The following is a 57,671-nucleotide window of genomic DNA, read 5'->3' as shown; positions in this document are numbered from 1 at the left end:
GGACCCTTTGATTCGGGGTTTTTATCCCGAAGATGTCATCGCGCATTTGGGCAGTGACATGCCAGAAGTGCAAGCGGGCGATATGGCCATGATCCATCAAAAGCTCGACTTCATTGGCGTGAATTACTACACACGTAATTTCTCGTCGACAGGCAACCCATGGGATGTCAAAAGCACGGGCAATGAAGTGACTGATATGGGGTGGGAGGTTTATCCGCAAGGGTTGACTGAGTTGCTGTGTCGACTGCATAAGGACTACGAACTGCCTGACGTGATGATCACCGAGAACGGTGCTGCGTTCAAAGATGTATTGATGGATGGCGTGGTCGACGACGCATCGCGCGTGAAGTATTTTCACGACCACATTGCTGCAACACAAGACGCCATGGCGCAAGGCGTCCCTGTGATTGGCTATTTCGCTTGGAGTTTGATGGATAACTTTGAATGGGCCAGTGGCTATGAAAAGCGATTTGGACTGGTTTATGTGGACTACACCACTCAAAAGCGAACCTTGAAAAATAGCGCGCTGTGGTATCAAAAGTTTTTAGGCGGCAACTAAAGTGGCACACATTGAACTGAAAAATATCTCTAAAAATTTTGGAGAAACGGTGGTCATTCCCCAACTGAATCTACAGGTTCAGGACGGAGAGTTCATGGTGTTTGTGGGGCCATCGGGTTGTGGTAAATCCACCATGTTGCGCATGATCGCCGGTCTGGAGACCATGACGTCGGGTGACATTTTGATTGGCGGTGACATCGTCAATCAAAAGAGCCCGTCTGACCGTGGGGTCGCGATGGTGTTTCAAAGCTATGCCTTGTATCCCCACATGACAGTGGAAGAAAACATGGGCTTTAGCTTACGAATGGCAGGTCTATCAAAAGGCGCTATTTCAGAGTTGGTGTTGAGTACAGCAGAAAAATTGCGCCTGACTCCCTTGCTCAAGCGCTATCCCAAGCAGTTGTCTGGAGGGCAACGCCAGCGGGTGGCGATTGGTCGTGCCATCGTGAGAAGGCCCAAGGTCTTCTTGTTTGATGAACCACTTTCTAATTTGGATGCGGCACTGCGCGTTCAGATGCGTATTGAGCTGGCCAAGCTGCATGCAGATCTCAAGACGACCATGATTTACGTCACGCATGACCAAACGGAAGCCATGACATTGGGCAGCCGCATTGCTGTGTTTAACCAAGGTCGCATTGAGCAAGTCGGGCGTCCTATGGAGCTCTATGCTTCACCGGCCAACACGTTTGTGGCCCAATTTTTAGGAACACCAAAAATCAATTTGCTTCCCTACACCTTGGATGCATCTCTCGATGTAATTCAGATTGGAGCAGACGTCTTGGCTGCGAATGCGCACTTCGCTGTGATCAAACACAAGTTGATGCAAGGTTCAACGCTGGGTGTTCGGCCTGAGAACCTCACGATTGCCGACACAGGTTTGAAAGGGGTGATTGAGTTCATGGAGAACCTAGGCGACGCCACGATTGTCTACGTGCGCATGCCTCACTTGCCAGAACTCCTCACTGTCAAGCTCACACATGACGCCGGCGCCATGTCCATGGGGCAGACGATTCACTTGTCCCCAGATTTGAAAAAATTATTGGTATTTGATGCACAGGGATGCTTGGTGCATTGACCTGGCCAACATTGGAAAAACATACCGTGATGAAAAAACTCAATGCACTTTTGGCGACGCTGTTGTTGACAGCCGCGCTTTCTCATGCTTCCACAGGTGTCGTTCAGGTGGGAGCGGGTGGCTGGCGAACTCAGACCAGTACAGCCGATCAAAAAGTACCTGAAGCGCCATTTCGCACCCCAGAGATGCTGCAACGCGCCGCGCCCACAAACCAGTGGTATTCGTCGGTGATGTTCACACGCTGGTCTGAGGTCTTGCATGCTTTGCCTTTGACGGCCAAAGCAACGGAGAAGGGCCTAGAGATTGGGTTCCCTAAAAAGGTCATCACGCCAACAGACCGCAAAGACGTTGAGGTGACTTACCCGCATGCGGCAGACATCACGCTAAGACCTTTGAGCTTTCAGCCTGAAGCAGCATTGTTAGCGGGCCATGGTGACTGGTCTGTTGACATTCGTTTCCCCAGCAAAGATCAGTCGCTCACAACGACGATTGCGCATGGCAGTCCGTTCGTGTTTGCAACTTTGAGTCAGGGTGATTTGGGGTTGGATCTCGGTGCTGATCTGCAAGCACATCTTTGGTCCAAAGATGCGCGCGTCTTGATCATCAAGGGCGGATCTAAAACATATGCTGCTTTTGCCCCCACGGGGGGTACTTGGCAACAGGGAGTGCGAGCTTGGACTTTGAATTTGCCAGCGGCCAAACGCTACATGTCTGTAGCGGTCATGCCCAATCAGCTTGACGGCACTGTGCATCAGTTCTTGGCTAGCGCTTACAGCCACATCAGCAACACCAAAGCAGAGTTTCGTGTCGACCAAGACAAGAGCGAAGTGGTGACTTCATTTCATGTCGAGACTCAAACCAAAGAAGGTGCACAAGCGCCAACCATCGTAGGCCTCTATCCGCACCATTACTTTGGCAACAAAGAGCTTCCGTCCGTTGCAGTTGGCACATTGCCCAGCATTCGTGGTGAGTTGAAGTTTTATGCGTCAAATAGCTTTACAACGAGACATATTTCTCAGGGCTTTGTGCCGTATTGGCCAAGCGTCAAAGACCCGAAGAGTAGCCAAGCGATTGTGTCTAACTTGTCCAAAGAGTCGAGCCGTGCGAGACGCATGATGCTTGAAATCGGTCAAGGGCCCTATTGGCAAGGCAAGGGCCTTCAGCGTATCAGCCAGTTGATGACAGTGGCTGATGTGCAGGGCGAAACAGCAACCCGCGACAAATTGTTAGCTCTCATTAAAAAACGGGCTGAAGAATGGCTGTCAGGGCAAAGCGACCGTACTTACTTTCACTACAGCCCGACACTGGGCACGGTGGCGAGTTATCCAGAGGAATACGATGCCGTCAAGGACATGAATGACCACCATTTCCACTACGGATACTGGATTCGCGCAGCCGCCGATATCGGTCTGCGTGACCCTGAGTGGATCAAGGCAGACAAATGGGGCGGCATGATCGATCTGTTGGTGGCCGACATTGCGACCGCACAACGTGGCCGTAAAGACTTTCCTTACTTGCGTAACTTTGATCCGTATGAAGGGCACTCTTGGGCGTCAGGGACGGGGATGTCCCCCGATGGCAACAACCAAGAGTCATCTTCTGAGGCCATCAATGCATGGGTTGGGTTGATGTTGTGGGGTAGCTTGCAGGGGCGTCAAGATTTGGTTGATCTGGGCACTTATTTGTACGCCACGGAAATTCAATCCATCAACCACTACTGGTTTGACATCCATGGCTTGACCTTGCCGCCTGAGTACAAAAACACCGAAGTCAGCATGTTGTTTGGTGGCAAATTGGCACACAACACATGGTGGATTGATGAGCCACGACAAATTCATGGCATTAACTTGTTGCCATTGACTGCAGCGTCGACTTACCTTGCTGCAAGTCCTGCTTTTACGCACAAAAACATGGCGGCTTTGGAGCAAGAAATAGACATTTATCAGGGCAGGGGTAAGCGCGCAAAGCCCGACGATATTTGGCAAGACTTGTTTGCCAAGTACGTTGCGCTGGTCGATCCTAAAAAAGGCCTTGAACGCTGGAAAGAATGGGGCTCTATCGAGCTTGGTGATACGCGCACCCACGCGCAACATTGGTTGTTGTTCTTGAATGAAGTTGGCACACCTGATCTCAGTGTTACGGCAAATACCAAGTTTTATGCAAGCTTTAAAGCAGCCAATGGCAAGCGCACCTACATGGCTTACAACCCTACGAAGTTGCCTATGAATGTGCGTTTCAATGATGGGTTTGATTTGAAGGCGTTACCTAATTCATTAACCGTTTCTCCTTGAATTATTTTCGAAATTTAAGGGAAAACCACAGTACCTAAAAGCAGCTTCAGCATTTCAAATTGAATTTGTGAAAGCGCTTTCAGAAAGCGGTTTCAAACTAGGTGTTTTAAACAACAATTCAGGAGAGCAAGATGGCATTTCAACGTATGGGCTATATCGGTAAATCATTCACGATGGGTGCCTTGGGCATTCTGGGTACTTTGGTGGCGTGTGGCGGTGGTGGTATTACAAGCACCATTGCACAAGCTGTGGCTTCGCCTTATGTGCTGGTCGCATCCAGCTACACCCCAAATGCAGCACCCGCTGGTGATTTGAAATGGAGTACAGCTGAAGGAGGTGATGTATTTATGGGCTCCGGTGGTAATTACATCTACGGAGACTATGGAATTTTTCTTCAACCTGATATCGACTATCACCAGTCTGTTGGTATCCAGTTCAAGCACACTGCGGCATTGGGTTCAACCGATTACATCTACACCAAAATTCAGACACCACAAAATGCTGGTCTTGACGTTTCGCAGTCAGGCAATTTGATGATTCAAATGGGCAACGGTGTTGATCGTGCTGTGCAAACTAACAGTGCCACTGTTTTCACTGTAGAACTCAATGGTGGTGCTTACAACAGCACGACTTACTCGTATGCCAACGCATGCTCAGTGAACGTGACTTTGAACACCACGGCCACCGCCAACAATCTGCGTGTGTATAAATTGCCCCTGACCTCTTTCACGACCTGCACAGGGACGTTGACTGCATTGAAGTCAGACCTGAAAGCTGTCGTGGTTAAAGTGCTGCCAGCGAACGATACAAATGCAACTTCTACTGACAACAACTTTGTATTGCCTAAAGTGGGTTTAGTGGCTTTCGCGCGCTAAAAAACATCAACCTTCGACTCAGATGATGGTCTTCAAATGAAATATATAAAAAAAACTAATTTCTTCGGGCTCATGCTGCTTGCTGCGCATTCGCTTTCGCATGCAATCGACGTGGGGCCTTTGACCATCAATGGCTTCGTGAAGGTTGAAACATCTCGCGCCAGCAATCAATGCAGTGATTGTCAATTGGTTGCTGGCGAAGCACGTCATCGTCCATGGGCGGATGACCTTGCCGCAGGAAAAAGTTACGGCACAAAGGGTGGAAACGTCAGTCTCGCCCAACCTTATATCGGCACCAAAGAGTTTGATTTGGGGCAGGGTTTCAAAGTGAAAGGCTTGCTCAGCCAACGTTGGCGCGATGGCAAGGTCGACATTCCTGGCGTCTGGTACGAAAAAAATGCCACTGTTTTGCATGAAGACTATGGAAGTTTGCAGATTGGTGCATTTCCCACCAGAGGATGGAGCGTCGCGGATTTTCCTTATGGGACAAAATTTGGCGTTGCAGACCCGTGGGCTTCTAGTGGTGCCGGGTATGGCTTGTTAACCAATGCGGTTCGTTACGGTTTGCCACTCATGGATGTCAACGGCGGAGACTTGCACCTAGAGCTGACTTACGACCAAGGCGGTGCAGGATACGTAAAGCACAAACCACAGTTTTACGAGGTTTATGCTAAATACGTGAATGGTCCGTTGATTTTGGATGCTACAGCGCAGTCTGCAACGAACGGTATGCCCATGGCTTGGGGGCATGGACCTTTCAAAGGCATCACCAATGATGCTTCGAAAGAAAATTTGATTGCCGAGGGCAACAAACAATCTATTGTGATGTTGATGTCCCGCTACCAGATGAATGCTAAGACCGAGGTGTTGGCTGGCGTTCGTTTCAATCGTTGGAGCGGTAACAAAGCTACATGGTTAGGCCAAGATGCACAAGGCAATGACTTGTGGAATGACATGTTTAACATTAGCAGTCTCACAGGGCCGAGTTACAGCGCAACATCGACAGACTTTAGTTTGGGCGTGGTGTACAAATTCATGCCTAAGTGGTCCGTGAATACAGGTGTGGTTTATCTGGGCAAAGCCAATACCAGTAATTCGGTCGAACGTGGTCAATCTAACAGCATGATGCTCAATACCTTGGGTGTTGGTTACGAAATTGAACCAGGATTCTCTGTCTACGGTTTTGGTGGCATGGTGAATTTTGGCCACAAAGGTTTGGCACCTTTGAGCATGCCAGGGCACGCAGCTTTCACAGGTGTCGACTCACGCGTCGCTAAATCAGGCAATTGGGCAGGAGTGGGTCTTGTTTACACGTTCTAAGCGCCACTTTGCTTTGCTCGGCTTGGTGGGCTTAACCGCTTGTGGCGGTGGTGGCGGTGGTTCCACAGCGCCAGCAAGTCTTGAGCTCACGCTACCCGCCACCTACGCGCTGAAATGGTCTGACGATTTTTCTATGCCGGGTCGTCCAAACAGTACTTGGTCGTACGACTTGGGTTCTCCGCTCTTAGGTGGAACCGTTTGGGGTAATGCTGAAAAGCAGTACTACACAGATCAAGCTAAGAACTCGTTCATCGATGCCAACGGTCAGCTGCTGATTCAGCCTGTTGCTGGCATTGCTGGGGCAGACATGGTCAATGGTGATTCACCATCTGTGCCCGATGTTTTGAGCAGCATACAGGCCCGTAATGTGAGCGTAACCTCGGCCAGGTTGCACACCAATACGGCGAGTTATTACGCGGCCTTAAATGCGACGCCTTACGGGTTTTATGAAATTAGAGCCAAAGTGCCTTGCGTCGCGGGTGCTTGGCCTGCCATTTGGATGATGGGCAAAGATGGCGTTTGGCCAGCGCGTGGCGAAATAGACATCATGGAATGGTTTGGCGGCCTTTCCGAATTCATTGCCCAACCTAATCAGGTGCAGTCTGGTGTTCATTCGACCACCAACCATTGGGCTCCTCCAAAGGCTCCGTTGTATGCAAAAAAATCAGTGGCAAATCTGTGCACTGAGTTTCACAAATTTCAATTGCACTGGAGTGCTAATGAAATTTTGATGGGTGTGGACGGCGTGCCGACGTTCTCATTCAAGAAACCAGCCAATGCCACAACGGACAATTGGCCTTTTTCACAACCTGCCTACGTGTTGCTCAATGTTGCGGTGGGTGGCAATTTGGGGGGGGTCTTCAATGTCAATGACCTGCCAAATATGAACATGAAAGTAGATTATGTGAAGGTGTGGCAGCCGCCATCTTGATCGACAATCAGCGCTGCAGTTAAATTTCACATTTTGTCCGTCATCAAAATCATGCCTTCAACCACAGCCATAACACCACGAGCCACCTTGGGCATGGTTGCCCAAAAGGCAGGTGTTTCACCAAGCACGGTGTCCCGAATTTTGAATGGCACAGCGCAAGTCAGTGATGAGAAAAAAGCCTTGGTGCAGGCGGTGATCAAGGAGCTTGGTTTTCGCCCAGACCCGGCTGCGCGCAGCTTGGCAGGGGGGCGAACGATGAGCATTGGCGTGCTCACACAATTCATAGACAGCCCTTATTACGGCGAGGCTTTGCGTGGCATTGAAGATGAGCTCAACAAAGCTCATTACTCCCCGCTTTTTGTCAGCGGGCACTGGAACGAGGCGGAAGAAAAAAAACGTATTCAGTTGTTGTTAGATAGAAAAGTGGACGGCATCATCGTTTTAACTGGGAAGCTATCTGACGACACACTCATCGAGATCGCCAAAACAATTCCGGTTGTCGTCACAGGTCGGCAACTCAGTGGTGTAAATCTCTTCAGTATTGACTTTGACAACGCTGAAGGTGCTTCACAAGCTGTGAATCACTTAAGCCAATTGGGACACCAAAAAGTCGTATTTCTCTCGGGTCCGTTGGACCACCCTGATGCCAAGCAACGTCTTCAGGGTTACAAAAAAGAAATCAAACGGTTGAAGATGATCAATGATAAAAATCTCATCGTTGAGAGCGATTTTCTTGAGTCTGGTGGATTCCGATCAGTCAATTCTCTTTTAGCAAACAAAACTGAATTCACAGCCATCATTGCGGCGAACGATCAGATGGCTTACGGTGCACGTTTGGCACTTCACAAAGCTGGCTTGAGTGTGCCTGATGATGTATCGCTCATCGGTTTTGATGACCTACCACACTCAGCATTTACATTGCCGCCTTTGACTTCGGTGCGTCAATCGGTTTATGAAATTGGCGTTTCCGCTGCCAAAGCCATGTTCGATTTGATTAGTAAGAAGAGTCCACCTTCGCAGCTTGTGGAGGCAGAACTCATTATCAGAGAGTCAACTTCAGCTTGCAAAATTTCACGTTGAGTTGCGCATCTTTAACGGCGCTCTTTTGTTCTACGCTGCCACTACTGCTAGCGCTTTGTAAACCATTACTTTCAGCGAGCGTTCGTCCGACACATCCACAAACACAGCGGGGTTGGCGACGCTTGAACGTAGCTGAGTTCCGGTGCCAGTTCTTGCATTTGGTTTTGTAAGAAGGCCAAGCCGGTGAGTGTCAAGCGGCTGGACAAGGCTTGGGGGCAGTTGAGTTATTGAGGCCGTGCCGACTTAACAAGCCGTACAAGCCGCCATCGCTCTCGCGTTTTGTTTCTGTGTTTCTTCCACCAAAAAATCAAGAAATACCCGTGTGCGTTGGGGGATGAACTTGCGGCTGGGCAGTGCCGCGTACATGACCAATCGTCCCGTGATCCAAGGTGCCAACACACGCACCAACTCGCCTCGGTTCAGGTAGGGCGCCACGATGTCCATCGCCACCGAGGTGATGCCAGTGCCGTCCAGCGTGGCGCGCAGCAGGCTGTCGGTGTGGTTGGCCAGCAGCACAGGTTGCATCTCGATTTCTAGGGGTTGGGTGGGGTTTTCAGGGCACCACATTCGCCACAGTCGGGGTCTGGTGTTGGGCATTTTGTGGGCCAAGCAATCGTGCTGCACCAAGTCTTCGGGGCGCTGCGGTCTTCCTCTGCGTTGGAGGTAGGTGGGGGATGCCACCAAGATGCCTTCGGACTCAATCACTTTGCGGGCCACCACGTCGCCGTCAAAGCTGTCGTCGGTGCCGAGCAGGGTGATGTCGAAGTCTTCGATGGGTGGCTCATGCAGTGATGCCACTTCCAAGTCGATCAAAATTTTGGGATGACGTTTGCGAAACTCCGCCAACAGGGGCGCGATGACATAGCTGGCCAGCACCGGCGGCGCGTGCAGGCGCAACAGCCCCGCCAGTTCGGTGGTTTGCGAATGGGCGACGGCATCGGCCTCATCAATGTCTTGCAAGATGTTGCGCACGCGGCTGAGGTACTGCTGGCCTGCGTCGGTGAGCGACAGGCGGCGGGTGGAGCGTTGCAGCAAGCGCGTGCCCAAGTGTTCTTCGAGGTCCGCGACCAAGCGTGTGACCACGGGCGGCGACATGTCCAGCGCCCGCGCTGCGGCTGCAAAACCGCCTTCATTGACGACGCGCTCAAACACGCGCATGGAGAGCAAACGGTCCATCAAAAAGCTCCAGTTCAGAATTTCAAGTGCTTGATTGTTTCTGATTTAGAAATGTAGATGTGTTTATTTTGCTATTTTTCTATTGAGTTAGAAATTTTAAAGTTCACCCATCGATGCAGCGCTTTGAACAGAAGCCTCACCGACTGGGCCAAGAAGCCAAGTCATCCCGACCGGCAGGCCATTTCTTCAACATCAAGGAAACCTGATCATGAACCGCTCTTACTTCTCCGCCATCACCCTCGCCGTTGCTGCACTCGCTGCTGGCCAAGCCATCGCCGCTGATGCTCACACACCCAAAACCCGCGAGCAAGTGAAAGCCGAATTGGCCGAAGCCATCCGCACGGGTGACATCGTGGTGAACAGCGAAACGGGGCAAAAAGCCAATGAAGCGAACCCTGGCTTGTACCCTGCCAAACCCGTGGTTCAAGGCTATACCCGTGCCCAAGTGAAGGCTGAACTGGCTGAGGCCATCCGCACGGGTGACATCGTGGTGAACAGCGAAACGGGGCAAAAAGCCAATGAAGCGAACCCTGGCTTGTACCCTGCCAAACCCGTGGTTCAGGGCTATACCCGCGCCCAGGTGAAGGCTGAACTGGCTGAAGCCATCCGCACAGGCGACATCATCGCGGACGGTGAAACGGGCAAGAAGCTCAATGAGATCTACCCACAGCGTTACAACCGCGTTAACTGAGGCGCTTTGTAAACCAATACTTTCAGCGAGCGTTCGTCCGACACATCCGCAAACACAGCGGGGTTGGCGACGCGCTGAACGTAGCTGAGCTCCGGTGCCAGTTCTTGCATTTGGTCTTGTAAGAAGGCCAAGCCCAGTTCTGGTGCGTTGAGGCACAAAAGCGCATGGCCATCGGGGGCCAGCAGTTCGGGCAAACGGCGCATCAGACGGGCGTAGTCTTTGGTGGCGACGAAGCTGCCTTTTTGGTAGCTGGGTGGGTCCACGATGATCAGTCCGTAAGGGCCGCCACGCGTGATTTTTCCCCACGTTTTGAAGATGTCATGTGCCAAGAAGCTGGCGCCTGTGGCGATGCCGTTGAGTTGGTGGTTTTGCTGGCCGATGGCCAAAGCGCCTTGGCTCATGTCTAAGTTCACCACGCTTTTGGCACCGGCTTGCAAGGCCACCACCGAGAAGGCGCTGGTGTAGGCGAACAGGTTGAGCACTTTGAGCTTGGGGTGGGCGCTGACGTGTTCGCGCACCCAGCGACGGCCTTCGGCCATGTCGAGAAACAGGCCGTGGTTTTGACCTTTGAGCACATGCACCCGAAAGCGTGCGCCCAGTTCGGTCACCACATGGGGTTCAGGCACGCTGCCCGCCATCAGGCGGGTTTCGGCTTGGCTGTCGTGTCGGCATTGAAACACCCAGTTCAGCGGTTGATCGGGGGCGAGTTGTTGCCAGCGTTGTGTCAACGCGTCATGGACGGTGGCCAACTCGGCCTCGCTGACCGGTTGAAAGCTGGTCAGCACAAAGGCGGGCGGGAAGGCGTCGAGCACCCAATGTTCGCAGCCTGGGTACATGCCGCCTCGACCGTGAAAGACCCGTTGGGCATCGGTGGGCAGGGCCATCGTGGCGATGGCGTTGAGCAAGGCTTGCATGTGTTTTTTTAATCTCGCATGGGCCCTGTTTGGGCCAATAGATAGAGCGCTTCCCACAAAGCGAGGGGCTGCTTTTTGTTATTTTTAAGGTTGGTTGGTACGACGTAGCGGTGACCGGCAGGCAGCAAGTGCAATTGCAAGCCCAGCATTTCGAGTTTGTCTTCAGGCTCGACGAGGTCGAAGTTGCTGCGCATTTTGCGCGGGTCGACCACGGTGACGGCGCCGCGACCGACCACTTCGATGGACAAGCCGCGCTCGATCACCAACGCGGTGTCTTCGTCAATGCCCACGCCTAACAGATCGGGTCGTTGTGCCAAGGCCGACAGCAAACGGCTCAAGCGTTGGCGTTGTGAAAAATGCTGGTCAATGATGGCATTGGCCACAAAGCCCAAGCCGATGTCCATTTGCACCACGTCTTTTTCTGGGTTGGGCGTGGCGGTGCCTTGGGCCAGCATTTGGCGCGACATCACGGCGGCGCCCGCGCTGGTGCCTGCAATGCAAGCGCCGCTGATGTGAAATGCGCGGTGCATGGCTTGTGCAGCGGGCGACTCCCACAGGCATTCCATCAAGCGGTTTTGGTCGCCCCCCGTCATGAAGATGCCATCGGCCTCGGCGAGTTGTCGCACCACGTCGGGCTTGGAGGCATCGTCACGGGTGAGCAAGGGCACCCGCTCGCAATCGGTGGCCCCCAAGTCTGCGAACACGGCTTGGTAGCTGGCCCATGTCGCATCTGGAAAACCGCTCGCTGCGGTGATGAATTTGATCCGTGCGTTTGCACCGCCGCTGAGGCTGAGAAACCGCTTCAAGATGACGCGGTCTTGCTGGCGATCTTCTGCGCCGCCAATGATGACCAAGTGGCCACGATGGCTAGGCTGTGCAGCACACGAAATGGGCAGCACGGCAGAGCCCAAGAGCAGGCTCAGGAGTTGGCGTCTTGGCAGCAAGGTCACAAACGCGCCAAGCGGCCCAAGGCCAGTTTGAGCGTTTCGTCTTTTTTGGCAAAGCAAAAACGCACCACGCGTTGGTCAAAGCCATCGGCATAAAACGCGGAGAGCGGAATGGCGGCCACGCCAATTTCGGTGGTCAGCCATTTGCAGAAATCGGCTTCGCTCAGGTCTTTCTCGGGCACGGCCAGTTTGTCGATGCGCACGCATTGAAAGTAGCTGCCTTGGCCGGGCAACAGCTCAAACTTGGTGTTGGCCAAACCGGCGCGGAACAAGTCGCGTTTGGCGCTGTAAAACGCGGGCAGTTGCAAGTAGGGCTGCGGGTCTTTGAGGTAGTTGGCCAAGCCGTATTGCACCGGCGTGTTGACGGTGAACACGTTGAATTGGTGCACCTTGCGAAACTCGGCGCTGTAGGCCGCAGGCGCGGCCACGTAGCCGATTTTCCAACCCGTCACGTGGAAAGTTTTGCCAAAGCTGGAGACGATGAAAGCGCGGTCGGCCAAGCCGGGGAAGCTGGAGGCACTGAGGTGCTGCATGGGGGCGTAGACCATGTGCTCGTACACCTCATCGCTGATGAGCACGATGTTGGTGGGCGCCAACAGCTCTTGCAGCTGCAGCATTTCTTCGCGGGTCCAGACCATGGCGCTGGGGTTGTGGGGGCTGTTGACGATGATGGCGCGGGTTTTGGGTGTGATGGCTGCCGCGATCTTGTCAAAGTCGGGGCGGAAGGTGCCGGGGGTGAGCGGCACACGCACGGCCACGCCGCCGGCCATGTCGATGTTGGGGATGTAGCTGTCGTAGCAGGGCTCCAACACAATCACTTCGTCGCCCGCGCGCACGATGGCCAAAATGATGCTGAGGATGGCTTGGGTGGCGCCTGCGGTGATGGTGATTTCGGTGGTCGGGTCGTAGCGGTGTTGGTACAGCGACTCGATCTTGTCGGCCACGGCTTCGCGCAGCACGGCCACGCCGGTCATGGGCGGGTATTGGTTCAAGCCGTGGGTCATGGCGTCGTTGACGCAGGCGACCAACTTGGGGTCGCAGTCAAAGTCGGGGAAGCCTTGGCCGAGGTTGACGGCATTTTTTTCGGTGGCGAGCGCCGACATCACGGTGAAGATGGTGGTGCCGATTTTGGGGAATTTGGTGTCGAGTTGCGGTGTGGTCATGGCGGTTTACATGTCGTAGTCGTTGGCATGGCCTTCGAGGGCCTTGAGGATGAGGTTGCGGTCGAGGCGGTCGCTCAGCAGGGCGGCGAAGTCGTACACAAAGTTGCGAATGTAGGCGTTGCGCTTGAAGGCCACGCGGGCCACGTTTTTACCAAACAATTGCGCGCCGGGGCGGGCCACCAAGTCGTCGTCCAAGCTTTCTTTGACGGCCATTTCAGCCACGATGCCCACGCCCAAACCCAGTCGCACGTAGGTCTTGATCACGTCGGAGTCGATGGCTTCGAGCGCAATGCGCGGCGTGAGTTGTTTGGCGGCAAAGGCTTTGTCGATGCGGGTGCGGCCTGTGAACGACGGGTGGTAAGTGATGATGGGTTCGGCAGCCAAATCTTCCAGCGTGATGCGGACCTTGGCGGCCAGCGGGTGCGACTTGGGGATGACCAGCATGTGCTCCCACTCGTAGCAGGGCAGGGTGACAAGTTCGGGGTAATCAGCCAGCGATTCGGTGGCAATGCCAATTTCAGCCACTTCGTCCATCACCATTTGGGCCACTTGGCCGGGGGCGCCTTGGTGCAGGCTGATGTTGACTTTGGGGTAGGCCTCGCGCAGCCGAGACACCGGCACGGGCAGCACATAGCGCGCTTGTGTGTGGGTGGTGGCGATGGACAAGGTGCCGCTGTCTTGCGCGCTGAATTGCTCGCCGATGCGCTTCAAGTTGCCCACTTCGCGCAAGATGACTTCGATGCTGCGCAGCACATGTTGGCCGGGTTCGGTCACGCGCTTGAGGCGTTTGCCGTGGCGCGAGAAGACCTCGATGCCGAGCTCTTCTTCCAACTCAATGATGGCTTTGGACACGCCAGGCTGCGAGGTGTGCAGGGCCTTGGCCACCTCGGTCAAATTGAGGTTGCGTCGGACGGCTTCTTGGACGAAACGGAATTGGTGCAGGTTCATTCAACGTGTCCCAGCGCGATGTCGGCCAACAAGTCCAGCAGTGCCTCGCGTTCGCCAACGGCGGGTTGGCAGCTGATGTCAACCGAGGGGTGGGCCACGCGCAGCGCTTGCATGAGTGCGGGCAAGTCTTCGCGGGCGTGTCGGCCCACGCCTAAAAACATGGGCACCACATCCAAACTGGTGGCGCCTTCGGCCACGAGTTGATCTGCCACTGTGGGCAGATCGGGGACGGTCAACTCTAAGTAAGCGCAGCGCACCACGGTGCTCGCACCTTGCTGGGCCACGCGTTGTTCAATGCGCTGGGCCACGGCTTGGATGGGTTTGTGCCAGAGCGGATCACGCGAACCGTGGGCAAACAAAATGATGGCGTGCATGACGAACCTTATTGACGCAACACCAACCAGCCAAAGGCCGCCAGCGATGCCATGGAGTAAAGCAAGCCAGGCGCTGCAGCAGCAAACCACGGCGCCCAACTATTGATGTTGCCCACGTAACTGAACACGTTGTTGAGCAAGAAAAAACTGATGCCGGCCAACACGCCACCAAACACATGGCTGGCAATGTTGCCGCTGCGAAAGTGCAAATAAGCAAAGGGCAAGGCGAGCACCACCATGACCAAACAGCTCAAGGGGTAGAACACTTTTTTCCAGAATTCAATTTCAAAGCGCTGTGTGCTTTGACCGTTGGCGCTCAGGTGGCGAATGTATTGAAACAGGTCAATGGTGCCCATGCGATCGGGTTTGAGCAGCGCGACCGACACCATTTCGGAGGTGATGCCGGTGGGCCAGTTCCAGCTGTCGCGGTAGCTGCGGTTCAGGGGGCTGTCGGCTTTGTCGCGCAGCAGTTCATCGCGCTCGACTTTGCGCAATTCCCACGCGTTGTCGTTGGCGATCAGACCCACTTCAGCTTTGGTCAGTGCCACCCATTGGCCTTCTGCGTTGAATTCAAAAATACGAATGCCGCTGGGGTTGCCTTCAGGGGTGAGCGTGGTCACGTTGACCGCGTAGCTTCGGTCGGGCTGTCGTTCGCGCAGCCATGCGCCGGTTTGGCCTACCGTGATTTGCCCCATGTAGCGCGACTTGAGCAATTGCCCGTAGCGGTCGCACAGGGGCGATAGGTAGTCGCCCACAGCAAAGGTCAGCACCACAAAGGCCAAGCCCAGCCACATCAGATTGCGCAGGGCCATGGTGGGGCCAAGGCCGCTGGTGCGCAAAATGGTGAACTCGGAGCTTTGCGCCAAGCGCGCCATCACAAAAATGGTGCCAATCAAAACCGAGATGGGCAGCAGTTCATACAAATGACTGGGCACCAACAGCAGCACGAAGGTGAGGGCGTGTTTGAGCTGGTATTGGCCGTTGTTCTTGCCCACGGCTTGCAGTTCGTCCACAAAGTCGAAGAAGAAAAACAGGGCCAAGAAGCTGAGGGCCACAAAGCCCACCGCGATCAGCACTTCGCCATAAATGAGGCGGCGCAAGGTTTTCATGCGGTGGCCTCCTGGCGCTTGGGTGTGCCCAGCAGTTGGCGCCATGTCCAGTTGTTGTGGCGCACCGTCAGCCACAACATCGCTGCTGCGAACACGCCGCCGTGCAAGACCAGCAAGAACGGCAGCAAGGGCATCTTGCCCGCTGAGATCCAGCTTTGGCCGAGGTTGATGAAGTTGTAATAAACCACAAAGATGAACAGCGCCAACGCCAAGTTGCCGCCGCGCCCCACGCGGGGGTTGGCGCTGGTGATGGCCAGCGCGATGACCATGAAGTTCACCGCAGCCAGCGCCAAGCCCACACGCCACGCCAACTCGCCTTGGTTGATCAAGGTGGGGTTTTGTATGAGCTGCAGGGTGTGGGTGGCTTTGGCGGGCGTGGTAGCCGCGGCTTTCACGTCTTTGCCAATGCGCACGCCGTAGGTGCTGAACTCGCTGATTCTCAGATCCGACTCGCCCAGTGTTTGCTCCACGCGCTGACCGAGGTTCAAGATCAAGAAACGCTCCTCGTCCAGCAAGGTGATTTCGCCGCCTTTGGACGAGGTCATGGCTTGCTTGCCGTGGTCGATGGACGAAATAAACACGTTTTTGCCTTGCTTGTTTTCGACGCTGTCTTTGTCGATGAAAAACACCCGCAAGCCATTGGCTGATTCTTGGAACTGGCCAGGCGAGACGCGCTCTAAATCGCCGCGTCGCTCGAACCGCTCTTTGAGGTCACTGATTTGTTGGTTAGACCACGGCCACACCAGCAACACCAACACCGCCACCCCCAACAACATGGGCCACGCAAAGCGCAGCATCGGTTTGAGGAAAGACCGCAGGCCGCGACCGCTGACCAGCCAAATCACCATCTCGCTGTCTAAATACATGCGCGACAAGGTGCCGACGGAGGCGATGAACAAGCTCATGGTCAGCACGGTGGGCAAATGCCCCAGCATGGTGAAGCCCAGCACCAGACTCACTTCAGACGGATTGACGCTGCCCTGTGAGGCTTGGCCCAAGGTGCGAATCAGCATCATGGTCATCACGATGGTGACCAAGACAACGAGCGTGGCGCCGAAGCTGCGAGACAGCTCTTTGCGAATGGAGGAATGGAATAACATCAGAGCAGAAGAAAGACGCAATTATGAACTTTGAGCTCAAGACACTGGACGCGGCAGCCGCTGCGGGCCACAAAACCGATGCACTGATTGTCCTGCTTTCCGCAGACGCCAAGTTGCCTGCAGGGGCACTGGCGAAATGGGTGGCCGATGCGCGCAAAAGCGGCGATATCGACGCAACGCCCGCCAAATTTCTCACTTTGTGGCACCCCCAAGGCATGCAGGCCACCCGTGTGGTGCTGGTGTCCACGGGCGATGGCCAAGCGGCCCGCGTGCGCCAAGCCGTCACGGCGGCGATGGGGGCTTTGAAAGCCGCTGCGCCCAAGCAGGTCACCGTGTGCTTGCCCGATGCCAACGCCCAATGTCTGCAAGCCGCTGCACAAGCCGTGGCCGACGCCAGTTACACCTACACCGCCACCAAGCCCTCGGCCAAAGCCGCGGTCTTGAAACGTGTGGTCTTGGCCTTGCCCACGGCGGCACTCACCAAAGCGGCTAAGCCCGCGTTTGAGCAAGCCTGCGCCCAAGTGGCGGGTGTGGCCTTGGCCAAAGAGTGGGGCAACCGACCCGCGAACCACGCCACGCCCACCCAGTTGGGTAAGGTGGCGCAAGGTTTGGCCAAGCACAAGCGCATGAGCTGCAAGGTGTTGGGCCCCAAAGAGATCGAAGCGTTGGGCATGGGCTCTTTCGCTGCGGTGGCGCGTGGCTCGCGTGAGCCCATGCGCTTCATCGTGCTGCATTACAACGGTGCGGCCAAAGCTGTGGCCCCCACGGTGTTGGTGGGCAAGGGCATCACCTTTGACACGGGGGGTATTTCACTCAAACCCGGCGCGGGCATGGACGAGATGAAGTTCGACATGTGCGGCGCAGCCAGCGTGTTGGGCACCTTCGAGGCCTTGGGCTTGTTGCAGCCCAACATCAACGTGGTGGGCCTGATTCCAACCTGCGAAAACATGCCCGATGGCTTGGCCTTGAAGCCCGGCGATGTGGTGACCAGCATGAGCGGTCAGACCATCGAAGTGCTCAACACCGACGCCGAAGGTCGCTTGATTTTGTGCGACGCCTTGACCTACGCCACCCGCTTCAAACCCCGTGCCGTGATTGACATCGCCACGTTGACGGGCGCTTGCGTGATTTCGCTGGGCCATGTGCGCAGCGGTTTGTTCTCGCCCTCGGACGAATTGGCCCAGGCTCTGTCGGCGGCTGGCGACGCTGCGCTCGACCCCTGCTGGCGCTTGCCCTTGGACGACGACTATGCCGAAGGCCTCAAGTCCAACTTTGCCGATGTGGCCAACGTGGGCGGGCGCGAGGGTGGGGCCATCACGGCTGCCAAATTCTTGCAACGCTTTGCCAAAGACTACCCTTGGGCGCATTTGGACATTGCGGGCTCGGCCTGGAAGAGTGGCGCGGCTAAAGGTGCGACCGGCCGGCCCGTGGGCTTGTTGCTGCAGTATTTGTTGGCTGCCTGATCGCGTCAATGACTGAAATCGCCTTTCATTTCAACGCGCCCGACAAGCTGGCTTACGCCTGTCGCTTGTTGCGCAAAGCCGTGAGCAGCGGCGCCAAAGTGGTGGTGACGGGCAGTGCGGCCAGTTTGCAGGCGCTGGACACACAGTTGTGGACATTTTCAGCGCTTGAGTTTTTGCCCCATTGCCGTGCAGACAGCCCCATTGAGCAGCGCATGGCCTCGCCCATCGTGCTGGCCCCGCAGATTGACGGCGGCCCTGATTTGCCGCATCACCAAGTGCTGTTGAACTTGGGCGCCGATGTGGCGGCTGGTTTTGAGCGTTTTGAGCGCGCCATTGAGGTGGTCAGCTTGGACGACCACGACCGCCAATTGGCCCGTTCGCGCTGGAAGCATTACACCGATCGGGGGTATTCCATCATCCGCCATGATTTAAAGCTGAAAGAAACTTAGGCCTGAATTTTGCGTCTTTGTTTTGTGTTCTCTTTTTTGTTTTTACGCCATCTCAACCAAGGAAGTTTCCAATGAAAACCTCATTCAAATTGACTGTCATTGCCACGTTGGCCGCTTTGAGTAGCGTGGCTTCGGCACAAGAGCAAATTGTCAAAATCGGCCATGTGGGGCCGATCAGCGGTGCCATTGCGCACTTGGGCAAAGACAACGAAAACGGCGCACGTTTGGCGGTTGAAGAAATCAACGCCAAGGGCCTGAGCATTGGTGGCAAGAAGATCAAGTTTGAGCTGCAGGCCGAAGACGATGCGGCCGATCCCAAGCAAGGCACGGCCGTGGCCCAAAAGTTGGTAGACGCCAAGGTCAGCGGTGTGATTGGTCACCTCAACTCGGGCACCACCATTCCAGCTTCGCGCATTTACAGCGACGCAGGCATTCCCCAAATTTCACCGTCCTCCACCAACCCCAAATACACACGCCAAGGCTACAAAACAGCGTTCCGCGTGGTGGCTGATGACGTGCATTTGGGCGGCACTTTGGGCCGCTATGCCGTGAAAGAACTCAAAGGCAAAGCCATCGCCGTGATTGATGACCGCACAGCCTACGGCCAAGGTGTGGCCGAGGAGTTTGAAAAAGCGGTCAAAGCGGCGGGCGGCAATTTGGTGGGCCACGAGTTCACCACCGACAAAGCCACGGATTTCATGTCTATCTTGACCACCTTCAAGGGCAAGAAGCCAGACATCATCTTCTTTGGGGGCATGGATGCTGTGGGTGGCCCCATGGTCAAGCAAATGAAGTCACTGGGTTTGAATGCCAAATTCATGGGCGGTGATGGCATTTGCACCACCGAGATGATCAAGTTGGCGGGTGACGCCATGGCCGACGGTCAAGTCGTGTGCGCCGAAGCGGGTGGCGTGGATGGCGCCCTCAAAAAGGGTATGGACGACTTCAACATGAAGTTCAAAAAACGCTTCAACGAAGACGTGAAACTCTATGCGCCCTATGTGTACGATGCCGTCTACGTGATGGTGGATGCGATGCAGCGCGCCAAGTCCACCAATCCGACGCAATATTTGCCTGAGTTGGCCAAGACCACGGGCTACAAAGGGGTGACGGGCACCATCTCATTTGATGCCAAAGGCGACATCAAAAATGGCGCTTTGACGCTCTACACCTTCAAAGGCGGCAAGCGCGATCAAATCGCTGTGGTGCATTGAGCCCCTTCTCGCCGCGTTTTGTTTGAAGAGCCACCTTCGGGTGGCTTTTTGTTGTGTGTCTTATTTGTTGGCCTTGGCGGGCACGTAGTCAAACACCAAATAGCCAAAGGGCTTGTTCAAAGGAAAGCGCAGGCCTTCGCTGCGTACTTTGAACTCAATGGGGTCTTGCGGCTGACCTTGCTTGAAGAGCCATGAGGCCATTTGTTCCGCGCAAAGGTTGTTTTCTTCGGTGTGGTCGATGGGCCCCAAAGGACACAGCAGCACGCCCGCTTGTTGTTGCCAACCCTTCAAAGGACTGACGGTGGCTGGAAATTGATCGGGTACGCCAGGAATCACACGCAATTTGTGGTCGCCATAAAACGCCACCAAGGCGTTTTCAGCCCACTGGCCGCCCACCCACTTGAGGGGCTGGTCCGGATGACGCGCTTGCCAGCCTTTGAGCACTTCCTGTGCGGCCTCACGGCGGGGCAGGTAGTGGTTTTCGGTGCCTTGCTGTGCTTGGTGCCAGGCATACCAAGGGCTGATGGCCAGAACCAACAGCAGCCAAATTGCCACGCTCAGACGCAGGCGTGAGGCCACCACGTTCAAGTCGGTGTCATCCACGCTCAAGTTGCGCAGCCATAGCAAAGAAAAGCCATAGCCAATCGGGATGGCCCAAGGCAAAGACAGCTCCACAAAGCCCGTCATGCCAAACACCAGCGTGATCGCCCAAGGCAGCATGGCAAACCAAAACAAACTGTCATCCCAGCTTTGCGCGCACCAACTGCGCCACATGCGCGTGGGCCATGTCAGGGCACGCTGTGCCAACGTGGGTTGGCCAGGGGCGACAAACCATGTGCAAAGCAACCAAGGCACCAACCAAAAAGCGGCAGGGGCAATGGCAAACTTCGCCACCATGGCCCAGCTGGTGCCGCCTTCGCCGCCTTGCTCACTGACGTAATGCAGCGTGACAAAGTCGTGCGCCGCCAGCCAGCGGTAGTGCGGCAGCAGGCACAAGGTAAACATGGCCAAAGCCAGCCAAGGTTTGGGGGTCAAAAACCAGCGTCGGCTGTCGGCATTGACCAAGGCGGTCAAAAAGATGCCCAACAAAAACACGCCGCTGTAGTACTTGCCCAACATCGCCAAAGCACTCAACACGCCCAAGCCTATCGACCAAGTCCAGCCGTTGCGCCCCTCTAGTTGAATACTTTTGACCCAAGCAACAGCCACCCAAGGCCACAGGCTCAGCAAGATGGCGTTGGCGTTGAACTTGACGGCCAAGGTGCTGTAAGGGAACGCCATGCACAGCAGCAACACGGCAGGCAGCGCCAAATCGTCTCGCCCAATCGACTGGGCCACGCGGTAAACCCCCAGCAAGCCCAGCGCCGCGTTGGCGTAAGACAGCAGGTGATACGCCGCATCCACATTGGGAAACACAGTGAACCAAGCCCCAGTCACCCATGCAAAGAGCGGGAGGTGTTTGGCGCTGCCCCATTCAAAGGTTTGGCCCCATGCAAAGTTTTCCAGCATGTCCGCGTAGCCGTCGAGGTTGGTGTCGCTGATGCCATGGGCCAGCACCCAGACCAAGATGTGCGCGGCCAGCAGCAGCCAAATCCATGGGAAAGACGGGCTTTTTGTGCGGTTGAAAAGGGAATAAAGAAGTTTGGACAAGACTGTCGATCGCAAAGTTAGTACAAAAATTATAGAAGTCTCTGGCCGCCTGCTTTGCAGCAAGTCGAGCTTTCGTTATGAATCAAGGACTTACGTCGTTTTTGAGCGCTGATCAAGGGGACGTTTGAAAAAAACATCAATTTTTTTCAAGTTAACTGTCCACCAAATTGCGAGGTGGGGCGTTGTTTGCTGACTAAGTTCTGAGGAGCCACAATGGACAAGTCAGTGTTTCGGATTGATCCCCCCGATGTTGCGGTGGAGCGTCGTTTCAAGTCAATTTCATCCGAAAAGTCGGGCATCAAGGCCACTTTTGACCGTATTCGTGCGCAATTGGCGCAAGATGCGGAGCAACGCAGCCGTCCTGCATCGCGTCTTTACTCGGGTTTTCGGGCTGCCAAAGCCTGATTTAAGTCAGCCAGGCACCGAACCAAGCTGCGCCCACCAAGCACAGCAAACTTGGCACCACGCGTGCCGCGTAGTGCCACCCCCCACTTTGAAAAGCCACCAACGCCTTAGACACGGCGTTGGTCGACAGGCCAATCAGCACCGGCCAAACGGCTTGCTCTGCCGTGATTTTGTGGCTGGCGACCAGCGACAAGGCCGTGAGTGCCCCAGCGTGTGCATCGGCCAAGCCCGTCACCGCTGCCGTGGGCCACAACGCATCCGATCCCAACCACGCATGCAAAGCGGCTGACACCAGCAAAATGCCCGTCAGCAAACACGTGAATCCCACGGCTGATTTCAAATTAAATGCGTTGCCCTGCTGGATTTGCCCATCCCCATGGCCTTCGTTCACTTGAGACAGCGCATAAAACGCCAAGCCATAAGCCACCGTGCTGGCCGCGCTCAGTGCCAAGGGCCAAGCCAAGCGATGCATGACTTGCGGCGCGATCAAGGCGATCCACACGGCCAATTGAATGACGGTCGCCACATTGGAAAGCGCGGCGCCCGTCACTGCGGTGTGCATGGATGCGGTGTGTTCACGGGTTCGCAAGCCCATCGCATGGATCGTGGCTGTGCTGGAAATGAATCCCCCCACAAAGCCCGCCAAAGGCAAACCGCGTGCAGGCCCCAGCGCACGCAAGGCCACATAACCCAAGCCATGCACGGCCATGATCAACACCACCAACATGGTCAAAGCGTGTGGGTTGAGGGCGTCAAACGGCCCCATGAACTGGTTGGGGGCCAAGGGCAGGGCAATCAACGCGACGGCCGAAAAGACCAATACATCGTGTAGTTCGCGCTCGCTCAACCAACTGTCCACCCAGCGATGCAACTGATGTTTGTTCGCCAGCAGCAAGGCGATGGCGGCCCCAGTGCCTGCGGCCATCGCGGGTTCGGGCACAGCCAAGCCGCCCAAGACGCAACACATCACCAGCGTGATTTCTGTGGTCACGCCGGGGTCGTCGGTGTGGGTTCTGAGGTACGCCACCAGCATCAAGCTGCCAATGAATGCCGTGGTCATCCATAGCAAGGTGGTGTCACCGAGCAGCATGGCCACAGCGCCTAATACGCTGCTGATGGTGAAGGTGCGTATGCCTGCTGCGCGGCGGTTGGGTCCGGTGCCTTTGCGACGCTCGCGTTCGGCACCGATCAACAACCCGATGCCAAAGGCCACGCACAGACTGATGAGAGCGGGAAGAGGAATTGAATTCATGAGGTCAGCCAAGCTTCGGGTCATGCTACTTCATCGTTTTGTCATGCGCAGACTTAGAATTGAGGTGTGTCAAAACAAACGTGGTTTTTAAAAATTGTCAGCGTAACCCTGACCTTGGCCCTCATGGCCTTGTTGGCGTTGGGGCCGTTTTTGCACGCCCATTACGGCAACTCTCGTTTGACGGGTTTTCATGTGGATGGCATCAGCCATGCCGCTTCACACACCGACACCCCTTTCAGTTCGTGGGGCTCCCACGCCACCTCCAGCAGCGAGGAAGAGTCGGCGGCCTTGGGCGTGACCGCGTCGCACACGCGCCAAACGGTGGAAGCGGCTGACGCGTCGCAAGACGATGCCCGCACTGCATCGGTTTGTTTGGCTTTTGTTTTGGCGGTGTTTACCGCTCTACAGGGGCGTCATCTGCCTGTTTGCCGTGGCTGGCGCGACATGCAAGTGCGACACCACGTTTTCGCCCCCGGCCTACCGCCGCTGGCCCACGCACCGCCTTCGTCTTTCATTTGATTCATCGTCTCAGCGCACGCCTGTGTGACGTGTCTTGGGTTTGACAATTTGAAATCTAGAAGCGAGTTCGTGATGTTCCATTCATTGAAATTAAGTCTGTTGGCGCTGTGTGTCTTGGGTGCGTTGGCGCATGCGCAAGCCCCCGACCCGAAGTCTTTGCCGCCCACGCGTTTGTTGCTGGACGCCAAACAGCAAGCCGCATTGGGCGTGCAAGTGGCACCGGTGCAAGCCTCTGGCAAAGGCCAAGTGCTGGCCAGTGCCACGGTGGTCACGCCGCCTGGCAAAGCCTTCACGGTTTCAGCGCCCTACGCTGGGCAACTGTCGCGCTTGATGGTGGGTGTCGGCGATGTTGTGAAAAGCGGCGCACCTTTGGCGCAGTTCACCAGCCCCATGCTGGGTGACGCGCGTCGGCTTTTGAACGAAGCGGCCATCGACTACAAAACCGCCAGCGCCGCAGCGCAGCGTGACCAAGCCATGTTGGACGAAGGCATCATCCCCGCCGTGCGTTTGCAGCTGAGCCGCGCCAAGCAAGAGGCCGCGTTGTCGCTCTTGAAATCGCGTGAGGCTGAGTTGGCCGCGTCTGGCATGCGCTTTGACGGCGCCGCTGCCGGTTATGCCACAGGTGTGCTGAATGCGCCTTTGTCGGGTGTGGTGTTGGAGGCGTTTGCGTCGGTCGGGCAGCGCGTCGAAGCTGGCGCCGTGTTGTTCAAGTTGGCCGATGCCAGCCAGCTTCAATTGGAGCTGCAACTGTCGAACGACAAAGCGGCCCAGCTGCAAGTGGGCGACGAGGTGAGCATTGCCGCGCGCGACGCCAAAGCCAAAGTGTTGGCGGTCAGCCGCGCGGTAGATGCGTCGCAATCGGCGCGCGCGCGCGCGGTGGTCACGCAACGCGGCAACTTGCAAGTGGGCGAGTTTGTTGCCGTCACGGTGCACGCCAAATCCAAGCCTTTGACGGCGGGGCAATCGCAATGGTTGGTGCCCTCGCGGGCCATCACGCAGTGGCGCGGCAAGCCGTGGCTGTTTGTGGTGCAGCCCCAAGGCTTTGACGCACAAGCCGTCCATGTGATTTCGGCCACCGACGATGTGTCGCTGGTCGAGGCGGCTTGGCCTGCGGGCACGCAAGTGGCCACCACGGGCATCGCCTCCTTGCGCGCCTTGTTGCAAAAGGACGAGTGATGTTTGAAACCCTCATCCGTTGGAGCCTGCGGTTTCGCAGCCTCACGCTGGCCTGTGCTGGCTTGCTGTTGGTGGCCGGTATTCACGCGTGGCTGAATTTGCCGATCGACGCCTTTCCCGATATCTCGCCCACGCAGGCAAAGGTGATTCTCAAAATCCCCGGCATGACCCCCGAAGAGGTGGAGCAGCGCGTGGTCAAGCCGATTGAGCAAGAGCTGTTGAGCATTCCCAACAAACGCATCGTGCGCTCGATCTCGAAGTACGGCATCGCCGACATCACCATCGACTTTGACGAAGGCGTCGATCTGTATTGGGCGCGTCAACAAGTCTCCGAGCGTCTGAATGGCGTGCTGCGCGATCTGCCTGCGAGCGTCACCGGTGGCTTGGCCCCCATCACCACGCCGCTGAGCGAGGTGTTCATGTTCACCTTGGAAGGCGAGGGCTTCAGCTTGGCCGAGAAACGCCGCGTGCTCGATTGGGTGATACGCCCGGAATTGCGCACCATCCCCGGCGTGGCCGACCTCAACGCCTTGGGTGGCGAAGTGCAAACCTTTGAGGTGGTGCCCCACAACGCCAAGCTGGCTGCTTTGGGTATTGGCATGAGCGACTTGCGCCAAGCGCTGCTCGCTAACAACAGCAACGACGGCGCAGGCCGTCTCACTGCGGGCGACGAAGCCTTGGTGGTGCGCGTGCAAGGCGCCATCCAAACGCTGGACGATTTGCGCACCCTGCGCCTGACCACCGCCCGCAACACCACCGTTCAACTGGACGATGTGGCCACGGTGAAGCTGGGTGCACTCACGCGCTACGGCGCAGTCACCCACGATGGCCAAGGCGAAGCGGTAGAGGGCTTGGTGCTCGGCATGCGCGGCGTCAACGCCCGTCAGTTGGTGGAAGAAGTCGACGCCAAGTTGCAAGAACTGCAGCCGCGTTTGCCCAAGGGCATGACGGTGAAAACCTTTTACAACCGAGGCGAGTTGGTCACCCGCGCAGCCGACACGGTGATCCACGCTTTGGTCGAAGCGGCCGTGCTGGTGTGCATCACCTTGTATGTGTTTTTGGGCGGCATGCGTGCGGCTTTGGTGGTGGCGGTGGCTTTGCCGCTGTCGCTGTTGGCCACCTTCATGCTCATGCGCAGCTTTGGGTTGACTGCCAACTTGATGAGCTTGGGCGGCTTGGCGATTGCGCTGGGCATGTTGGTCGATGCCTCCGTGGTGGTGGTGGAAAACATCGAAACCGCATTTGCCGCGCACCAGCCCGGTCACGGTTTGTCAAAGACCGAAATCTTGCTGGCGGCGGTGCGCCAAGTGGTCAAGCCCGTGGTGGCAGGCGTGCTCATCATTGCGGTGGTGTTTTTGCCCTTGCTCAGTTTGGAGGGTTTGGAGGGCAAGTTGTTTGCGCCGGTGGCGATCACCATCATCATGGCGCTGGGCGCCTCCTTGTTGCTGGCCTTCACCGTCATTCCGGCTTTGGCGTCGCTGTTGCTCAAAGAAGAGGGCGCGCACGAACCCGTGTTGATGCAAAAAATTCATGCGGGCTACCTGCGCTTGCGTGAGCGCGTGTGGGCTTCGCCCAAGGGGTTGTACGGCGTGTCGCTGCTGTCGTTGGTGGTCGCGGTGGGCTTGTACACGCAGATTGGTAAAACCTTCATGCCCACGCTGGACGAGGGCGACATCTTGGTGCAGCTGGAGAAAACGCCGTCCATCTCGCTGGACGCGTCGTTGGAGATCGACACCCGCGTGCAGCAAGCCATTTTGCAAGCCGTGCCCGAGGTCAAGTCCATCGTGGCGCGTGTGGGCTCAGACGAGTTGGGGCTGGACCCCATGGGGCTGAACGAGACCGACACCTTCTTGGTGCTCAAGCCCAAAGCCGAGTGGCGCGGCAGCAAAGACGACATCATCAACAGCCTGCGCACCGTGCTCGACGGCTTTCCGGGCTTGGTCTACGGCTTCACCCAACCGATTGAAATGCGCGTGTCTGAAATGCTCACCGGCACGCGGGGCGATGTGGCCATCAAAATTTTTGGGGCCGACCTCAACGCCATCAACACCGCCGCACATCAGATTGCCGATGCCGTGCGCCAAGTGCCCGGCGCGGCCGAAGTGATCGCGCCCAAGGCTGAAGGTTTGCAGTATTTGACGGTGGGGCTGAACCGCACGGCCATCGGCCAAGCGGGGTTCAGCGTGGAAGGTTTGCAGCAGGCGTTTAAAAACCAAGTCGAAGGCGAAGCCTTGGGCTATGTGTTGCAAAACGGGGTGCGCACGCCGCTCATGCTCAAAGGCAACGAGGCCACGCGTCAAAGTGCGGAGGCGTTCAAAAACCTGCCTTTGGCGGCACCCGATGGGCGCGTGTGGGCGGCCAGTGCCTTGGCCGACATTCGCATGGTCGATGGCCCCATTCGCGTCAACCACGAGCAAAGCGCGCGCTTCACCAGCATTCAAGTGTCGGTCGATGGCCGCGACTTGGCGGGCTTTGTGCAAGACGCACAAGCAGCCGTGGCGGCTTTGAAATTGCCCACCGAATTGCGCGTGGTGTGGGGCGGCCAGTTTGAAAACCAGCAACGTGCGGCTGCGCGTTTGGGGCTGGTCATTCCGGCGGCGATGGTGCTCATCTTCACCATCTTGGTGTTCACCTTTGGCTCGGCCATTCAGGCGGGCATCATCTTTTTGAACATTCCGTTTGCTTTGGTGGGCGGCGTGGTGGCGCTGGCCGTGTCGGGCGAGTATTTGTCTGTGCCTGCATCGGTGGGCTTCATCGCCTTGCTGGGCATTGCCGTGCTCAACGGTGTGGTGATGGTGACGCATTTCAACGAGCGGCTGCTTGATGGCGAAGCCATGGATGTGGTGGTGCGTCTCGGCACCGAGCGTCGTTTGCGCCCCGTGCTGATGACCGCGGTGATCACTGCTTTGGGCATGATTCCGCTGCTGTTTGCCACCGGGCCGGGCTCTGAAATTCAAAGGCCCTTGGCGATTGTGGTGACGGGCGGCTTGCTCAGTTCCACCTTGCTGACTTTGTTGCTCTTGCCCAAATTGTTTGAGCGTTTTGGGGGCATGGCGTCTGTGCCTTGGTCACACTTGGCGCGCCTGTTGCCTTGGAGAAAATCATGAAGCTAGCGATGAAAAATGCGGTGAAACATCGGGCTTTGCAGCGCAATGTGTGGGGCAGCGTGTTGCTGATGCTCGGCATGGGCTTTGCACAGGCACAGGTTGCTGGTTCTTCTGACGCCGTGTTGCAGTCGTATTTGCCTGCTGAAGCCGCTGTGAAAGACGCGTTGCTGACCAGCCCCTTGATTGAAGGTGCGCGTGCGCGTCGCGATGCGTTGAGTGCGCGGGCGCAGGGCATTGCGGCGGGCACGGCCGAATTCACCGTGCGTGCCACGGCACAGCGCCGACGCGAGGTGGGGCCGGGTGTGAGCGTTCAAGAGTCCATGCTCAGCTTGGAGCGCCCGTTGCGCGCGTGGGGCAAGCGTGGCATGGACGCCGATTTGGCTGCACAAACCCAAGCCTTGGCCGACATTGCTTATGCCGATGCGCTGCATGAAGGCAGCCGCGAGTTGCTCAAACTGTGGTTTGAACATCTGCGTGCGCAGGCCGATCTTAAAAATGCGCAAACCACCTTCGTCTTGGCTGCGCAGATGCAGCGCCTCACGCAAAGTCAACTCAAGCAAGGCGAAATTTCCAAGCTCGATGCCGAGTTGGCCCAAGCTGAGTTGGACCGCATCAGCGCCGCGCGTGCTGTGGCGCAGGCGCAATTGGCCACGACGGCTTCGGCGTTGTCTAGGCGTTACCCGACCGTCGAACTGCCTCGTGCGGACATGAATGGTTTGAGTGTCGAAACGGGCGATAAGTTGGGCGATAAGTCACGCGTTGTAACCACGCGTAACCCGTCCAACTCTGTGGACAGCAAACCCGCATTACCGGCTTGGCCTGAAGGCGCAAACGTCGCGATGGCTGACAAGCGCCAAGAGTTTTTGGAGAAAAACCATGAGCTCAATATGTTGCGCGTGGATGCGCAGCGTTTGCGTTTGTCTGCGCAACGTGCCTCGCGTGACCGCTTGCCCGACCCGACCGTGGGCCTGTTCACAGCACGCGAGCGGGCGGGGGCAGAGCAAGTGACGGGTGTCATGCTGTCCATGCCCTTGTCGGGCGATGCGCGCTCACACCACGCCGTGGCCGCTGCTGCCGATGCACAAGCCGCCGAAGACCAAGTGCGTTGGACCGAGCAACAACTCGGCGCCACGTTTGACGGCATGTGGCAGCAACTGCTGCACAAACGCAACGCCACCGAGTGGTTGAAATCGGCGGCTGCGCGTCAAGCCCAAGCCGCAGACAAAGCACGCAAAGGCTACGCCTTGGGCGAGGGCAGCTTGTCGGAGGTGCTGATGATGGACCGCTTGGCCAGTGACAACCTCAATGCCGCCGAACGCATGCAGTTAGAGGCCGTGGCGCTGCAGGCCATGATTCGCTTAGACCTGCACCAGATGTGGGACTTTGACGAGTGACCTTGCGAAATTAAGCAACGTGATTGGCTTGCGAACCCAAGCCTGTTCATGGGCTTGGGTTTTGTACGTCAATTGAGTTCAGCGATCAGCTCAATTTCCACGCAAGCGCCGAGCGGCAACTGTGCCACGCCAAATGCGCTGCGTGCATGCGCGCCTTTGTCGCCAAACACTTGGCCAATGAGTTCGCTGCAGCCGTTGGTCACCAAGTGGTGCTCGGTGTAGTCGGGGCTGGAGTTGACCAAGCTCATCACTTTCACGATGCGTTTGACCTTGTTCAAGTCACCCACGGCGGCGTGCAAGGTGCCCAGCAAATCGATGGCCACAGCGCGTGCGGCTTGTGCGCCTTCCGCGGTTTGCATGGTTTTGCCCAATTGGCCGGTCCACACTTTGCCGTCTTGCTTGGCAATGTGGCCGCTCAAAAACACCAAGTTACCGGTTTGCACAAACGGCACATAGGCGGCGGCGGGCACAGCCACGGGGGGCAGGGTGATGTTCAGGGCTTGAAGTTGGTCGTACACGCTCATGGGAAATTCCTCGGTTTGAATCCCGCAATTTTAAGAGCGCTGGGCGATGCTCAAGCGTAGCGAACAACCGCTCAGAGCGCGTTGCCTTGGCTTTGGCTTTGGCTTTGGCTTTGGCTTTGGCTTTGCGATTGCGAGGCGGTGGCCAAGGCCGCCAACTCCGTCGCTGGCTGCACCGTGACGCCGACGTCCAGCGTGTGACTGGCACCGCCGTGAATCACGCCGCGCACGGGCGACACATCGGCGTAGTCGCGGCCTAGGGCCAAGGTGACGTAGTCGATGCCGGGCGAGTTCAAGCCCCAGCGGTCGTTGGTGGGGTCGAGGTCAAACCATTGGCCTTGCGTGGCGAGCAAGCCTTGTTTGTGGCCTTCGTGCCCGTCGGGTAAGGCGTCAGGCACGTACACCGACACCCACGCGTGCGAGGCATCGCTGCCGATCAAACGGGTTTGGCCTTCCGGCACTTCGGTCAGCAAATAGCCGCTGACATAGCGCGCCGCCAAACCTTGGGTGCGCAAGCAGCTCAGCAAAATGTGCGCGAAGTCTTGGCACACGCCTTCGCGGCGCTCCAGTGCTTCTAACGCGGGCGTGTTGATGTCGGTGCTGGCGCTGGCGTAGGTGAAGTCTTGGTGAATGCGCGACATCAGGTCCACCGCGGCCAACAGCACGGGGCGGGCGGGCACAAAGCTGGCGCGGGCGTAGTCGGCAAATTGGGGGTGAGGCTCGACGTACGTGGAGGCGAACACATATTCCGTAGCGGCGTCCCACGCTGAGCCCGAGTGGTACAAAAAATGGTGGCGCACGTTTTCCCACGCGGGTGTGCGCTGGGCGTTTTCAGGCGGGTAGTCCATGAAGTGCGTGTCCACCGTGCTGCGCGCTTCAATCAGCATCACCTCATGCGGCAGGGGCAGCGAGAAAAAGGTGCGCACATTGCCAAAGGCGTCCACGCTGTCGCTGCGTGCGTGCGGACTGGGCGAGATGACCAACTCGGCCGCATGCACCGTTTGCGAGGGCAAGCTGCGCGGCAGCAAATGCGCCATGTGTTGCGCGGTTTCAACCTGCGGCGCGTAGTGGTAGCGGGTGGTGTGGGTGATGTGCAGCAGCATGTGAAAGTAGCCTTGGGGCTCAAGCGCCGACGCTGTCGCCGTCTTGCGTGTGGCTGAAGTAGCGGGCCGAGATGGCGTCTGACACTTGCCACGCCGCTTGCATGCATTCGGTCAGCGCAGCGCGTAAATGCGGGTGGTAACCGTGCGCATCTGCCTCGCACAAATACGCCAATGTGTGGGTCAAGTTGCGCTCGGGGGCCTCGTGGGCTTGCAGGTTGGGCACCAAGCGGGCCAGCGCATCGGGCTCGCCCATGGGGGTGGCGGCGAGCTTGGACAAGCGCGAGCGCAGGCTGCGCGTGACCCATGCGAGCGAGCGCGGGTTGTCGTTGTCTTGCACCAATAGCTCAATCAGCGGGGCCAGTTCGCGGCTTTGCTGGTACTGGGCTTGGAAGGTGATGGTGCTGTCAAACAAGCTCAACAAGGCGACAAAGTGCGAGCTGTTTTCGGTGCCCCAAGGCTGTGAGGCGTCGTCGTGGTGCGACTCAAATGCCCCCACTTCCACCGCCAAGTCGAGCGCGGCAGACAAAAAACCCAAGCGTTCCACATGGCGGCCAATGCTGAGCAACTGCCAGCCGTCGTCTCGCGTCATGCGGTCGGTTTGGGCGCCGGTGATGGCGGCCAAGGCGGAGCTGGCGGCGTCTAGGGCTTGCAGCGCTTGGATGGTCGAGAACTCGGGTTGCTTCACGATCAGTGCGCAGTCGGTGCTGAATTGCTCCACGCCATGCACGATGGCGTTCCAGTGTTCGGGCGACAAGCGCTCGCGCAGCGACGCTGCGGCTTGCTGCAAGGCGCGCAGGTTGTAGCCCACGCTGGTGGCGTGCGTGTCGTCGTCGAGGCAAGCGATGAGGGTCCGCTCAAACACGCGTCGGCGTGCGCCCATGCTGGGGGTGGAGGTGTGGGCCGATTCCTCTGCCGCTGACGCTTGGGCCGAGGGCACGCCCGCCGGAATGAGGCCTTGGCGGCGGCTGAGTTGTTGCAGCCACGTCCAGAGGCTGGGCGAGGCGGGGTCTTCGCTGTTGAGGGCTTCGAGGCACAGACGTACCAAGCGCACCATGTTTTCGCTGCGTTCGGTGTAGCGGCCTAGCCAATAGAGGTTTTCAGCGGCGCGGCTGGTGACCATGCGTTGGCGATGGGTGAAGGTCGAGGCGGTGAGGCTCTTGTTGAGCAAACTGGTGCGGTCCACATCGGCGTCGGTTTGCACCCACACATCGGCGCTGCTGCCGCCGCGCTGCATCGAGGCAATTTGCGCCTCGGGTGCGGCGATGCGTGCCAAGCCGCCGGGCAACACGCGCCATGAGTTGGCACTGTCTCTCAATGCGAAAACGCGCAGCATGACCGAGCGCTGCTCGACGCCCATTTGCGCGTTTTTCCACGTGGGCATCTGCGACAGCGGCACGTAGGCTTGCAGCGTGTGGCGGTCGGGTTGGCGGGTGATGCGGCCCACCCATTCGTCGCGTTGCGCTTGGCTGAGCGTGCGGCCCAAGGCCGCATCAAAACTGCCGTGGCTGGCCGAGCCGGGGTAGGTGGGCTTGATGGCCATCTTGTCGAGCAAGGGCAGGACCGAGGCCAACGCTGCGCGCTCGCCGCACCACCACGTGTCGAGCGCGGGCAGTTGCAAGGTTTCGCCCAGCAGCTTTTCGCTCAGTGCGGGCAAAAAGCCCAACAAGGCGGGCGACTCTAAAAACGCCGAACCCGGCGCATTGGCCACCACCACGTTGCCAGCACGCACGGCTTGCAGCAAACCGGGGATGCCCAAGGTGGAGTCAGCGCGCAGCTCCAGCGGGTCTAAAAACTCGTCGTCCAAACGCTTGAGCAGCACATGCACGGGCTCTAAGCCGCGCAGGGTGCGCAGGTACAAGCGCTCGTCGCGTACCGTGAGGTCGCTGCCTTCGACCAAGCTCAAGCCCAAATAGCGGGCGAGGTAAGCGTGCTCGAAATAGGTTTCGTTGTAGGGGCCGGGCGTGAGCAAAGCCACATGGGCGTTGGCACCTGCGGGGCTGTGCGCTTTGAGCGATTCGACCCACATGCGGTAAGTCGCGGCCAAGCGCTGGATGTGCATGGCCTCAAACGCTTGCGGGAATTGGCGCGAAATCAGCAGCCGGTTTTCGAGCAAATAGCCCAAGCCTGACGGCGCTTGCGTGCGCTGCGACACCACGGCCCATTGGCCGTCGGGGCCACGGGCCAAGTCAAACGCGGCAATGTGCAGGTGCGTGCCGCCCACAGGCGCCACGCCACGCATGGCACGCAAGTAGCCGGGGTGGCCTTGCACCAAGGCAGGCGGAATCATGGCTTCGCGCAACAGCTGTTGTGGGCCATACACATCGGCCATCACGCGTTCGAGCAAACGGGCGCGTTGTTGCACGCCCACTTCAATTTGCTGCCAACTCTCGGGGGTGATGATCAGCGGAAACAGGTCCAGCGCCCACGGCCGCTGTGGGCCGCCTTGGCTGGCGTACACGTTGTAGGTGATGCCGTTGTCGCGCACTTGGCGGGCCAAGGTGTGGGCGCGACGGTCGAGGTCGTCCAAGCCCATGGTGCCCAACTGGTCGAAGAAGGTTTGCCACGGCGGTGCGAGCGCTTCTGCCGCGTGCTTGGCGTCTGACGCTTTGGCCGACGCGGCGGCGCAAGCGCCTTGCAACTCATCGAAGTGCCCGTTGTCGGCGGGGCGCGCCAGACCCTTCAGCACGTCGACCAAACGTGGTGAAGGGGTGGCAGCAGCAGGGGTTGGGTGAGGCGTAGGCACAGTGGCCGCATTGTCTCACCGCCTCGTGGTCGCAGCATGTGGCGCTTACGACCGTCGCAAGTCCAAGGTGAACGGAAACTCTTTGCTGGCGGGCACGCCCACGGTGGCTTGCGGCACATCCAACTTGCCCGGCGTGTGGCCCAGCGGGAAGAAGCGCGCCAAGCGGCGGCTTTCTGCCTCGTAGGCGTTGACAGGGAAGCTGTCGTAGTTGCGGCCACCGGGGTGGGCGACGTGGTACTGGCAGCCGCCGACCGAGCGCTTCATCCAGGTGTCGACCACGTCAAACGTGAGCGGCACATGCACGCCGATGGTGGGGTGCAGGGCCGACGACGGCGCCCAAGCGCGGTAGCGCACACCCGCCACGTACTCGCCCACGGTGCCCGTGGGTTGCAGCGGCAAGGGGCGGCCGTTGACGGTGATGGTGTGGCGGCTGGGGTTGAGTCCCGCCACATGTACTTCGATGCGCTCCAGCGACGAGTCCACATAGCGCACGGTGCCGCCGCTGGAGCCTTCTTCGCCCATGACGTGCCATGGCTCCAGCGCGTTGCGCAGCGTGAGGTTGATGCCCAGCGTTTGCAAGTCGCCCACGCGCGGAAAGCGGAACTCAAAGTGCGGCGCAAACCAAGCGGGGTCGAACTGAAAACCGGTGTCGCCCAACTCGGTGAGCACATCGTCAAAGTCGGCCTTGACGAAATGCGGCAGCAAGAAGCGGTCGTGCAGCTCGGTGCCCCAGCGCGTGGCGGGGGCTTGGTAAGGCTTCTCCCAGAAACGCGCCACCAAGGCACGCAGCAGCAGTTGCTGCACCACGCTCATGCGGGCGTGGGGTGGCATCTCAAACGCGCGCAGCTCTAAGAGGCCCAAACGTCCGGTGGACGAGTCGGGTGAGTACAACTTGTCGATGCAAAACTCGCTGCGGTGGGTGTTGCCGGTCACATCGATCAACAAGTTGCGCAAGGTCCGGTCGACGATCCACGGGGGCATGTCGGCGCCAAACTTCTCGCGGTTGCGGTTGATTTCGGCCAACGCAATTTCGAGTTCGTAGATTTGGTCGTTGCGCGCTTCGTCCACACGCGGCGCTTGGCTGGTGGGGCCGATGAACATGCCGCTGAACAAATAGCTCAAAGAGGGGTGGTTGTGCCAATACAAGATCAGCGAGGCCAGCAACTCTGGCTTGCGCAAGAACGGGCTGTCTGACGGCGTGGCTCCGCCCATCACCACATGGTTGCCGCCGCCCGTGCCGGTGTGGCGGCCGTCGGTCATGAACTTCTCGGCGGACAAGCGCGACTCGAACGCGGTTTGGTACAAGAACTCGGTGTGCTCGACGATCTCCAGCCAGTTGTGCGCGGGGTGAATGTTGACCTCAATCACGCCGGGGTCGGGCGTGACTTGCAGCACTTTCAGGCGCACATCGCGCGGCGGGCCGTAGCCTTCCAAGACGATACGCACGTTCAGTTCTTCGGCGGTGGCTTCGATGGCGCTGAGCAGCTCCAAATAGTCTTCGAGGTGGCCGAGCGGGGGCATGAACACATAGATCACGCCTTGTGGGTTCTCCATCGCTTTGAGTTCGACTGAGGGGCCGTTCGAGCGTGCAGGGTCGCGCACTTCCACGCAAATGGCGGTGCGGGTGATCCAGTGCGCCGATTGGTCTTTGGCGGGCACGGCGTGGGCGGTGCCGGGCGCAAATTTGTTGGAGCCTGAGCCCTCGCCGCCCATGCCGGTTTGCAGACCCACCGTGCCGCCTTGCGCCATGCCGCCACCGGCCACGTGAGCGTTGAAATGCGTGTGGCGGGCGTGGTGCGAATACTGCGCTTTCAGCGCTGCCGCATGGGGCAGCGCTTGGCGTTCGGCAAAGTGGTCTTGCTCGATGGCGTAGGGGTAGTCGGCCTCGCTGACCCAAGGCAGGGAGTCGAGCGGCAGGCGCAGGCCCATGGGCGAGTCGCCGGGCACGAGGTACATGCGCTCGTCGCGCAAGAACCACGGGCCGCTGGTCCAGCGCGGGCCGATGCCGTGTTCGCTGGGTTTGAGGGGCAGCACGTAACCCACGGTTTTGTCGAGGCCTTGGCTGAACACGCGGCGCAGGCGCACACGCTCCATCTCGTCGCTGAGCTTGGCGTCAAACGGGTCGACGTTGATGGGCAAACGACGCTCGCGCCACAGGAAGTACCAAGTGTCTTCATAGCCGGGCGTGATGTGTTGGTCGCCCACGCCGAGTTTGTGCGACAAGGTTTGTGTGAAGCGCTGCGCGTCTTCGGTGGTGTAGTGGCTGGGCACGCGCTCGTCGGCAAACAAGTCGGGGTTGTGCCAGCACGGGTGGCCATCGGTGCGCCAGTAAATGCCCAGCGCCCAGCGGGGCAGTTGCTCGCCGGGGTACCACTTGCCTTGGCCAAAATGCAAGAAACCGCCGTCGCCATATTCGGCGCGCAGCTTATGCACCAATTCGGTGGCAAAACCGCGTTTGGTCGGTCCGAGGGCATCGGTGTTCCATTCTGGTGCGTCGCGGTCGTTCACGGCCACGAAGGTGGGCTCGCCGCCCATGGTCAGGCGCACATCGCCTTCGTTCAAGCGGCGGTCCACCTCGTCGCCCAAGGCCAGCACTTCGGTCCACTGTTCTTCGGTGTAGGGCTTGGTCACGCGGGGTGATTCGAGCACGCGGGTGACTTTCATCTCGTGGCCAAACTCGACCTCGGCTTCGTCCACCAAGCCTTCAATCGGTGCGGCGCTCGATGGCTGCGGCGTGCAGGCCAGCGGAATGTGGCCTTCGCCTGCCAGCAAGCCTGACGTGGGGTCTAAGCCCACCCAGCCTGCGCCCGGCAAATACACCTCGCACCACGCGTGCAAGTCGGTGAAATCGACCTCGGTGCCGCTGGGGCCGTCGAGCGACTTCACATCGGGGGCGAGCTGAATCAAATAGCCCGACACAAAACGCGCCGCCAAACCGCAGTGGCGCAGCATTTGCACCAGCAGCCAAGCACTGTCGCGGCACGAGCCGCTGCGCAGCGTCAGCGTTTCTTCAGGCGTTTGCACGCCGGGTTCCATGCGGATGGTGTACGCAATGTCGGTGTGCAGCTTTTGGTTGATCTTCACCAGGAAGTCGATGGTGCGAATGGGGTCGCGCTTCATCGCCTTGAGGTCGAGCGACTCGACGTAGGCCTTGAGCTTGTGCTTCAGCGACGATGTGGCCAAGTAAGGCGCCAGCTCCGTGGCCGAGGCTTTGCTGTAGCTGAACGGGAACTTTTCGGCGTGTGGCTCTAAGAAGAAGTCGAACGGGTTGTACACCGCCATTTCGACCACCAAATCGACCGTGACTTTGAACTCGGTGGTCTTCTCGTGGAACACCAAGCGCGCTTGGTAGTTGGCAAACGGGTCTTGCTGCCAGTTGATGAAATGCGCAGGCTCAACCTTGAGGGAATAAGAAATCACGTGGCTGCGACAGTGCGGCGCGGGGCGCAGGCGAATCACTTGCGGGCCCAGTTCGACCAGCCGGTCGTAGCTGTAGTGGGTGACGTGGTGGAGTGCGGCGTGTATGGACATGCGTTTGATCTAGCAAGACACGCGCCAAGGGGTGTGCGCCAAAGCGGTGCACGGCGGGGTGGTGCTTGTGTGCGCTTTTGCTGATCTGGGGGCGTTCAGTTTTTAAAACTGAATTGGCCGGTACAAATTGAATTCAAACAGACTTTTGGCGCTTTGATTTCAGTGTCTGCTTTGCAGCGGTTGGACTCATGGAAGGTCTGCTTCCAGCCTAATCCAGACTTTCGCAAACCGTCGGGTTTGTCATCGGACAGAAGCCATCGGACAGAAGCAGCCATCGAAATGGTGCAAATGAATGCAAGCCCATGGCTAAGTCGTCACACACGCCTGGCTGATGCCTATTTGCTCGCCTTTTTATCCAACCTCTTTAAAGCGTAGTGCTGTATCCATCCAATTAGCTGCATGGCCGCTGGAGTCAGAGGCAGATCATGGCGACGGACGGTGCAGATCAGAGGGCTAGGCAATTCGTCTTGGATAGGAACTATGCACAACTGTTCTTTGAAAGGACTGTTTTCAAAAAGAATACGAGGCATGGTCGTCATCCAGTGATCGGATGCCGCCACAACAGCGGGTAAGGCAAGAAATGACTCGCACAACATCTTTACCTTAGGTGCGGGTAGCCCGCTTTTCTGAAATGCCTCTTCAATGATGGCGCCAGGGCCTCGTGAGGGGCTCGACATCACCCAATCACAGTCCTGTAGTTGTTTGAGACGGGTCGCGCGAGAAAGCGGATGAGACACCCCTGAAACGATCACAACCTGACTTGAGTACAAGGGCTCGGCTACCAAATCGCTTTCAAGATCTACCCGATGTACCGGCGTCAGCGCGAAATCCAGCGTTCCATCGCGAATCACTGGGGCGATATTGGGGTAAAGGCCATCTCTGCAGTGCACTTTCACATTCGGGTGCTGTAGTGTGAACTGCCGTAAAGCCTGCGGTAAAAGCCCCAGCCCAATGGCTGGTGAAACGGCCATCCTGACAGTGCCCTCCCAGTGGCCGCGCAACTGTGCGATTTCATCTTGAGCCCGACGGCTCTGCGCCACGATTAACTTGGCGTGACGCAGGAAAGCCTGTCCGAAATTGGTAAAGGTCACACCTGTGCGGCTGCGCACCAGCAAAGGAGCTTTGAGCTCAGCTTCAAGCTGTTGGATAGCAGCTGTTAACGCCGGCTGAGTGAAGTTCATTGCCTGGGCTGTTGCCCGGATGCTGCCCAACTCTTCAATCAGCACCAAGGCTTGCATCGTAGGTAGTCTCATTTGATCCTTGCTATATCAATTTTTTTGATCAATCGGTTTAATTTTTGAATTTTCATTATTAGATCGCGATTCTAGGATTGCCTCAAGTTAAGAAGCCGCCAATCGGGGTAGCTCAAAAAAGGAGACCGCTGTGTTCATCAAAAACTGTTGGTATGTCGCCGCATGGGACATTGAAGTGCCGCAAGATGGCATGCTGGCCCGCACCCTACTGAATGAGCCTGTGTTGCTATACCGGGATTCACGAAACCAGGTCGTCGCGCTGGAAAACCGCTGCTGCCATCGCTCAGCCCCTCTTCATTTGGGACGCAAGGAAGGCGACTGTGTGCGTTGCATGTATCACGGCCTCAAGTTTGATCCCAGCGGTGCCTGCGTTGAGATCCCCGGGCAGGACAAGATCCCGCCCAAAACCTGCATCAAGAGCTACCCCGTCGTAGAGCGCCATCGTTTGGTTTGGATCTGGATGGGTGATTCAGACAAAGCCAATCCGGCTGAAATCGTCGACTACCACTGGCACGACTCGCCTCAGTGGCGCATGAAGCCGGGCTATATCCACTACAAAGCCAATTACAAATTGATTGTGGACAACCTGTTGGACTTTACCCACCTGGCGTGGGTTCATCCCACGACTCTGGGGACAGACAGTGCTGCAGGCCTAAAGCCGGTTATCGAGCGCGATACGGACGGTAACGGCACGCTCACCATCACGCGTTGGTACGTGAATGATGAGATGCCCAATCTGCATAAGAAGGTCGCTCAATTTCAGGGCAAGGTGGATCGCTGGCAGATCTACCAATGGTCACCGCCAGCACTGCTTCGTATGGACGCTGGCTCTGCACCAACAGGTACGGGCGCTCCTGAGGGGACGCGCGTGCCAGAAGCATTGCAGTTCCGTCACACCTCGATTCAAACACCCGAGACCGAGAGCACCAGCCACTATTGGTTCTGTCAGGCTCGCAACTTCGAGCTCGACAACGCACAGATGACCGAGTCGATTTACCTGTCGGTCATTGAGGCTTTTGAAGAGGACCGAACGATGATTGAGGCTCAGCAAAAGATCATTGACCAGGTGCCTGAGCGCACCATGATTCCAATCGCTGCTGACAGCGGACTTAACCAAGCGCGCTGGTTGATTGACCGCCTGCTCAAGGCTGAAGCTGGATCGGACGGCGCATGATTCAGACTACCGTCTCCAAGGTCCAAGCCATCGCACGCGATGTGCTGCTGATCGAGTTGCAAGCTCCGAATGCTCAGCTTCTACCAGGCGCCGCCCCAGGTGCGCACATTGACCTGCATCTGCCAAATGGTCAGATCCGTCAGTATTCCCTGACCAATGCAGAAGGGCACCCCAAGCAATCAAGTTACCAAATTGCTGTGGCACGAGATGCCCATAGCCGTGGTGGCTCTGACTGGATTCATGACAAGCTGCGCACTGGCGCTACGCTGAACATCAGCGAACCTCGCAATCTCTTTGCACTGAACACCACCGCTCACCACAGAGTGCTCTTCATTGGCGCGGGTATAGGTATCACGCCGATTTACGCCATGGTGAAGTCAGCCAATCAAGCCTCGATGGATTGGTCTTTGATGGCCTGCGCGCGCTCAGCCAGTCGCATGGCTTTTCAGGAAGAGCTGATCACCCTAAATGCGCAGCGCGTGCGTTTTCATTTTGACCAGGAGCAAGGCGGTCCACTTGACATCAACGCGCTACTCAGCGGCGCGCCATGGGATGCGGTTTATGCCTGTGGTCCTGCTGGACTGCTAGACGCCATCGAAGCTGCCACTGCCGAATGGCCTGACAGTTCGGTGCGTATGGAACGCTTCAAAGCGCAGGCACAGGACGACTCGGGTAACACAGCATTCGAGTTGGTGCTCTTCAAAAGCGGTCAATCGATTCAAGTGGGGGTCAGCGAAACACCACTTGAAGCGCTCGAACGGATGGGTATTGAACATCCTTTTTCCTGTCGTGAAGGCCTATGCGGCACCTGCGAAGTCCAATTGGTCGAAGGCCAACCAGACCATCGCGACAACGTGCTCGATGCTGAAGAAAGAACGGCTGGTCAGCGATTTATTCCCTGCGTCTCGCGTTGCGGTGGCGGCAGGCTCGTCTTCAACTTGTGAGAACCCCATGAACCTGAATCAAAAAATTGCCATCGTGACGGGTGGTGCATCCGGATTTGGCGCAGCCACAGCGCAGCGCATGGCTGAGGCCGGCGCGCGCGTGATGGTCGCTGACCTCAATGTCGCAGGCGCACAAGCGATTGCAGACAAGATCAATGCCTCGGGTGGCCAGGCCGCCAGTGTTGCCGCTGACGTTGCAGATCGTGCTTCTTTTGAAAATATGGTGACCAGCACCTTCCAGGCTTTTGGTGGCTTGGACATCTTGGTTAACAACGCCGGTACGACGCATCGCAACAAACCCGCGCTGGAAGTCACAGAAGAAGAGTTTGATCGCGTCTACCGCGTCAATGTCAAAAGCCTTTTTTGGGCTGCCCAAGCTGTATTGCCTGGCTTTGTGAAGCAGGGCAGCGGTTGTATCGTGAACGTGGCTTCCACCACAGGTGTTCGACCCGGTCCAGGCTTGTCCTGGTACAGCGGTAGCAAGGCCGCCATGATCAACATCACCAAAGGTCTTGCGTTGGAATTCGCTAAGTCTGGCGTGCGTATCAATGCTGTCAACCCCATGATCGGTGAAACCGCCATGCTGGGCGACTTCATGGGTATGGATGACACGCCCGCTAACCGAGAGCGTTTCTTGATGCGCATTCCGTTGGGGCGTTTCACACGCCCGGCTGACGTTGCCTCAGCTGTCACGTTTTTGGCCAGCGACGAAGCGTCCTATCTGACTGGGGTGTGTTTGGACGTAGACGGGGGCCGCAATATATGAACTCTGTTACGAACTACCGAGCTCCGGGGCTGCTGATCAATGGGCAATGGCGTGCTGGTCGTCACGCCATGACCATGCCTATTGTTAACCCCGCAACGGCACAGACACTGGACCATCTTCATCTGGCGAGCAGCGATGACATTGACCAAGCACTGAATGCTGCGCAAGCTGGCTTTGATGCTTGGCGACAGGTCGCTGCACATGAGCGTTGTGCTCGCCTTGAGAAGGGCGTAGCGCGCATGCGGCAAAACACGGAAGAGATCGCAACACTACTGACTCAGGAGCAGGGTAAGCCACTGTTGGAAGCTCTCGCCGAGTGTGTGATGGCTGCAGACCTGATCAAGTGGTATGCCGAAGAAGCGCGCCGCACCTACGGTCGCATCATTCCCGCAAGACTGCCCAACAGCAGCATGCAGGTACACAAGCAAGCTGTGGGACCGGTCGCAGCGTTTGCGCCTTGGAATTTTCCGTTGGTTCTTTCAGCACGCAAGATCGGTGGTGCGCTTGCAGCAGGTTGCTCAATCATTTTGAAAGCAGCGGAAGAAACCCCGGCAAGCGTGGCTGCCATGGTTGAGTGCTTTCGTGAAGAACTGCCAGAAGGTGCATTGCAGCTGCTCTTCGGTGTGCCGGCCGAGGTGTCCGAACAACTGATCGCTTCACCTATCGTGCGCAAGGTCACGTTCACCGGTTCGGTGCCCATTGGTCGACATCTGGCTCAGTTGACGGCCAAACACCTCAAGCGCATCACGCTGGAACTTGGCGGTCACGCACCGGTCATTGTTTGTGCGGATGCTGACATCGACAAGACTGTAGCCATGATGGTTGTGCACAAATTCCGCAATGCCGGTCAGGCCTGCCTGGCTCCCACACGGTTTTATGTGGACCGTTCTATCGAAGGCCATTTCAGAGAAGCTTTTGTCAGCGCGAGTCAACGGTTGGTACTGGGCGATGGCATGGCAAACGGTACTCAGATGGGGCCCTTGGCGAATGCGCGCCGTGTTGCTGCAGTACGTGACCTGATTGGTCGTTCAGTGCAAGCAGGCGCGCAATCTCATCAGGGCAACAGTCCTGAGTCTGGTTTCTTCGTTCCCGTCACGGTGCTCACCAATGTGGCGCCTGATTCGCCAGTCATGGTCGAAGAACCCTTTGGCCCCGTAGCGACGCTTACCCCTTTTGACGGTATCGATCACGCCTTGCAGCTAGCGAATCAGTCCCCTTACGGTCTGGCTGGTTACCTGTTCACCGATTCCGCCCGTGCTATCCATCGCGTCAGCGAACGCCTAGAGGTTGGCAGTCTGGCCATTAACGGCATGGGCGTATCTGTGCCCGAAGCGCCATTTGGTGGCGTCAAGGACAGCGGCTTCGGTAGCGAATCGGGTATCGAAGGCATAGAAGCTTTCCTCGACACTAAGTTCATTCATCACTGCACCTAAAACACATCACAACGGAGACAAACCAATGAAACGCAGAAACATTTTTACCTGGGCGGCTTTGGCCACAACACTGCTGGTTAGCACATCTGCCAATGCGCAAAGTGACAAAACTTTGCGTGTACTTGTAGGCTTTCCGGCAGGCGTATCGATCGATGTGGTCACCCGCATCTTCACCGAGAAGATGAAAGACGAACTCAAGCGCCCAGTTATCGTAGACAACCGTCCTGGCGCTGGTGGTCGACTGGCTGCTGACCTGCTGAAGTCAGCTGCTCCCGATGGCAATACCGTCATGGTGACACCCATCGTCGTGCCTGTGCTCGCGCCAATGGTTTTCAGTAAATTGGGCTACAACCCAGACACCGACTTTGCGCCAGTTGGTAAGGTTTGTGATTTTTCTTTTGCATTGGCCGTGCCAGCCAATTCTCCTGCCAAAAATTTGAAAGAATATGCTGCTTGGCTTAAAGCTAATCCACAGCAGGCCAATTTTGGATCGCCTGCCGCAGGCAGTCTGCCGCATTTCTTCGGTGTCATGATCGGCTCTGCCCTGAATGTTGACATGGTGCATGTGCCATTCAATGGTGGCGCGGCCTTGCAATCCGCCGTACTCGGTGGCCATGCACCTGCAGGCATTGATGTCGTGATGGAATGGCAACAGAACGCCAAGTCTGGGAAGGTCAATGTGCTGGCTACATCTGGTGCGCAACGTAGCAAGGTCATGCCTGATGTACCCACCTTCAAAGAGCAAGGTTTCCCTGATGCTGTGGGGCAAGGGTGGTTTGCGATGTACGCACCTGCCAAAACATCTCAGTCCTCCATCGAGGAGATCAACAAAGCCTTGAACAAGGCGCTGGCAAACCCAGAAGTTCGAGAGCGTTTTGCTTCGCTGGGTCTTGAGGTCAGCGGCGGCAGTCCTGCAGACCTTCAAAAAACGATGCAAGAAGATGCGAAGCGTTGGGGCCCTGTTGTGAAGAAATCAGGGTTTAGAGCGGATTAAACGCCAAGTCCCAAATGGCTCTGAGTATTGAGCTAATTTGCTCATCGCCCCCTCTTTAACGCGGGGGCGATTGTCTGCTTGCTGGTCATACGCGGTTTAAGAATCCAGAGTCACTTTCACTACTTAACGATCAATGACTGCTTTGGGGCGGGAGACGTCATTCGACAATCGTGGTCCACTGGCAGCAATCAGCCTAAACCGGAGCAACGCCGCGCATGATTTACCAGCGGCTCGTATTCGACACTTGTGACAGCACAAGTGCTCAGCGCTTTGATTTGATCGCTCAAGTTTTCGAAGCCGCCGTCGATACCCTAGACAAGTCCATTTGATCTTTCATGCCCACCATGCGTTCACGCCGTTTCTCTGTTGTTGCCTTCGTGTTGACCAGCCTCATGGCTTGGGCTGCGCCTGCCTCGGCTGATTGGAGCGAGTTGCTGAAAGACGAAGACGTGTCTTATTACTACGACAAAGCCGCCGTCATGCCCGCCCATGTGTCGCGCTACGCCTGGGTGTTGACCGATTTGCCCAAGAACGACAAAACCCCCACGGGCGAAAGCTACAAGTCGATGATGATGCGCGTGCGCATGTATTGCAAAACAGACATGGTGGTGCGCTTGTCGGTGAGCTACTACGACAAAGCCATGGGCAAAGGCAAAGAAGTGGCGGCCGATGACCTTCAAGAGTGGCGCAACCGCGAGGCGCCCATTCGCCCCAACACCTACATGGCGGCGCTGAAGAAAGAAGTCTGTTCGGCGAACAGCAAGCCTGCGGCGTAAGGTTTAACGGGCTAAGTTTTTTCAGCACCCGTTAACGGCGCAGAAATAAAACTCTCCTGCGATAGCGCGCGTATCACGCCGCGCATCAGGTAGCTGTTGTCAAAACCCAGTGTGTATTGCCGCGCATTCGGGGCAATGGGGTGAAGCATCTTGCGCTCCACCAGTTTCTTGATTTGATAGGTTCGCTGTGCTGCGTTCATATTGGGCATCGCCAGGGTAAGGTCTGCCGCTTTGGCGACGCCAGATTTCACGGTAGACAGCAGCACCGCTTCTTCTTGTGCCGAAATCAAGGTTCGGCTTCGTGCGTGGGTGATGGCAGGTGCCAAAATTTTGCTTTTCAGGTAGTCATATTGCGTGAGTTGGTCCACCTTCTTCAGCTCTGACAGTACGCCTTGAAGCACGTACAAACACCATTGTTCGAGGTTGGTGGCCTGACCAACATCGGCGCAGGCCAGCATGGCGTAGTACTGGTCGCGGTCACTGCAAAACACAGCAGTTGGGTTTAACACGCGGCCACCTGCCTTGACGTTGAATCCGTACTTGATCATCAGCGCATAGGTCAGCAAGCGAACGACACGTCCATTCCCGTTTCCAAAGGGGTGTATCCAGCCAAAACGATGGTGTGCCAGTGCAACTTTGATCAGGTCGTACTTTGGGGGATCAGGCTGATTGATGAAGGCAACCAACTCTTGCATGTAACCCCCGACGAGCAGACCATCGGGCGGTAAATGTTCTGATTGGGCAATTTGCACCTGTCCCACGCGGTAGGCACCGTGCGTTGCATCGCCTTCGCGCACGAGCTTGCGAACAGCCATCGCATGTAGTTCGCGAATGAAATGCTCGGAGATGTCGTTGCCCGGTTGCATCGCCGTTTCAATGTAGGTCATGGCCTCTTCAATGTTGGCGATCTCTGACAGTTGATCACCTGCGGAGGCAGTGCCTTCGAGTGAACGTTCGACATAGTCGGCAAGCGTGGTGTGATTGCCCTCAATACGGGCGGAACCCAAGCTTTCCAACATGTGGAACACACGTTTGAGCTGAAAGAACACCGGCGCCGGTGTCGTGCCCGCCAGCTGCAGCCGCCGCAGGTGCTCCAACTCTGTCAGCACATCGACTAGTGGGGAGTCAAAAGCGGGGTTGAGCAGAGCTAGGTTGAAGTGATGAAATGTAGCCATACAAATGATTTATCTGTAATTTATCTTTTAGTTTTCTAGACTTTACTTTGAAAAGTTGTTTATTGACAAGTGCTTACGACGAAAAATATTTTTAGCTATCTATAAAGTTCGTCTAAGGTTTCTGTATTTTTTCGACAGCTCATCTTTGTGAGCGCGGCTTTTTTTTCGTACGCGGGTACGCCACTAAATTGCCTGATCCTCACCAACTTTGGGTCTTGCATGCACCGTTCTTTGAGTCGCGTCACGCCTTGGTGCTTGGGTTGGTTGGTAGGCACGGGTTTGCAATTGCAAGAAGTCACGTTGTGGCCGGTTTGGGCGTATGCCGGTTTAGGCGCTGTGGCCATGTGCGTTTTGGTGTGGGGGCTGGCACTTCGTCAGCCTATTTTTTCAAGCGCATGGACAGAGGGTTCGTCAACGTCGCACGCTTGGCGCGGCGTTGGCCACGCCGTCAGCTGGGCATTGCTGGCGCTCACGCTTGCCTTTGCGCAAACCGGGTGGCGCGCCCATCACTATTTAGAAAGCCGCTTGAACCCCGAGCTAGAAGGTCGCTCGATTCAGCTGGAGGGCGTAGTGGCCAGTTTGCCGCAACGCACCGAGGACAGTGTGCGGTTTCGGTTGGAAGTGCAAGCCACGCCTGCAGCATTACCGCGTTTCCTCTGGTTGGGCTGGTACGGCGGGCGCACATGGGGGCAGGGCGCTGCCGCTCAGGCCGAGCCGCCGCCCGATGTGAAGGCAGGCGACCGCTGGCGCTTGACGGTGCGGCTCAAAGCGCCGCATGGGCACATCAACCCACACGGGTTTGACCATGAGTTGTGGCTGTGGGAACAGGGTTTGCAGGCCACGGGGTATGTGCGTCACGGTGCCAAGGATGTGCCGCCTGAGTGGCTGGGGTCGAGTTGGCAATACCCTGTGGCGCGGCTGCGTCAGGCGGCGCGTGCCTTGGTGGACGCCCAAGTGCAAGACCGCGCCATGGCGGGCGTGGTGTCGGCCTTGCTGCTGGGTGACCAAGCGGCCATTGAGCGCGCCGATTGGGATGTGTTCAGGGCCACAGGCGTGGCGCACTTGATGGCGATTTCGGGCTTGCACATCACCGGCATGGCGTGGTTGGCGGCGGCGGGCATGGGGTGGCTGTGGCGGCGCAGCGATGCGTGGTCGCCGCGCAGGCCTTGGAGTTTGTGGCTGCCAGCGCCCCACGCGGCCCAGTTGTGTGGCGTGGTGGTTGCGCTCTTGTACGCCGTGTTCACCGGTTGGGGCGTGCCCGCGCAGCGCACGGTGTGGATGCTGCTCACGGTGGCGCTGTTGCGTTGGCAGGGTCTGCGCTGGCCTTGGCCGACTGTGTGGTTGCTGGTGTGCGCGGTGGTGCTGGCGCTGGACCCGTGGGCGTTGTTGCAGGCGGGGTTTTGGCTGAGCTTTGTGGCGGTGGGTATTTTGTTTGCCTCAGGTAGCTCAGACGTGCCTACGCGTTTTACGGAGGGTGATTTACCTGCGTCCGTTCGCGGGCACTTGCTGCGTGCCAGGCATGCCGCGCAGCGTATGGGGCGCGAGCAGTGGCTGATGAGTGTGTGTTTGGCGCCCTTGTGTGTGCTGCTGTTTCACCAAGTGTCGGTGGTGGGTTTGTTGGCCAATCTGTTGGCCGTGCCTTGGGTGACCTTGGTGGTCACGCCGCTGTGTGTGCTGGGCTTGGTGTTTGCACCGGCTTGGGGGTTGGCGGCTGAGGCTTTGCAGGTGCTGCGCTGGCTGTTGGGGCAGATGGCGAGCGTGTCTTGGGCGCAATGGTCGGCACCCGCTGCGCCCATGTGGGCGGGCTCGGCTGCTTTGTTGGGCATGGGTCTGTGGGCGTTGCGTGTGCCGCTTTGGATGCGGCTGCTCGGCTTGGCCTTGGTCATGCCTGTGTTGAGCTGGCAAATGCCGCGTCCTGCGCACGGCACGTTTGAGTTGGTCGCGGCCGACATGGGGCAGGGCCACGCGGTGCTGCTGCGCACCGCGACGCACGCGCTGTTGTACGACACCGGCCCGCGCTACTCCGCCGAGACCGATGCGGGCCAACGGGTGTTGGTGCCCTTGCTGCGCGCGTGGGGCGAGCGGCTAGACCGCGTGGTGATCAGCCATCAAGACAGCGACCACAGCGGCGGCGCGCCTGCCGTGTTGGCCATGCAGCCCCAAGCCGATGTGCTGACCTCCATGCCTGCCACGCACCCGATGCAGCAACTGCGGGCGATGCAGCGTTGCGAACGCGGGCAAGCTTGGGTGTGGGACGGCGTGCAGTTTGAGGTGCTGCACCCCAGCGCCCAAGACTACGAGCGCAAGCTCAAGCCCAACGCGCTGAGCTGCGTATTGCGAGTCAGCGCCACAAGCCCTGTGGCATCCGCTTTGTTGGTGGGCGACATCGAAGCCCCGCAAGAGCAGAGCTTGGTGCAAAGCGGTCAAAGCTTGCAAGCCAATTGGTTGCTGGTGCCGCACCACGGCAGCGCCACGTCGTCGACCACGGCGTTTTTAGAGGCGGTGCAGCCCCAAGTGGCGGTGGTGCAGGCGGGTTACCGCAACCGTTTTGGTCACCCGCGCGCCGATGTGCTGGCGCGTTACGCCCCATTGGGGGTGCAAGTTGTGCAGAGTCCCCGTTGTGGTGCGTCTCGGTGGCGCAGCGATCAACCCAAGTTGGTGCATTGCGAGCGTGACAAGCAACATCGTTATTGGTTTCATCAAGTTCCGTAGCATGGCACTTAATTTGCTAAGGTAGTAGCAGGAGTTCCCACATGCACAAGTTTGATGAAATGTATGCCCAGCTGCCGTATATCGACAGCGCGGTTCGCCCCCATTACCGGAACTACTTGGACTGGCTCAAGCGCCAAGATCCACAGACCATGCGCGACAGGCGCGAAGAGGCGGAGATGATTTTTCGTCGCGTCGGCATCACCTTTGCGGTGTATGGCGACAAAGACGAAGATGGCTCAGGCACCGAACGCCTGATTCCGTTTGACCTGATTCCCCGCATCATTCCCGCGCACGAGTGGAAAGACATGCAAAAGGGCTTGGTGCAACGCGTCACTGCGCTGAACCGCTTCATCCACGACGTCTACCACGACCAAGAGATTTTGAAGGCAGGCCTCATCCCGTCGGAGCAGGTGCTGAACAACGCCCAGTTCCGCCCCGAGATGATGGGGGTGGATGTGCCCAATGGCGTGTACTCGCACATCAGCGGGGTCGACATTGTGCGAGCGCCCAACGCTGCGGGCGAGGGCGAGTACTACGTGCTCGAAGACAACCTGCGCGTGCCCAGCGGCGTGAGTTACATGCTGGAAGACCGCAAGATGATGATGCGTCTCTTCCCTGAGTTGTTCAGCCAACACCGCGTGGCCCCCGTCGCGCATTACCCCGATTTGTTGCTGGAAACCTTGCGTGCCAGCGGCCCGTCGACCACCGACAACCCCACCGTGGTGGTGTTGACGCCCGGCATGTACAACAGCGCCTACTTCGAGCACGCCTTCTTGGCGCAGCAAATGGGCGTGGAGTTGGTCGAAGGCCAAGACCTGTTTGTGAAAGACAGCTTTCTCTACATGCGCACCACCCGCGGCCCCAAGCGCGTGGACGTGATTTACCGCCGCGTGGACGATGACTTTTTGGACCCCAAGGTGTTCCGTTCTACCTCCACGCTCGGTTGCGCAGGCTTGATGGATGTGTACCGCGCCGGCCATGTGAGCATTTGCAACGCCGTGGGAACGGGCATTGCCGACGACAAGTCGATCTACCCCTACGTGCCGCAAATGATTGAGTTTTACTTGGGCGAAAAGCCCATTCTCAACAACGTGCCCACCTTCCAGTGCCGCAAAAAAGACGACTTGGCCTACACCTTGGCCAACTTGGAAAAGCTGGTGGTCAAAGAAGTGCACGGCGCAGGCGGCTACGGCATGTTGGTGGGGCCTGCTGCGACCAAGGCGGAGATTGAAGAGTTCCGCCAAGTGCTGATCGCCAAGCCCGATGGCTACATCTCGCAGCCCACGCTGAGCTTGTCGAGCAGCCCGACCTACGTGGAGAGCGGCATTGCGCCACGCCACATCGACTTGCGCCCGTTCGTGCTGAGCGGCAAGAGCGTGCAAATGGTGCCCGGCGGCTTGACCCGCGTGGCATTGAAAGAAGGCTCACTCGTGGTGAACAGCAGCCAAGGCGGCGGCACCAAAGACACATGGATTCTTGAGGTTTAACTATGCTGAGCCGTACCGCTGACCACTTATTTTGGATGTCCCGCTACACCGAGCGGGCCGAAAACACCGCACGCCTGCTGGACGTGAACTACCAAACTTCGCTGCTGCCGCAGTCTGCCGAGGTGGCCCAAATGGGTTGGCAAGGCTTGCTGTCGATCAGCGAGTTGCTGCCGTCTTACCAAGCCCGCCATGGCGACATCACCCCGCAGCGTGTGATGGAGTTCATGGTGAAGGACGAGAACAACCCGTCTTCCATCATCTCGTGCCTGCGTGCCGCCCGCGAAAACGCGCGTGCTGTGCGTGGCAGCCTCACCACCGAAGTGTGGGAAACGCAAAACCAAACGTGGCTGGAGTTGAACCGCATGCTCAAAGGCGGCGAGTTTGAGCGCGACCCGGGGCAGTTCTTTGAGTGGGTGAAGTTTCGCTCGCACCTGTCACGCGGCGTGACCGTGGGCACCATGCTGATGGACGAGGCCTTGCACTTCATGCGCTTGGGCACTTTTCTTGAACGCGCCGACAACACCGCCCGTTTGGTGGATGTGAAGTTTCATGCGGTGGCGCATGACTTCTTTGGGCAAAGTCAAAGCCAAATTTCAGGCGAAGCTCAGACACAAGTCAAAGAGCAAGACCACGACTTCTACCACTGGAGCGCGATTTTGCGCAGCGTCTCGGGCTTTGAGATTTACCGCAAGGTGTACCGCGATGTGATTCACCCCGAGCGCGTGGCTGAGTTGCTGATCTTGCGTGCCGACATGCCGCGCTCGTTGCATGCCTGTTTGAACGAGGTGGTCAACAACATCGCCATGGTGTCCGACGACCGTGCCATTGACAGCTACCGCCGCGCGGGCAAACTGCGCGCCGAAATGGAGTTTGGCCGCATCGAAGAAATCTTGGCCAATGGTTTGCACGCCTACCTCACGCAGTTCTTGGACCGCGTGAACGAGATTGGCGCGAGCATCAGCCGCGAGTTTTTGGTGCCTAACTGACGGTTTGCTGCGGCGTCTTGCTTTGACGCGCAACGCCTCGCACACCATCTCGCTTTTTTGAGGTGTGACGCGAGGCGTTTTAACTGGTTAACTTGCTTAAAAGCATTAACTTTTCTCGGACAATCAAGGTCATTGTTTTGACGTGATGAGAAGAGGACAAGTTCATGCAACCGCTCAACCCCGAGTTAACCGACAACGCCCAAGCCTTGCCCGTGGCGGCCAGCGCCTACAACGAAGGCAATGCGCACTTTCGTGCCGGACGCTGGGCGCAAGCGGCGGCGTGCTACGAGCATGCGTTGATAGACAACCCGCAGTTGGAGTTGGCGGCCTTGCAATTGGCGCGTTGTTGCGTCAACGTGGGCGATGGCGTTGCGGCACGGCAAACCTTCACGCAGTTGCTCAAAGCGTTCCCTAACAACTACAGCGCTTGGTTGGAGGCTGGCCATTTGTGCCGTCAACAGGGCGTGCCGCAGCAAGCGGTGGCCAGCTATCAGAAGGCGGTACAGGTGGCCCCAGAGCGCTTTGAGGCACGCTTGGGGCTGGCCCGTGTGTTGGAAGATTTGGGTGAGTTTGAGGCCGCGGCAGCGGCTTACCACCACGCACTCAACGCAGCGGGTGCGGAGAAGAACCGCACGGTGCATTGGCGCATGGCCAAGTACCGGCTTGAGCGCGGTGATGCAGCGCGGGCCTTAGAAGCGATGCGCCAAGCCTTGCTGATCTTGCGCATCAGCAACGAAACGCTGGACGACAACGAACGCGCCGAAATGCAAATGGACTTGGCTGACATCTGCATGCGCTTGGGCATGACAGCGGATGGGCACCGTGCGTTTGAGCGCGCGAGCGTGGCCACGTCTGAGCCCACCTTGGTGCGTTTGGCCGATTTGTCGTTCCGTTACAACCTGTGGCAAGAAGCCCAGTCGGTCTTGCGTCGCAATGTGGAGTTGCACCCCGACAGCGACACGGCACATTGGAACTTGGCCCACTCTTTGGCCGAGAGCTGGAACATGCAAGAAGCCCTAGAGGTGCTGGCGCGTGCTGAGGCGATTGCGCCGCAGTCAGGGGCCAAGTCGATGCGTGCCAGCGTGGCAGGGCGCTCGGGCGACGCCGACACGGCCTTGCAGCTCTACAAAGCCTTGGCCGACGAAGAGGGGTCGGGCTCCAAAATGCATTCGAGTGCGGCCATGAGTTCGCTCTACAGCGATAAGTTGTCGGCGCAAGAGGTGGCCGATTTGCACCGCACGATGTTCGCGCATTTGGGGCATAACGCCCGCGCTGTCAGCAGCTTTAAGAACGACCGATCACCCAAGCGCAAGCTGCGTTTGGGCTTGGTGTCGGCTGACTTTCACCACCAACATCCAGTCAACATCTTCATGCAGCCCGTGCTGGCGCGCTTGGACCCCAAAGCGTTCGATGTGACGATGTATTTCACGGGTGTCTCGCACGACGAGCAAACCCAGTTGGCCAAGCGCCGCGTGGCGCGTTGGGTGGAGGTGACAAATTGGAGCGATGCGCAATTGGCGCGTCGCATCGAAGAAGACAGCATCGACATTTTGTTGGACTTGTCTGGCCACACCAGCATGCAGCGCATGGCGGTGTTTGGCCAGCGCGCCGCGCCGGTGCAGGCCACGTTCTTGGGCTACCCCGCTTCAACAGGTGTGCCCAACATCGACTGGTTGGTGGCCGATGCCGTAGTGGCGCCCAAAGGCAGCGAAGGCTTGTTCAGCGAAAAGCTGGCACGTCTGCCCCACAGCGTGTTTTGCTTTGCGCCCGAGGCGGATTACCCGTACCCCAGTTACACGCAAGCGCATGCCACGCGGCCGCTGACCTTTGGTTCGTTCAACAACGTGCCCAAGCTCACGCCGCACACGGTCAAGCTGTGGGCTGCGGTGTTGCACGAAGTGCCAGACTCACGTTTACTGCTGAAGGCGCCAAGCTTTAAAGACGAGGGGGCGGTGGCCGTATTTGCCCAGCGCTTTGAGGCCGAGGGCATTGCGCGTGAGCGCCTAGAGTTCCGTGGACCCGTGGGGCTGAGCGACATGATGGCCGAGTATGCCGATGTGGACATTGCACTCGACCCCGTGCCCTACAACGGCGGCACCACCACCTTGCAAGCGTTATGGATGGGCGTGCCCGTGGTGGTCAAAGCGGGCGGTAACTTTGTGTCTCGTATGGGCGCGAGTTTCATGAGTGCCGCCGGTTTGCCGGCGTGGGTGGCCAAATCAGATGCGGACTATGTGCGCATTGCCGCGTCGATGGCCAAAGACCGTCAAGCTTTGCTGTTGCTCAAACAAGGTTTACGCGAACGCTTGCAGGCTTTGCCTGCGTGGGATGTGGACCAATACACTCGGGACTTTGAGAAAGCGCTGCGCAAGATGTGGACGGCGGCTTAAAGCCAAGACATGAAGCAAACGCGGCGTTCATTCGGTTGAACGTGGCGGATGCAGAGATGCTCAACAAAGAAAAGGGCGTATGCAGTGACTGCATACGCCCTTTGTCTTCATCGCTTGAGAGGCTTTAGCCGCCGCGACGCATCAAGTCGAAGAAGTCCACATTGGACTTGGTGGCCTTCATGTTCTTGAGCATCAACTCCATCGATTCGATCTCGTCCATGTTGTACATGAACTGGCGCAAGATGCGGGTCTTTTGCAAGATCTCGGGTGGCAACAGCAGCTCTTCGCGGCGTGTACCGCTGCGGTTGAGTTGAATGGCTGGGAACACGCGCTTTTCGTACAAGCGGCGGTCGAGGTGAATTTCGCAGTTACCGGTGCCTTTGAATTCTTCAAAGATCACTTCGTCCATGCGGCTGCCGGTGTCGACCAATGCGGTGGCGATGATGGTGAGTGAGCCACCTTCTTCCACTTTGCGGGCCGCACCAAAGAAGCGCTTGGGGCGTTGCAAGGCGTTGGAGTCCACACCGCCAGACAGCACTTTGCCGGATGAAGGAACCACGTTGTTGTAAGCGCGGGCGAGGCGGGTGATGGAGTCGAGCAAGATGACCACATCTTTTTTCAGTTCCACCAAACGCTTGGCGCGTTCAATCACCATTTCGGCCACGTGCACGTGACGTGCCGCGGGTTCGTCGAAGGTGGAGGCAATCACTTCGGCTTTGACCGAGCGTTGCATTTCAGTCACTTCTTCGGGGCGCTCGTCCACCAGCAACACCATCATGTGGGCGTCGGGGTAGTTGGCCGCGATGGCGTGGGCAATGTGCTGCATCATCACGGTCTTACCGCTCTTGGGTGGAGCGACGACCAAGGCGCGTTGGCCTTTGCCAATGGGCGCAATGATGTCGATGATGCGGCCGGTGATGTTTTCTTCACCCTTGATGTCGCGTTCCAGCTTCATCTGTTCGCGTGGAAACAGTGGGGTCAAGTTTTCGAACATGACCTTGTGCTTGTTGTTCTCAGGCAGGTCGTCGTTGACCTTGTCGAGCTTGGTCAAGGCAAAGTAGCGCTCGCCGTCTTTGGGGATGCGCACTTCGCCTTCGATCATGTCGCCGGTGTGCAGGTTGAAGCGGCGCACTTGGCTGGGGCTGATGTAGATGTCGTCTGTCGAGGCGGTGTAGCTGGTGTCGGGGCTACGCAAGAAGCCAAAACCGTCGGGCAAGATTTCGAGCACGCCATCGGCAAACACCTGCTCACCCGCGCGAGCGCGTTTTTTGATGATGGCAAACATCAGCTCTTGCTTGCGCATGCGGCCTGTGTTTTCGATTTCGAGTTCTTCGGCTTGTTTCAGCACTTCAGACACATGCAGTGCCTTGAGTTCGTTCAGATGCATCTTGGGACTCCAGTAAGGGAGTTCGTTAAAAAATTGGGGGGAGGTCGTGTGCGAGGCGTAAGGTGCCTCTAAGACCAGAATTCAAGCCCAGTGTGGGAACCAACAGCCTCATGGGCAGTTGGCGAATTCAGATTTGATTATGACAGGAAAAAAGCCCGCTGATTTCGCAATCAGCGGGCTTGTGTGGTGTGGCTAGAAATTAAGCCAGTTGTTGGTCAATGAAAGCGGTCAATTGCGCCTTGCTCATGGCGCCCACTTTGGTGGCTGCCAATTGGCCGCCTTTGAACAACATCAGTGTTGGAATGCCGCGAATGCCAAATTTGGCAGGGATGTCGCGGTTTTCGTCCACGTTCATCTTGGCGATTTGCAATTTGCCTTCGTAGGCGGTAGACACTTCGTCCAAGATGGGGGCAATCATCTTGCAAGGACCGCACCATTCGGCCCAGTAGTCCACGAGTACGGGCTTATCCGCTTGCAGAACGTCTGCCTCGAAGGTAGTGTCAGTAATGTGTTTGATCAGATCGCTTGCCATGGTGTGGGTCCTCTGTGAATTGGCTATACAGCTACAGTTGGGGCATTGTGGCAGAAACCAAGTACACCTATGAAAACTCTCACTATTGATGTTGTCTCCGATGTTGTGTGTCCATGGTGCTATGTGGGCAAGCGCCGCCTAGAAGGCGCCTTGGCACTTTGGGCGGCTGAGCATCCCGACATCACGCCACACGTGCGTTGGCACACGTTTCAACTCAACCCCGACATGCCGCAAGAGGGCATCGAGCGCGTCGAATACGTGCGCACCAAGTTTGGTGACCGTGCGGACAGCATTTACGAGCGCGTTGCAGGCGTGGGCAAAGAACTGGGCATTGACTTCGCGTTTGACCGCATCGCCCGTCAACCCAACACCGTGGTTGCTCACAGTTTGATTGCCATGGCCGAGCCTGGTGAGGCGCAAGACCGCATGGTCGAGGCCTTGTTCAAAGGCTATTTTTTAGAAGGCAAAGACCTGACGGATGCCATTCAGTTGATGGAAATCGCGGTCACGGCTGGCATGACGCCTGAGTTGGCCAAGCAAACGCTCGAAGACGCTGAGTTGCACACCCAAACCTTGGACAGCGACCAAGCGGCCCGTGAAATGGGCATCACCGGCGTGCCGTTTTTCATCTTCAATCGCCAAGTGGGTTTGTCGGGCGCGCATGAAAGCAAGACCTTGGTGCAAGCCATGTTGGAGGCAACGAACGCTGCCGCTGGCGATTAATCTTTTTTGACCCGTGGTGTGGTCGCAGGCTGAGTGACGGCCGCCACACGGTAAATGAGGTGGTAGACCAAGCCCACAAACACGCTGCCACCCACGAGATTGCCCAAAATCACGGGCATCAAGTTGCCAAACATGCCGCTCACGCTGAGTGCGTTGCCCGCCGTAGCGGGTTCAAAGTATTGAATGATGAGTGCAAGTTGCATCACATACATGTTGGCAATGCTGTGCTCAAACCCTGCGGCAACAAAGGCGGTGATGGGAAAAACAATCGCCACCACTTTGTCCACCACGCTGCGGCCCGCCATGGCCATCCATACCGCCATGCACACCAGCACGTTGCACAACACGCCACGGAAAAATGCCTCAACCCAGACTAAGTTTTGTTTGGCCAGTGCAATTTTCATCACCGTGACGCCAATGGCACCGCCATTCGCATGTGTATGGCCGCTCAGGTACACCAGCAGCGCCAAACCTGTGGCGCCCACAAAGTTGGCCACGCAGACATAGACCCAGTTGCGCAGCACCTCGCGCGTGGTGACTTGGCCATCGGCCCACGCCATGACCAATAAGTTGTTGCCCGTGAACAACTCGGCCCCCGCAATCACCACCAAGATCAGCCCCAGGCAAAACACAAGGCCACCCAAAACCTGGCTAACGGCAAAACTCAGAGTGGCATCTGACTTGACGATGACAAAAAATAAACCACCTAAGCCAATGAATGCCCCCGCCAGCAGACCCAGCATGACCAAGGGCAGCGTCGCCATATGCGCTTTGGCCACGCCCACGATTTTGATTTTCGCGGCGATTTCTGCAGGAGCGTAGGCGTCAGAGCCAAACAGTTCGGCCATAGGTGGTGGGGTGGGGGGATGGTTGGTTGGCTTGATGATTCGTCACAAGTCTACGAGATTCATGAGACGCGTGAGGCCTCCATACCGCCTGAGGGATTTGAATCTTGTTGTGTCATCCAGCGCCACTGTTAAAAACAAATCGTGCGGGCGTGAAACTATTGATTTCTGTTGGCGGATCGAATCGACGCAAAAAATAGCCGCAGCGCTTGATGTTGCGAATCGGGAGATGTTCGTTGTTGATTTTTTTCCGTAAGCGATGGATGTAGACCTCTACGGCGCTGGCGTTTAGTTCAACCTTGTTCGGATCCATCTCGTCAATGAAGTCTGTTTTAGAAATTATTTGACCTACCCTGCGAAGCAAGATATCTAGGACCTGCGCCTCTCTTTTCGTGAGTTCTACTTCTTTACCGGTAATCCAGACTCGTTTTGTTTCATGGCTAAAGCTCAATGAATCGCCCCGCATTTCGAGGAGGCCAGTTGGTTTAAGTTAACACTTCGGTGTTGGCCTTCTCAGCGAGTTGCCGATAGTAGTTGGCCTCAGCCTCGGCAGGTGGAATATACCCAATCGACTCCAGCAGTCGGTGGTGGTTGAACCATGACACCCATTCAAGGGTTGCCAATTCCACAGACTCCTTCGTTTTCCAAGGCGCACGGCGGTGAATCAATTCGGCCTTGTACAACCCGTTAATCGTTTCGGCCAACGCGTTGTCATAGCTGTCACCACGACTCCCCACCGAGGGTTCTATGCCCGCTTGCGCTAGACGCTCGGTGTACAAGATGGAGACGTATTGCGACCCCCTATCCGAATGGTGAATCAATGCATCTGAGCGCTCGGGCTGACGGTCGTACAGGGCTTGCTCCAACGCATCCAACACGAAATCCGTGCGCATGGAGCTGCTCACACGCCAACCCACGATACGGCGGGCAAACACATCAATCACGAACGCCACGTACAACCAGCCCTGCCAAGTTGAGACGTAGGTGAAGTCCGACACCCACAACTGGTTGGGG

48 protein-coding genes and 1 pseudogene (1 of these 49 running past the window's edge) are annotated in these 57,671 nt (G+C 57.5%); 27 read left to right on the top strand and 22 right to left on the bottom strand.

The features are described from left to right. From C5F52_RS10095 to C5F52_RS10065, 7 genes are all read left to right on the top strand, one after another. Positions 1–559, top strand: partial view of a GH1 family beta-glucosidase gene (locus tag C5F52_RS10095; protein WP_104798242.1) — the 3' portion only. The gene continues 767 nt to the left of window position 1, outside the view; 559 of the gene's 1,326 nt are visible here — the last part of the coding sequence; its start codon lies beyond the left edge, outside the window; it ends in the stop codon at positions 557–559. Between the two features lies 1 nt (position 560). Then, complete coding sequence (locus C5F52_RS10090; RefSeq protein WP_104798241.1) at positions 561–1,634, top strand: ABC transporter ATP-binding protein; 1,074 nt, start codon at positions 561–563, stop codon at positions 1,632–1,634. A 29-nt stretch (positions 1,635–1,663) separates the two neighbouring features. Next, a complete protein-coding gene (locus C5F52_RS10085) occupies positions 1,664–3,925 on the top strand; it encodes a glycosyl hydrolase (RefSeq protein WP_161499681.1) in 2,262 nt (753 codons plus the stop codon). Positions 3,926–4,056: 131 nt separating this feature from the next. Then, entirely contained in the window at positions 4,057–4,800 is a 744-nt protein-coding gene (locus tag C5F52_RS10080) for a hypothetical protein (protein WP_104798239.1), read from the top strand. A gap of 36 nt (positions 4,801–4,836) precedes the next feature. After that, a complete protein-coding gene (locus C5F52_RS10075; RefSeq protein ID WP_146100066.1) occupies positions 4,837–6,120 on the top strand; it encodes a hypothetical protein in 1,284 nt (427 codons plus the stop codon). Next, on the top strand, positions 6,104–7,051 hold the full coding sequence (locus C5F52_RS10070; RefSeq protein ID WP_146100065.1) for a family 16 glycosylhydrolase: 948 nt from the start codon (positions 6,104–6,106) through the stop codon (positions 7,049–7,051). Before C5F52_RS10075 ends, C5F52_RS10070 begins: the two co-directional genes overlap by 17 nt. A 33-nt stretch (positions 7,052–7,084) precedes the next feature. Next, positions 7,085–8,131, top strand: coding sequence for a LacI family DNA-binding transcriptional regulator (locus C5F52_RS10065; protein ID WP_236657815.1), 1,047 nt, complete (start codon positions 7,085–7,087; stop codon positions 8,129–8,131). A 30-nt stretch (positions 8,132–8,161) separates the two neighbouring features. Here the strand turns inward: C5F52_RS10065 and C5F52_RS30210 are convergent. Continuing rightward, positions 8,162–8,313: pseudogene (locus tag C5F52_RS30210) on the bottom strand (SAM-dependent methyltransferase); the annotation flags it as partial. 61 nt (positions 8,314–8,374) lie between these two features. Continuing rightward, the gene (locus C5F52_RS10055) at positions 8,375–9,307 is read right to left on the bottom strand and encodes a LysR family transcriptional regulator (protein WP_104798236.1); all 933 of its coding nucleotides are present in this window, start codon (positions 9,305–9,307) and stop codon (positions 8,375–8,377) included. 208 nt (positions 9,308–9,515) lie between these two features. On the opposite strand from C5F52_RS10055, the gene C5F52_RS10050 reads away from it, so the two are divergent. Next, the gene (locus C5F52_RS10050; RefSeq protein ID WP_104798235.1) at positions 9,516–9,998 is read left to right on the top strand and encodes a DUF4148 domain-containing protein; all 483 of its coding nucleotides are present in this window, start codon (positions 9,516–9,518) and stop codon (positions 9,996–9,998) included. Here C5F52_RS10050 and C5F52_RS10045 read toward each other — a convergent pair. From C5F52_RS10045 to lptF, 7 genes are read right to left on the bottom strand one after another with little or no spacing between them, the layout of a single operon-like run. Further along, on the bottom strand, positions 9,980–10,912 hold the full coding sequence (locus C5F52_RS10045) for a class I SAM-dependent methyltransferase (protein ID WP_104798234.1): 933 nt from the start codon (positions 10,910–10,912) through the stop codon (positions 9,980–9,982). The two genes, C5F52_RS10050 and C5F52_RS10045, sit on opposite strands and share 19 nt — an antisense overlap. 8 nt (positions 10,913–10,920) lie before the next feature. Next, entirely contained in the window at positions 10,921–11,862 is a 942-nt protein-coding gene (locus tag C5F52_RS10040; RefSeq protein WP_161499680.1) for a cyanophycinase, read from the bottom strand. Then, entirely contained in the window at positions 11,859–13,022 is a 1,164-nt protein-coding gene (locus C5F52_RS10035; protein ID WP_104798232.1) for a pyridoxal phosphate-dependent aminotransferase, read from the bottom strand. The genes C5F52_RS10040 and C5F52_RS10035 overlap by 4 nt, the downstream gene beginning before the upstream one ends. Before the next feature lie 6 nt (positions 13,023–13,028). Beyond that, the gene (locus tag C5F52_RS10030) at positions 13,029–13,970 is read right to left on the bottom strand and encodes a CysB family HTH-type transcriptional regulator (RefSeq protein ID WP_104798231.1); all 942 of its coding nucleotides are present in this window, start codon (positions 13,968–13,970) and stop codon (positions 13,029–13,031) included. Beyond that, the gene (locus tag C5F52_RS10025) at positions 13,967–14,344 is read right to left on the bottom strand and encodes a sirohydrochlorin chelatase (RefSeq protein WP_104798230.1); all 378 of its coding nucleotides are present in this window, start codon (positions 14,342–14,344) and stop codon (positions 13,967–13,969) included. Before C5F52_RS10025 ends, C5F52_RS10030 begins: the two co-directional genes overlap by 4 nt. 8 nt (positions 14,345–14,352) lie before the next feature. Beyond that, positions 14,353–15,453, bottom strand: coding sequence for an LPS export ABC transporter permease LptG (gene lptG / locus C5F52_RS10020; RefSeq protein WP_104798229.1), 1,101 nt, complete (start codon positions 15,451–15,453; stop codon positions 14,353–14,355). Then, positions 15,450–16,553: an LPS export ABC transporter permease LptF gene (gene lptF, locus C5F52_RS10015; RefSeq protein WP_104798228.1), complete on the bottom strand. Its 1,104-nt coding sequence runs from the start codon at positions 16,551–16,553 to the stop codon at positions 15,450–15,452. Before lptF ends, lptG begins: the two co-directional genes overlap by 4 nt. 23 nt (positions 16,554–16,576) lie before the next feature. Between lptF and C5F52_RS10010 the strand changes: the two genes are divergently transcribed. The 3 genes from C5F52_RS10010 (at position 16,577) to C5F52_RS10000 (ending at position 19,679) form a co-directional block, all read left to right on the top strand. Next, positions 16,577–18,016 carry a leucyl aminopeptidase gene (locus tag C5F52_RS10010; protein ID WP_104798227.1) on the top strand — a complete coding sequence of 480 codons (1,440 nt, stop codon included), beginning with the start codon at positions 16,577–16,579 and terminating at the stop codon, positions 18,014–18,016. 8 nt (positions 18,017–18,024) lie between these two features. Then, the gene (locus C5F52_RS10005) at positions 18,025–18,465 is read left to right on the top strand and encodes a DNA polymerase III subunit chi (protein ID WP_104798226.1); all 441 of its coding nucleotides are present in this window, start codon (positions 18,025–18,027) and stop codon (positions 18,463–18,465) included. 71 nt (positions 18,466–18,536) lie between these two features. After that, positions 18,537–19,679: a branched-chain amino acid ABC transporter substrate-binding protein gene (locus tag C5F52_RS10000; protein WP_104798225.1), complete on the top strand. Its 1,143-nt coding sequence runs from the start codon at positions 18,537–18,539 to the stop codon at positions 19,677–19,679. A gap of 60 nt (positions 19,680–19,739) precedes the next feature. On the opposite strand, the gene C5F52_RS09995 is transcribed toward C5F52_RS10000, so the two are convergent. Then, positions 19,740–21,329, bottom strand: a complete 1,590-nt coding sequence (locus tag C5F52_RS09995; protein ID WP_104798224.1) for a glycosyltransferase family 39 protein — start codon at positions 21,327–21,329, stop codon at positions 19,740–19,742. A gap of 213 nt (positions 21,330–21,542) precedes the next feature. On the opposite strand from C5F52_RS09995, the gene C5F52_RS09990 reads away from it, so the two are divergent. Continuing rightward, positions 21,543–21,734, top strand: coding sequence for a hypothetical protein (locus C5F52_RS09990; protein WP_104798223.1), 192 nt, complete (start codon positions 21,543–21,545; stop codon positions 21,732–21,734). 1 nt (position 21,735) lies between these two features. On the opposite strand, the gene C5F52_RS09985 is transcribed toward C5F52_RS09990, so the two are convergent. After that, positions 21,736–22,986, bottom strand: a complete 1,251-nt coding sequence (locus C5F52_RS09985) for a DUF4010 domain-containing protein (RefSeq protein WP_161499679.1) — start codon at positions 22,984–22,986, stop codon at positions 21,736–21,738. 66 nt (positions 22,987–23,052) lie between these two features. Between C5F52_RS09985 and C5F52_RS09980 the strand changes: the two genes are divergently transcribed. From C5F52_RS09980 to C5F52_RS09965, 4 genes are all read left to right on the top strand, one after another. Beyond that, positions 23,053–23,505, top strand: a complete 453-nt coding sequence (locus C5F52_RS09980; RefSeq protein ID WP_146100064.1) for a hypothetical protein — start codon at positions 23,053–23,055, stop codon at positions 23,503–23,505. A gap of 72 nt (positions 23,506–23,577) precedes the next feature. Next, positions 23,578–24,681, top strand: coding sequence for an efflux RND transporter periplasmic adaptor subunit (locus C5F52_RS09975; protein ID WP_104798220.1), 1,104 nt, complete (start codon positions 23,578–23,580; stop codon positions 24,679–24,681). After that, complete coding sequence (locus C5F52_RS09970; RefSeq protein WP_104798219.1) at positions 24,681–27,788, top strand: efflux RND transporter permease subunit; 3,108 nt, start codon at positions 24,681–24,683, stop codon at positions 27,786–27,788. The genes C5F52_RS09975 and C5F52_RS09970 overlap by 1 nt, the downstream gene beginning before the upstream one ends. Further along, on the top strand, positions 27,785–29,182 hold the full coding sequence (locus tag C5F52_RS09965; RefSeq protein WP_146100063.1) for a TolC family protein: 1,398 nt from the start codon (positions 27,785–27,787) through the stop codon (positions 29,180–29,182). The genes C5F52_RS09970 and C5F52_RS09965 overlap by 4 nt, the downstream gene beginning before the upstream one ends. A 68-nt stretch (positions 29,183–29,250) precedes the next feature. Here the strand turns inward: C5F52_RS09965 and C5F52_RS09960 are convergent, their stop codons facing one another. The 5 genes from C5F52_RS09960 to C5F52_RS09940 form a co-directional block, all read right to left on the bottom strand. Further along, positions 29,251–29,706, bottom strand: a complete 456-nt coding sequence (locus tag C5F52_RS09960; RefSeq protein WP_104798217.1) for a RidA family protein — start codon at positions 29,704–29,706, stop codon at positions 29,251–29,253. Positions 29,707–29,777: 71 nt separating this feature from the next. Beyond that, positions 29,778–30,806: a transglutaminase family protein gene (locus C5F52_RS09955; RefSeq protein WP_104798216.1), complete on the bottom strand. Its 1,029-nt coding sequence runs from the start codon at positions 30,804–30,806 to the stop codon at positions 29,778–29,780. A gap of 19 nt (positions 30,807–30,825) precedes the next feature. Continuing rightward, positions 30,826–33,549, bottom strand: a complete 2,724-nt coding sequence (locus tag C5F52_RS09950; RefSeq protein WP_236657814.1) for a circularly permuted type 2 ATP-grasp protein — start codon at positions 33,547–33,549, stop codon at positions 30,826–30,828. A gap of 45 nt (positions 33,550–33,594) precedes the next feature. Continuing rightward, positions 33,595–37,080, bottom strand: coding sequence for a DUF2126 domain-containing protein (locus tag C5F52_RS09945; RefSeq protein ID WP_104798215.1), 3,486 nt, complete (start codon positions 37,078–37,080; stop codon positions 33,595–33,597). Positions 37,081–37,415: 335 nt separating this feature from the next. Next, positions 37,416–38,318 (bottom strand): LysR substrate-binding domain-containing protein, encoded by a 903-nt coding sequence (locus C5F52_RS09940; protein ID WP_161499678.1) that lies wholly within the window; start codon positions 38,316–38,318, stop codon positions 37,416–37,418. A 145-nt stretch (positions 38,319–38,463) separates the two neighbouring features. On the opposite strand from C5F52_RS09940, the gene C5F52_RS09935 reads away from it, so the two are divergent. The 6 genes from C5F52_RS09935 to C5F52_RS09910 all read left to right on the top strand — a co-directional run bounded on the left by C5F52_RS09935 (position 38,464) and on the right by C5F52_RS09910 (position 44,420). Then, positions 38,464–39,507: an aromatic ring-hydroxylating dioxygenase subunit alpha gene (locus tag C5F52_RS09935; protein WP_104798213.1), complete on the top strand. Its 1,044-nt coding sequence runs from the start codon at positions 38,464–38,466 to the stop codon at positions 39,505–39,507. Further along, positions 39,504–40,451 carry a PDR/VanB family oxidoreductase gene (locus tag C5F52_RS09930; RefSeq protein ID WP_104798212.1) on the top strand — a complete coding sequence of 316 codons (948 nt, stop codon included), beginning with the start codon at positions 39,504–39,506 and terminating at the stop codon, positions 40,449–40,451. The genes C5F52_RS09935 and C5F52_RS09930 overlap by 4 nt, the downstream gene beginning before the upstream one ends. 7 nt (positions 40,452–40,458) lie before the next feature. Then, on the top strand, positions 40,459–41,217 hold the full coding sequence (locus tag C5F52_RS09925; protein WP_104798211.1) for a glucose 1-dehydrogenase: 759 nt from the start codon (positions 40,459–40,461) through the stop codon (positions 41,215–41,217). Beyond that, positions 41,214–42,650: an NAD-dependent succinate-semialdehyde dehydrogenase gene (locus C5F52_RS09920; protein ID WP_104798210.1), complete on the top strand. Its 1,437-nt coding sequence runs from the start codon at positions 41,214–41,216 to the stop codon at positions 42,648–42,650. Before C5F52_RS09925 ends, C5F52_RS09920 begins: the two co-directional genes overlap by 4 nt. A 25-nt stretch (positions 42,651–42,675) precedes the next feature. After that, on the top strand, positions 42,676–43,644 hold the full coding sequence (locus C5F52_RS09915; protein ID WP_104798209.1) for a Bug family tripartite tricarboxylate transporter substrate binding protein: 969 nt from the start codon (positions 42,676–42,678) through the stop codon (positions 43,642–43,644). A 335-nt stretch (positions 43,645–43,979) separates the two neighbouring features. Further along, positions 43,980–44,420, top strand: coding sequence for a surface-adhesin E family protein (locus C5F52_RS09910; RefSeq protein ID WP_104798208.1), 441 nt, complete (start codon positions 43,980–43,982; stop codon positions 44,418–44,420). A gap of 11 nt (positions 44,421–44,431) precedes the next feature. Here C5F52_RS09910 and C5F52_RS09905 read toward each other — a convergent pair whose 3' ends face one another. After that, positions 44,432–45,595 (bottom strand): Fic family protein, encoded by a 1,164-nt coding sequence (locus C5F52_RS09905; protein ID WP_104798207.1) that lies wholly within the window; start codon positions 45,593–45,595, stop codon positions 44,432–44,434. A 219-nt stretch (positions 45,596–45,814) separates the two neighbouring features. On the opposite strand from C5F52_RS09905, the gene C5F52_RS09900 reads away from it, so the two are divergent. The 4 genes from C5F52_RS09900 (at position 45,815) to C5F52_RS09885 (ending at position 53,170) form a co-directional block, all read left to right on the top strand. After that, positions 45,815–48,307, top strand: coding sequence for a DNA internalization-related competence protein ComEC/Rec2 (locus tag C5F52_RS09900; protein WP_104798206.1), 2,493 nt, complete (start codon positions 45,815–45,817; stop codon positions 48,305–48,307). 41 nt (positions 48,308–48,348) lie between these two features. Next, a complete protein-coding gene (locus C5F52_RS09895; protein ID WP_104798205.1) occupies positions 48,349–49,794 on the top strand; it encodes a circularly permuted type 2 ATP-grasp protein in 1,446 nt (481 codons plus the stop codon). 2 nt (positions 49,795–49,796) lie between these two features. Further along, complete coding sequence (locus C5F52_RS09890; protein WP_104798204.1) at positions 49,797–50,780, top strand: alpha-E domain-containing protein; 984 nt, start codon at positions 49,797–49,799, stop codon at positions 50,778–50,780. Positions 50,781–50,944: 164 nt separating this feature from the next. Beyond that, positions 50,945–53,170, top strand: coding sequence for a tetratricopeptide repeat protein (locus C5F52_RS09885; protein WP_104798203.1), 2,226 nt, complete (start codon positions 50,945–50,947; stop codon positions 53,168–53,170). 124 nt (positions 53,171–53,294) lie between these two features. On the opposite strand, the gene rho is transcribed toward C5F52_RS09885, so the two are convergent. After that, complete coding sequence (gene rho / locus C5F52_RS09880; protein ID WP_104798202.1) at positions 53,295–54,557, bottom strand: transcription termination factor Rho; 1,263 nt, start codon at positions 54,555–54,557, stop codon at positions 53,295–53,297. A gap of 199 nt (positions 54,558–54,756) precedes the next feature. Then, positions 54,757–55,089: a thioredoxin TrxA gene (gene trxA / locus C5F52_RS09875; RefSeq protein ID WP_104798201.1), complete on the bottom strand. Its 333-nt coding sequence runs from the start codon at positions 55,087–55,089 to the stop codon at positions 54,757–54,759. A gap of 69 nt (positions 55,090–55,158) precedes the next feature. Here trxA and C5F52_RS09870 point away from each other — a divergent pair, with 69 nt between their 5' ends. After that, positions 55,159–55,812, top strand: coding sequence for a DsbA family oxidoreductase (locus C5F52_RS09870; RefSeq protein WP_104798200.1), 654 nt, complete (start codon positions 55,159–55,161; stop codon positions 55,810–55,812). Here the strand turns inward: C5F52_RS09870 and C5F52_RS09865 are convergent. The 3 genes from C5F52_RS09865 to C5F52_RS09855 all read right to left on the bottom strand — a co-directional run. Beyond that, positions 55,809–56,660: a formate/nitrite transporter family protein gene (locus tag C5F52_RS09865; RefSeq protein WP_104798199.1), complete on the bottom strand. Its 852-nt coding sequence runs from the start codon at positions 56,658–56,660 to the stop codon at positions 55,809–55,811. The two genes, C5F52_RS09870 and C5F52_RS09865, sit on opposite strands and share 4 nt — an antisense overlap. A 112-nt stretch (positions 56,661–56,772) precedes the next feature. Further along, on the bottom strand, positions 56,773–57,123 hold the full coding sequence (locus C5F52_RS09860) for a helix-turn-helix domain-containing protein (RefSeq protein WP_104798198.1): 351 nt from the start codon (positions 57,121–57,123) through the stop codon (positions 56,773–56,775). Positions 57,124–57,142: 19 nt separating this feature from the next. Then, on the bottom strand, positions 57,143–57,671 hold a 529-nt coding region (locus C5F52_RS09855; RefSeq protein WP_146100062.1), incomplete at its 5' end, for an IS3 family transposase.

The organism is Limnohabitans sp. TS-CS-82 (assembly GCF_002943475.1).
The sequence above is the reverse complement of the archived record's forward strand: the minus strand, read 5'-3'. Positions and strand labels throughout refer to the sequence as shown.

Bases quoted from the DNA above. Each gene is read 5' to 3' on its own strand.
- C5F52_RS10085 (WP_161499681.1), top strand. From the start codon at position 1,664: ATGAAAAAACTCAATGCACTTTTGGCGACGCTGTTGTTGACAGCCGCG.
- C5F52_RS10080 (WP_104798239.1), top strand. From the start codon at position 4,057: ATGGCATTTCAACGTATGGGCTATATCGGTAAATCATTCACGATGGGT.
- C5F52_RS10075 (WP_146100066.1), top strand. From the start codon at position 4,837: ATGAAATATATAAAAAAAACTAATTTCTTCGGGCTCATGCTGCTTGCT.
- C5F52_RS10055 (WP_104798236.1), bottom strand. From the start codon at position 9,307: ATGGACCGTTTGCTCTCCATGCGCGTGTTTGAGCGCGTCGTCAATGAA.
- C5F52_RS10050 (WP_104798235.1), top strand. From the start codon at position 9,516: ATGAACCGCTCTTACTTCTCCGCCATCACCCTCGCCGTTGCTGCACTC.
- C5F52_RS10045 (WP_104798234.1), bottom strand. From the start codon at position 10,912: ATGCAAGCCTTGCTCAACGCCATCGCCACGATGGCCCTGCCCACCGAT.
- C5F52_RS10035 (WP_104798232.1), bottom strand. From the start codon at position 13,022: ATGACCACACCGCAACTCGACACCAAATTCCCCAAAATCGGCACCACC.
- C5F52_RS10030 (WP_104798231.1), bottom strand. From the start codon at position 13,970: ATGAACCTGCACCAATTCCGTTTCGTCCAAGAAGCCGTCCGACGCAAC.
- C5F52_RS10025 (WP_104798230.1), bottom strand. From the start codon at position 14,344: ATGCACGCCATCATTTTGTTTGCCCACGGTTCGCGTGATCCGCTCTGG.
- lptG (WP_104798229.1), bottom strand. From the start codon at position 15,453: ATGAAAACCTTGCGCCGCCTCATTTATGGCGAAGTGCTGATCGCGGTG.
- lptF (WP_104798228.1), bottom strand. From the start codon at position 16,553: ATGTTATTCCATTCCTCCATTCGCAAAGAGCTGTCTCGCAGCTTCGGC.
- C5F52_RS10010 (WP_104798227.1), top strand. From the start codon at position 16,577: ATGAACTTTGAGCTCAAGACACTGGACGCGGCAGCCGCTGCGGGCCAC.
- C5F52_RS10005 (WP_104798226.1), top strand. From the start codon at position 18,025: ATGACTGAAATCGCCTTTCATTTCAACGCGCCCGACAAGCTGGCTTAC.
- C5F52_RS10000 (WP_104798225.1), top strand. From the start codon at position 18,537: ATGAAAACCTCATTCAAATTGACTGTCATTGCCACGTTGGCCGCTTTG.
- C5F52_RS09990 (WP_104798223.1), top strand. From the start codon at position 21,543: ATGGACAAGTCAGTGTTTCGGATTGATCCCCCCGATGTTGCGGTGGAG.
- C5F52_RS09985 (WP_161499679.1), bottom strand. From the start codon at position 22,986: ATGAATTCAATTCCTCTTCCCGCTCTCATCAGTCTGTGCGTGGCCTTT.
- C5F52_RS09975 (WP_104798220.1), top strand. From the start codon at position 23,578: ATGTTCCATTCATTGAAATTAAGTCTGTTGGCGCTGTGTGTCTTGGGT.
- C5F52_RS09970 (WP_104798219.1), top strand. From the start codon at position 24,681: ATGTTTGAAACCCTCATCCGTTGGAGCCTGCGGTTTCGCAGCCTCACG.
- C5F52_RS09965 (WP_146100063.1), top strand. From the start codon at position 27,785: ATGAAGCTAGCGATGAAAAATGCGGTGAAACATCGGGCTTTGCAGCGC.
- C5F52_RS09960 (WP_104798217.1), bottom strand. From the start codon at position 29,706: ATGAGCGTGTACGACCAACTTCAAGCCCTGAACATCACCCTGCCCCCC.
- C5F52_RS09955 (WP_104798216.1), bottom strand. From the start codon at position 30,806: ATGCTGCTGCACATCACCCACACCACCCGCTACCACTACGCGCCGCAG.
- C5F52_RS09945 (WP_104798215.1), bottom strand. From the start codon at position 37,080: ATGTCCATACACGCCGCACTCCACCACGTCACCCACTACAGCTACGAC.
- C5F52_RS09940 (WP_161499678.1), bottom strand. From the start codon at position 38,318: ATGCAAGCCTTGGTGCTGATTGAAGAGTTGGGCAGCATCCGGGCAACA.
- C5F52_RS09930 (WP_104798212.1), top strand. From the start codon at position 39,504: ATGATTCAGACTACCGTCTCCAAGGTCCAAGCCATCGCACGCGATGTG.
- C5F52_RS09925 (WP_104798211.1), top strand. From the start codon at position 40,459: ATGAACCTGAATCAAAAAATTGCCATCGTGACGGGTGGTGCATCCGGA.
- C5F52_RS09920 (WP_104798210.1), top strand. From the start codon at position 41,214: ATGAACTCTGTTACGAACTACCGAGCTCCGGGGCTGCTGATCAATGGG.
- C5F52_RS09915 (WP_104798209.1), top strand. From the start codon at position 42,676: ATGAAACGCAGAAACATTTTTACCTGGGCGGCTTTGGCCACAACACTG.
- C5F52_RS09910 (WP_104798208.1), top strand. From the start codon at position 43,980: ATGCCCACCATGCGTTCACGCCGTTTCTCTGTTGTTGCCTTCGTGTTG.
- C5F52_RS09905 (WP_104798207.1), bottom strand. From the start codon at position 45,595: ATGGCTACATTTCATCACTTCAACCTAGCTCTGCTCAACCCCGCTTTT.
- C5F52_RS09900 (WP_104798206.1), top strand. From the start codon at position 45,815: ATGCACCGTTCTTTGAGTCGCGTCACGCCTTGGTGCTTGGGTTGGTTG.
- C5F52_RS09895 (WP_104798205.1), top strand. From the start codon at position 48,349: ATGCACAAGTTTGATGAAATGTATGCCCAGCTGCCGTATATCGACAGC.
- C5F52_RS09890 (WP_104798204.1), top strand. From the start codon at position 49,797: ATGCTGAGCCGTACCGCTGACCACTTATTTTGGATGTCCCGCTACACC.
- C5F52_RS09885 (WP_104798203.1), top strand. From the start codon at position 50,945: ATGCAACCGCTCAACCCCGAGTTAACCGACAACGCCCAAGCCTTGCCC.
- rho (WP_104798202.1), bottom strand. From the start codon at position 54,557: ATGCATCTGAACGAACTCAAGGCACTGCATGTGTCTGAAGTGCTGAAA.
- trxA (WP_104798201.1), bottom strand. From the start codon at position 55,089: ATGGCAAGCGATCTGATCAAACACATTACTGACACTACCTTCGAGGCA.
- C5F52_RS09870 (WP_104798200.1), top strand. From the start codon at position 55,159: ATGAAAACTCTCACTATTGATGTTGTCTCCGATGTTGTGTGTCCATGG.
- C5F52_RS09865 (WP_104798199.1), bottom strand. From the start codon at position 56,660: ATGGCCGAACTGTTTGGCTCTGACGCCTACGCTCCTGCAGAAATCGCC.
- C5F52_RS09860 (WP_104798198.1), bottom strand. From the start codon at position 57,123: ATGCGGGGCGATTCATTGAGCTTTAGCCATGAAACAAAACGAGTCTGG.